We start from the raw sequence: 56517 nt of genomic DNA, 5'->3' as shown, positions 1-56517 counted from the left end.
ATGTGCCGGCCCTCGGGGGAGTGGGCGAGGCCGAGGGCGACGATCTTGTGGGCGGCGATGCCGTTGAGCGGCTTGCCGTCGAAGAGGATCTTCCCGGAGGTGGGCTTCAGCAGGCCCGACAGGGTGCGCAGGGTGGTCGTCTTGCCGGCGCCATTGGTGCCGATGAGGGTGACGACCTGGCCGGCTTCGACGCTGAAGGAGATGCCTTTGACGGCTTCGATCTTGCCGTAGGAGACCCGGAGGTCCTCGACCTCGAGGAGTGCGGTCACTGGGCTTCTCCCTTGGTGCTGCTGGTGGTGCTGGTCGCGTCGGCGGCGGCTTCGGCGGCCTCGACCTCGGCGGCTTCGGCTTCGCCGGGGTCGCCTTCGAAGGGTTCGCCCAGGTAGGCGGCGACGACGCGCTCGTCGGCCTGGACGACTTCGGCGGTTCCCTCGACGAGCTTCTCGCCCTGGACGAGGACGGCGACGCGGTCGGAGAGGTTGAAGACGAAGCGCATGTCGTGCTCGATGAGGAGGACGGCGATGCCCTTGTCGCGGATGGCGAAGACGAGTTCCTCGGTGGCCCTGGTCTCCTGGGGGTTCATGCCGGCGGTGGGCTCGTCGAGGAGCAGCAGGCCGGGCTCGGAGGCCATGGCGCGGGCGATCTCGAGCTTGCGCTGTTCGCCGTAGGGGAGGTTGCGGGCGAGGTGGTCGCGCTTGTGGGCGAGGCCGATGAACTCCAGGAGTTCCATGGCCCGTTCCTCGCTGGCGCGTTCGGCCTTCTTGAAGCCGGGGCCGCGCAGGAGGGCGGACCAGAGGCCTTCCTTGGTGCGGGTGTGGCGGCCGACGAGGACGTTCTCCAGGACCGTCATGTTGGCGAACAGACGGATGTTCTGGAAGGTGCGGGCGATGCCGGCCTGGGTGACCAGGTGGGGCTTCGGGGGGAGGACGGTGCCCTTGTAGGAGACGGTGCCCTCGGTGGGGACGTACAGGCCGGTCAGGCAGTTGAAGAAGGTGGTCTTACCGGCGCCGTTGGGGCCGATGAGTCCGACGATCTCGCCGGCGTTGACCGTGAAGTCGACGGAGCGTACGGCGGTGAGGCCGCCGAAGCGCATCGTGACGTCGCGTGCTTCGAGTACAGGTGTGGTCATGGTTCTTACGCCCCCGCCTTGGTGACGGCCGGTTCGTCGGTCAGCGTGGTCTGTTTGGGTACGTCGAGTTGGCCGGTCTCGTGGAATTCGAGCTGGCGCCGGCGGTTGGCGATGATGCCTTCGGGGCGGAAGCGCATCAGGAGGATGAGCGCGATGCCGAAGGCGAGGAGCGACTTGTCCTGGAGGAAGACCAGCTTCTCGGGGAGCAGGTAGAGCAGGGCCGCGCCGAGGAGCGGTCCGGCCACGGTGCCCATGCCGCCGAGGACGACCGCGGCCAGGAGGAACGCGGAGTTGGGCGGGGTGGAGCCGGCGAACTGGTACGGCGTGGGGACGACGCTGTAGGTGACGTGGGCGCTGACGGTGCCGGCGAGGCCGGCGAGTGAGGCGCCGAGGGCGAAGGCGACGAGCTTGACGCGGAAGCCGTTGATGCCCATGGCGGTGGCGGCGGTCTCGTCCTCGCGGATGGCGATCCAGGAGCGGCCGATGCGGGAGTCCGCGGCCCGTGTGTAGACCAGCACCACGATGGCCATGATGAGGACCATCAGCAGGTAGTAGTTGGCGAAGCGGCCGAGGGTGAATCCGCCGATGTCGTGGGCCTGGCCGAGGTTGAACCCGAAGAGGTTCAGGTCGGGGATGGAGGGGATGCCGTTCGGGCCGTTGGTGACGTCGGGTCCGGAGTCGCCGTCCATGTTGTTGACGGCGATGCGGAAGATCTCTCCGAAGCCGAGGGTGACGATGGCGAGGTAGTCGCCGCGCAGGCGCAGCGTCGGGGCGCCGATGAGGACGCCGAAGACGAGGGAGGCGGCGGCGCCGGCGAGGGCGGAGGCCCAGAAGGGCAGGTGGACGCCGGAGATCGTGGAGAACTCGGAGCCGGAGACGAGGGCGGCGGTGTAGGCGCCGACGCCGAGGAAGGCGACGTATCCGAGGTCGAGGAGTCCGGCGAGGCCGACGACGATGTTGAGGCCGAGGGCCACGGTCCCGAAGATCAGGATGTTGACGCCGATGTTGGCGTAGTGGTCGTCGGTCTGGGTGAAGGGGAAGGCGATGGCCGCGGCGAAGCCCATGGCGAGGGTGAAGCTGCGGTTGGCGGCGACGAGGGCCGAGAAGCGGTCCATGAGGCCGGCGGTGTGCACCGCCCACATCGCGAAGGTGACGACGAAGAGGTAGCCGATGAAGAGTTCGCCGTACTCGGTGTCGATGCCGTAGGTGAAGACGCCGAGGCCGATGATGGTGACCACGGTGATGACGGCCCGCTGGATCCAGGGCGCGATGGCCTGGGCGGCGGGGATGCGGTCGGGCTTGGCCACGTAGGCCTTGAGGACGTCCTTGGTGCCGTCGGTGCCGGTGCGCTCCTGGGGGAGGGCGAAGGCGCCGATGACGGGCAGCAGGGACGTGACGGCCGCGATCCAGCCACCGGGTTCGAGGTTGACGACGCCGCCGAGCTTGGCGCTGATGGCGATGACGGTGAACCAGGTGACGGCGAAGCCGCCGAGCGCGGTGAGGACCAGGGGCGCGTTGTTGCGGGCGGGCAGCAGCCAGCCCAGGCCGCGGACGCCGTAGGAGGCGAGCGCGAACAGGGCGGTGAGGACGCCGGCGGTGAAGGTCAGCCACTGCAGGCCACCGGGGTAGCCGTTGATGGTGAGGTCGCCGGGGAACTCCGCGGTCCAGGTCCAGGCGAGGAACGCGGAGGCGGCGGTGGCTATGCCGCCGGCGAGCAGCAGGCCGCGGGCGGCGGCCGTGGGCAGCGGGATGAGGCCGCGCAGTGCGGGCGTCGGGGTGGGGACGGCGTCCGGCACTTCGGTCTTGGTCGTCTCGGTCATGTGATCACGCCCTGTCCGCGACGCGCTCGCCGAGCAGGCCCTGTGGCCTGAAGAGGAGCACGAGGATGAGGAGGCAGAAGGCCCAGACGTTCGCCCAGCTCTGGCCGCCGAGCTGCTGCATGCCGGGGATCTCGTCGATGTAGGCGGAGGCGAGGGTTTCGGCGATGCCGAGGACGACGCCGCCGAGCATGGCGCCGTAGATGTTGCCGATGCCGCCGAGGACGGCCGCGGTGAAGGCCTTGAGGCCCATCAGGAAGCCCATGCGGTAGTCGACGTTGCCGTACTTGAGTCCGTAGGCGACGGCTGCGACGGCCGCGAAGAAACCGCCGATGGCGAAGGCGATGACGATGATGCGGTTGGTGTCGATGCCCATCAGCTGCGCGGTGTCGGGGTCCTGCGCGGTGGCCTGCATGGCGCGGCCGGTGCGGCTGCGGCGCACGAAGAGGGCGAGGGCGGCCATGCAGATGACGGCGGCGAGGATGAGGAAGATGTCGGCGTCCTTGATGGTGACGGAGCCGATGTCGTGGGTGGCGTCGAGGCCGGGGAAGGCGCGGGCACGGTCGGCGCCGGGGTAGAAGTTGCGCACGACCTCCTGGAGGGCCAGGGAGAGGCCGATGGCGGTGATGAGCGGTGCCAGGCGTGGTGCTCCGCGCAGTGGCCGGTAGGCGAACCGTTCCGCCCCTACGGCGATGAGGATGGCCACGAGGGCGCCGCCGAGGAGCATGAGGGGTACGGCGAGGGCCATCGAGGTGCCGTCGGGCAGGATGTAGAAGTAGACCGTGAGGGCGCCGAAGGCCCCGGTCATGAAGATCTCGCCGTGCGCGAAGTTGATGAGCTGGACGATGCCGTACACCATCGTGTAGCCGATGGCGATCAGCCCGTACATCGAGCCTAGAAGCAGCCCGTTGGCCAGCTGCTGCGGCAGGGTGTTCACCGCATGGCCTCCATGTCGCTGGTGGTCGTGTGCACTGGATGTGTGCGTGGTCGTGTGCTGTGTGGGGGTGTGGAAACGGGCCGCGCGGTCGGGGTCCCCTTCCGCGCGGCCCGTGGTGCGGCGTTGTGGCGGGCCGACTACTTCAGGTCGGCGGTACCGGTCTCCACGTCCTTCCAGGCACCCTTCTCGACCTGGTAGACCGTCAGCTGCTTGTTGGTGGTGTCGCCGTACTGGTCGAAGGCGATCTTGCCGGTGAGGCCTTCGAAGTCCGACTTCTGGACACCGTCGACGACCTTGGAGCGCAGGTCGTTGATGTCGGTGGGGACCTTGCCGCCGTTGGCGTCCGCGGCGGCCTTCACGGCCTTGATGATGGCGGTGGTGGCGTCGTAGGCGTAGGCACCGTACGCGCCGTAGTCGCCCTTGTAACCCTTGTCCTTGTACGTCTGGATGAACGTCTTGGCCGCGGGCAGGGTGTCGGCGGGGACACCGATGGCGGTGGCGAGGTCGCCCTCGGAGGACTTGCCGGCGGCCTCGATGTAGGTGGAGGCGAACATGCCGTCGCCGCCGAACAGCGGGACCTTGGCGCCGGTGTCCTTGAGCTGCTTGGTGATCAGGGCGGACTCGTCGTACTGGCCGCCGTAGTAGACCAGGTCGGCACCGGAGTTCTTGATCTTCGTGGCGAGCGAGCCGAAGTCCTTGTCGCCGGTGTTGACGTGGTCGGTGGCCACGACCTTGCCGCCGAGCTTCTTGAACTGCTCGGCGAAGATCTTCGCGAGGCCGGCGCCGTAGGTCTGCTTGTCGTCGACGACGAAGGCCTTCTTCTTCTTGAGGCCGTTGTACGCGTAGCCGGCGGCGAAGCTGCCCTGCAGTTCGTCGGTGGTGGCGGTACGGAAGTACGTCTTGTAGGGACGCTTCTTGTCCGTCTGCCAGTTCTTGCCCTGGGTCAGCTCGGGGTTGGTGTTCGCCGGGGAGATCTGGACCATGTTGGCCGAGGCGAAGACCTGCTGCATCGTCTGGGCGACGCCGGAGTTCAGCGGGCCGACGGCGCCGACGGCGGTCTTGTCGCCGACGATGCTGGTGGCGTTGGACTGGCCGGTGGCGGGCTGCGCCTTGTCGTCCAGGGCCTTGAGCTTGAACTTGACGCCGGGGACCCAGTTGTTCTTGTTGGCGTCGTCGATGGCGATCTGGGCGCCGTACTGGATGCCGAGGCCGGTGGTGGAGTTCTCACCGGAGAGGGGGGCGTCCACACCGATGGTCAGTGTGGTGCCGCTCCCGCCGTCTCCGCCCTTGTCACCGCTGTCGTCTCGGGAACCGCAGGCGGTGAGAGTCAGAGCTCCGGTCGTGAGAACGGAGGTAAGAATCACCAAGGAACGCTGTCGCACAATCAGTCCTTTCACAGGCAGGCCCCGCCCTGGTCGGGGGGTGAGTGCCGCGCTGGTACCGAACTCCCGATGTGGAGCGGTGACTGGCCGTGACTCTAAGCCCGGGGTTAGGGCAGGGTCAGCGGCGCGGGCTCGCTTGTGACTTTCTTGTTATGACGGCGTGGATGACCGGTCCGGGCGGCGGGCCGTCTCGGCGGGTTTGGTGGATTTTCGCCGAAGTCCGCATTCTGAGAACGCGCACTTCCGGTTGGCCCTGGCTGAGATCGTGTGCTACTCCGGCCGCATGCGGCCCCGAATAAGATCGAAAAGGCCGAGGGGCCGGGTGGGGGCGGAGTGGAAACCCCGGTGTTCCATTGCGTGCGCGTTACAGAGCGTTACGCCGATGAAAGGGACGGGCGGCGTCCGGGGAATGTCCGGGCAGTCGAAAACGGTGATCTCCACGGGGTTGCGGCGGGGTGTGCCGATGGCGTGCCGGGGGTGGGGCCGGGCAGGGGGAGGGGTGGGAGAAGGCGGGCGGTGGGGTGCCGGTTCGGGCCCGAGGGGGTGCGGCTCGGCGAGGTCGAAAGTGGCATCAACTGTGCTGTTCATCAGTTGAGTTGGCAGGCCCGGCAGGTGACATTGCGCTGACCGCCTGGCACGTTGACGCCGACTGACACCGAAATCTGTTCTGTTGCAGCAGAGTTGACGTGTTGAGCAGGTGAAAGCGTGATGCCCCGCCGCCTCGCGGGGGAGCGCGGAGCGACGGGGCGGGGGTGGTGCCGTGGCAGGGGCTAGGGCAGCTTCACGAACGGCGCGAGGAAGGCGCGGGCGCCGGGGGTGTCCAGGCGGTAGGTGACGTTGGTCGCGTAGCAGGGTGTGTCGCCGGTGATGGTGGTGGCGGCGAGGACGCTACGGCCGTTGATCACGGCGAAGTTGGGGCCGCCCGAGTCGCCGTAGCACGCGCCACCGTTGCCCTGGGGCGCGGTCATGGCGAGCCGGGCCCAGGAGTCGTTGAGGGCGTTGAAGGTGACGGGTGCCTTCATCCGGACGCCGCCGCCGGGGTGGGTCTGGCCGCCGGGGCCGTTGACGGCCTCCTGGGTGCCGTATCCGGCGACGACCCAGTCGGTGTCGTTCAGGCCCTGCGGGCCGAGCCTGCCGAGCTGGTTCGCCGTGGGCAGGGCGGCCGGGGTGAAGCTCCAGCGGGCCTTGACCTGGGTGGCGGGCAGCTGGATCACCGCGATGTCGTGGGTGTCGGAGGCGGGCCCCGGGTACGCGGGGTGCGTGTGCGCGGTGCCGGGGACGGCGACCGCGGCGGCCTGCGCGGCCGGGTCGCCCGGGTACTTCTTCGCCGCCGCGTCGAGTCCGGACTGCACGTCCTGGTCGAGGGAGACGTAGAACCGCACGTTGCCGGGCCAGTCCGAGGTGCAGTGCGCGGCGGTCAGAAAGGTGTCCGAGTCGACCATGGTGCCGGTGCAGACCCAGTCGACGCGGTCGGGGGTCGTGGGGTCACCGTCGTCGTCCCAGGTGGCCACGAGTGCGCCGACCTCGGTGCGCTCGGGGGCGGGTGTGGCGTTGTAGGAGTTGATGGCGGAGGACGGCAGCGCGGTGGCGAGCACGGCGGCGCACGCCGCCGCGGTCACGGTGAGGGCGCGTACGGAGGTCAAGAGAAACCCTTCTACGGGTGGGACGGGTCTTCTCCTGTGGGGGTGGAGCGCCAGTGAAAGGCCCCGGAGGCGGCCGCGGCAAGACCGCGCCCGGCCCTCCAGGGTTTTCCCTACGTCCGTCAGCCCGCGGCGCGGATGTGCTCCTCGTCGCCCGGCCGCACGTCGCGCAGCATGCAGGTCAGCCGGGCGGTGCACACCCGCTTGCCGCTCTCGTCCGTGATGACGATCTCGTAGGTGGCGGTGGAGCGGCCCCGGTGCACGGGCGTGGCCACACCGGTGACCAGCCCGCCGCGCACTCCGCGGTGGTGGGTGCAGTTCAGGTCCACGCCCACGGCGATCTTGGAACTGCCGCCGTGCAGCATCGACCCGATCGAGCCCAGGGTCTCGGCCAGGACCGCGGAGGCCCCGCCGTGCAGCAGGCCGTAGGGCTGGGTGTTGCCCTCCACCGGCATGGTTCCGACGACCCGGTCCGCCGACGCCTCGGAGATCTGGACACCCATCCGGTTCCCGAGGTGGCCCGCGGAGAACAGGGCCAGCAGGTCGACGCCGAGCGCCGCGTACTCGTCGATGACCTCTTGCGGGAACTTCACATGCTGCTGCTCACCCATCGGGCCCGGCTCCGTTCGTCCTCGTCACTCGGCTGCTCTGTCACTGAGCGAACGCTCAGTCGGTCGCCGATTGTTCCAGACGCACCACCACGGACTTGCTGGCCGGGGTGTTACTGGTGTCCGCGGTGGCGTCCAGCGGCACCAGGACGTTGGTCTCCGGGTAGTAGGCGGCCGCGCAGCCCCGGGCCGTCGGGTAGTGCACGACACGGAAACCGGGGGCCCTGCGCTCCACGCCGTCCTTCCACTCGCCGACCAGATCGACGTAGGCACCGTCCGCCACGTTCAGGGCGCGGGCGTCCTCGGGGTGGACCAGCACCACCCGGCGTCCGTTGCGGATGCCCCGGTAACGGTCGTCGAGGCCGTAGATCGTGGTGTTGTACTGGTCGTGCGAGCGCAGCGTCTGCAGCAGCAGACGGCCCTCGGGCAGCCGCGGGTACTCCACGGGTGCCGCGGTGAAGTTGGCCTTGCCGGTGGCCGTGGGGAAGCGGCGCTCGTCGCGCGGGGCGTGCGGCAGTGCGAACCCTCCGGGGCGGGCCACGCGGGCGTTGAAGTCCTGGAAACCCGGGACCACGCGCGCGATGCGGTCCCGGATCGTCGCGTAGTCCTTCTCGAACTCCGCCCACGGCGTGCGGCTGTTCTCCCCGAGCACCCGGCGGGCCAGGCGGCTGACGATGGCGGGCTCCGACAGCAGGTGCCGGCTCGCGGGCTCCAGCCGGCCCCGGGAGGCGTGCACCATGCCCATCGAGTCCTCGACCGTCACGAACTGCTCGCCGCCGCCCTGGAGATCGCGCTCGGTGCGGCCGAGCGTCGGGAGGATCAGGGCACGCGCGCCCGTGACCGTGTGCGAGCGGTTCAGCTTCGTCGACACGTGCACCGTCAGCCGGGCCCGCCGCATGGCCGCCTCCGTGACGTCCGTGTCGGGGGACGCCGAGACGAAGTTGCCGCCCATCGCGAAGAAGACCTTCGCCTCGCCGTCGCGCAGGGCGCGGATGGCGCGCACGACGTCATAGCCGTGCTCGCGCGGGGGCGCGAAGCCGAACTCCTTCTGCAGGGCGTCCAGGAACGCCGGCGCGGGCCGCTCGAAGATGCCCATCGTGCGGTCGCCCTGCACGTTCGAATGCCCGCGCACCGGGCACACACCGGCGCCCGGGCGGCCGATGTTGCCGCGCAGCAGGAGGAAGTTGACGACCTCCCGGATCGTGGGGACGGAGTGCTTGTGCTGGGTGAGACCCATCGCCCAGCACACGATGGTGCGTTCGGAGGCCAGGACCATCCGCAGGGCCTTCTCGACGTCCTCCCGCATCAGACCGGTCGCGGTGAGCGTCTCATCCCAGTCGGCGGCGCGGGCGGCCTCGGCGAACTCCTCGTAGCCGTGCGTGTGCTCCCGCACGAACGCCTCGTCGACCGCGCCGTCCGTCTCCAGGATCAGCTTGTTCAGCAGGCGGAACAGCGCCTGGTCGCCGCCGATGCGGATCTGCAGGAACAGGTCGGTGAGCGCCGCGCCCTTGACCATGCCCTGCGGGGTCTGCGGGTTCTTGAAACGCTCCAGGCCCGCCTCCGGCAGCGGGTTGACGCTGATGATCTTCGCGCCGTTACCCTTCGCCTTCTCCAGCGCGGACAGCATGCGCGGGTGGTTCGTCCCCGGGTTCTGCCCCGCGACGATGATCAGGTCGGCCTGGTGGAGGTCCTCCAGCAGGACGCTGCCCTTGCCGATGCCGATCGTCTCCGACAGGGCCGAGCCGGACGACTCGTGGCACATGTTCGAGCAGTCGGGCAGGTTGTTCGTGCCGAGTTCGCGCGCGAACAGCTGGTAGAGGAATGCGGCCTCGTTGCTGGTGCGGCCGGAGGTGTAGAAGACGGCCTCGTCCGGGGAGGAGAGCGCGTCGATCTCCTCGCCGATGATGTCGAAGGCGCGCTCCCAGGTGACCGGCTCGTAGTGCGTGCCGCCCTCGGGGAGGTACATGGGGTGGGTGAGCCGGCCCTGCTGCCCCAGCCAGTAGCCGCTGCGGCCGGCCAGGTCGGCGACCGGGTGCGCGGCGAAGAACTCGGGCGTGACCCGGCGCAGGGTGGCCTCCTCGGCCACGGCCTTCGCCCCGTTCTCGCAGAACTCCGCCTTGTGCCGGTGCTCCGGTTCGGGCCAAGCGCAGCCGGGGCAGTCGAAGCCGTCCTTCTGGTTCACGCTCAGCAGCGTCAGCGCGGTGCGCTTCACGCCCATCTGCTGCTGTGCGATCCGCAGCGTGTGCCCGATCGCCGGGAGCCCCGCGGCCGCGTGCTTCGGCCCGGCGACCTGCGGCGCGTCCTGGACCGGATCGCTCTTGGGCGGCTTCGACGCCATCGCACACTCCCCTTCGACTGCGCTGTGAGGTAGGCCCCCGAATCCTCGCACGGGGAAGTGACAGCGGGTGCGGTCGGGCCGGACGGCGGCGGTGGCGGGGTGAGCAGGGGTTCCCCGTGGGGTGTGCGGTCGGGCCGGGAGCCGCCGAGGGCGGACGGAGGGAGTGGGGGCTCGTGGGGTGCGCTGTCGGGCCGGGAGTCGCCGAGGGCGGACGGAGTGAGTGGGGGCTCGTGGGGTGTGCGGTCGGGCCGGGAGCCGCCGAGGGCGGGGTGCGCGGGGGCCCCCGTGGGGTGCCGCCCGGGCCCGGCGCCCGCGGGGGCGGGGCTGAGTGTCAGTGGGGCGTGGCAGGATCGGGGGCGTGGCAGAGACAGCATCGAAGACGACCGACCAGACCTCCGGCGGCAGCCGGCCGCGACTGATGCTCATGGACGGGCACTCGCTGGCCTACCGCGCGTTCTTCGCGCTGCCCGCGGAGAATTTCACCACCGCGACGGGCCAGCCGACGAACGCGATCTACGGCTTCGCGTCGATGCTGGCCAACACGCTGCGCGACGAGGCGCCCACGCACTTCGCGGTCGCCTTCGACGTCTCCCGCAAAACCTGGCGGTCCCAGGAGTTCACGGAGTACAAGGCGAACCGCTCCAAGACCCCGGACGAGTTCAAGGGCCAGGTCGAGCTGATCGGCGAGCTCCTGGACGCGATGGGCGCCCAGCGCTTCGCGGTGGACGGCTTCGAGGCCGACGACGTCATCGCCACGCTCGCCACCCAGGCCGAGGCCGAGGGCTTCGAGGTGCTGATCGTCACCGGCGACCGGGACTCCTTCCAGCTGGTCAGCGAGCACACCACGGTGCTGTACCCGACCAAGGGCGTCTCCGAGCTCACCCGCTTCACCCCGGAGAAGGTGTTCGAGAAGTACGGGTTGACGCCCGCGCAGTACCCCGACTTCGCGGCCCTGCGCGGCGACCCCTCCGACAACCTCCCCGGCATCCCCGGCGTCGGTGAGAAGACCGCCGCGAAGTGGATCAACCAGTTCGGCTCGTTCGCCGAGCTCGTCGAGCGCGTCGAGGAGGTCAAGGGCAAGGCGGGCCAGAACCTGCGCGACCACCTGGAGTCCGTCAAGCTCAATCGCCGGCTCACCGAGCTGGAGCGCCGGGTGGAGCTGCCCAAGGGCGTCACCGACCTGGAGCGGGCCGCCTACGACCGCAAGGCCGTCGCGATGATCCTGGACACCCTGGAGATCCGCAACCCGTCGCTGCGCGAGCGGCTCTTCGCCGTCGACCCGGGCGCCGAGGAGGCCGAGACCACCCCGATCAGCGCCGAGGGCGTGGAGCTGGACGGCACGGTCCTCGGCACCGGTGAGCTGCCCGCCTGGCTCACCGAGCACGGCACGGGACCCCTCGGCATCGCCACGGTCGACACCTGGGCCCTCGGCACCGGCTCGGTCGCCGAGATCGCCCTCGCCGCGGCCGAAGGCCCCGCCGCCTGGTTCGACCCCTCCCAGCTGGACGAGGCCGACGAGCGGGCCTTCGCCGCCTGGCTCGCCGACGCCGGGCGGCCCAAGATCCTCCACAACGCCAAGGGCGCCATGCGCGTCTTCGCCGAGCACGGCTGGAGCGTCGAGGGCGTGCGCATGGACACGGCCCTGGCCGCGTACCTGGTCAAGCCGGGCCGCCGCTCCTTCGATCTGGACGCGTTGTCCCTGGAGTACCTGCACCGCGAGCTCACCCCTGCCGCCGCGGCCGACGGCCAGCTGGCCTTCGGCGCGGACGAGGGCGCCGAGGCCGAGGCCCTGATGATCCAGGCCCGTGCCGTCCTCGACCTGGGCCAGGCCTTCGAGAGCCGCCTGGAGGAGGTCGGCGCCGCGGACCTGCTGCGTGACATGGAGCTGCCCACGTCCGCCCTGCTCGCTCGTATGGAGCGGCACGGCATCGCGGCCGACCGGCCCCACCTGGAGGCCATGGAGCAGATGTTCGCCGGTGCCGTCCAGCAGGCGGTCAAGGAGGCCCACGCCGCAGCCGGGCACGAGTTCAACCTGGGCTCGCCCAAGCAGCTCCAGGAGGTCCTCTTCGGCGAGCTGGCCCTGCCCAAGACCAAGCGCACCAAGACCGGCTACACCACGGACGCCGACGCCCTCGCCTGGCTCGCCACGCAGACGGACAACGAGCTTCCGGTGATCATGCTCCGCCACCGCGAGCAGGCCAAGCTGCGGGTCACCGTCGAGGGCCTGATCAAGACGATCGCCGCGGACGGCCGCATCCACACCACGTTCAACCAGACCGTCGCCGCCACCGGCCGCCTGTCCTCGACGGACCCCAACCTGCAGAACATCCCGGTCCGCACCGACGAGGGCCGCGCCATCCGCCGCGGCTTCGTCGTCGGAGAGGGCTTCGAGTCCCTCATGACTGCCGACTACAGCCAGATCGAGCTGCGTGTGATGGCGCACCTCTCCGAGGACGAGGGCCTCATCGAGGCGTTCACCTCCGGCGAGGACCTGCACACCACGGCCGCCTCCCAGGTCTTCGCCGTCGAGCCGACGGCGGTGGACGCCGAGATGCGCCGCAAGATCAAGGCCATGTCGTACGGCCTGGCCTACGGCCTGTCCGCGTTCGGCCTCTCCCAGCAGCTGAACATCGAGGCGGCGGAGGCCCGCGCCCTGATGGACGCGTACTTCGAGCGGTTCGGCGGCGTACGGGACTATCTGCGCCGGGCGGTCGACGAGGCCCGGGCGACGGGCTACACGGCGACGCTCTTCGGCCGCCGCCGCTACCTCCCCGACCTCAACAGCGACAACCGCCAGCGCCGCGAGGCCGCCGAGCGGATGGCCCTCAACGCACCCATCCAGGGCACGGCGGCCGACATCGTCAAGATCGCCATGCTGAGGGTGGACGAGGCCCTGAAGGACGCCGGCCTCACCTCTCGCATGCTCCTCCAGGTGCACGACGAAATCGTGCTGGAGATCGCTCCCGGGGAGCGGTCCGCCGCCGAGGAACTGGTCCGCAGGGAGATGGCGAACGCCGTCGACCTCCGCGTCCCCCTGGGCGTCTCGGTGGGCTCGGGCCCGGACTGGGAGTCGGCGGCGCACTAGGCCTGCGGCCGGGCCAGCCGGGCACTGGGGGCGGGGCGAGCCGGGGCGTCAGGATCTCCTGGTCACCGGCCCGTCCCGACGCCGCGGAAAACGTCACTCGCGTGGCCCCCGAGAAAGCGCCCCCGCCCCCGCCGGTCGCAAAGATGCGGGGCATGGGTATACGCACGCTCCTCAGCCGCACGGGCCCAGGCGTGGCAGTGCAGCCGGTCCCGGCGTTCGAGGCCGCCGCGAGTACGGTTCGCGTCCCCGTCACCTTCGGTACGGCATTGCGCCAGGCCACGGCGGACCTCCGGCAACGCCTGGCCGCCGCCCGACGACGGCCCACCGGCACCGGTGACCCTGCCGTGACGGCTGCTGTGCCCGGGGCGGGCGGCCCGGCCCCCGCTCACGCCGTCGTCGCCGCCGACGCGCTGGCGGCCCTGACCGGACTTGCCGGGGCCGACGCTGTGGCTGCCCTCTACGGTCTCGACCGTGCCGGCGCGCTGGCCGTCCTGACGGGGCTCCTCGGCACCGACACCCTGGCCGCCCTCGACGGCACCGAAGCGCTGGCCGTTCTGACCGGCCTCGGCGGCACCGACGCCACGCCGACCCGTACCGATCGGGCCGCCCCCCACAGCGTCACCGCGGATCCACCCGGCAGCCGTGAAAGGCCGCGCAGACCCTGTCGTCGCCCTTGGGTCCGGCTCGCCCGTGACTACCTGGCCCAAGTCCTCACCCTGCTCCCACGCCCCCGCCCGGTACGCACCAGCATCACCGTGTACATCACGACGAGCGACGGCTTCGTCAGCGAGCGGCCGGACGACTCGGCTCCGCATCGGCGGCAGGGGCCGGACCAGCGGGGACCGGAACCGGACGCCGCACCCTGACCACCATGGCGTAGAGCAGCAGCGCCGGGACGAGGCCCGCGCCCGAGCCGAAGCACACCGTCGGAATGATCTCCCACGGTTTCGCGGCCGGGCCCCAGTACGCCCACCACCGCGATGCCCGCTGCACCGCCCCCACCAACGCGAAGCCGCAGATCACGGCGGCGGCCGCCCACCGGTCCCGTACCGCCAGCGCGGGAACCCCGACCGGCTCGCCCCTGGGCGCCCGCCGCAGCGCGCGCCCCACGAACACGGCGATCACGACGGCGGCCACCGCCGAACCGCCGTACTGCAGGTACCAGTACAGCGGTGAGCCCGCCACCTCCCGGCCCAGCACCGGAAACAGCCGCATGCCCCACCGGTCGAGGTGCGTGAACGCGTCCCACACCACATGGGTCGACGCACCGAGCACGGCGGACGCGTACCACCGCGCCACCAGCGCGGGCCGCACCCGCGCGCGAGGTGCCCCGCACCGCAGCAGGGACGCCACCCGCCCCTGCCGGGCCCGCGGCAGCAACGCGACGAGCGGTTCACGCACCAGCAGCCACAACCCCACCAGCGCCCAGGCGATGAGCACGTCGACCGTGAACACACCCGGGAACCCGTGCGTGATGTCACCGAACTCCATGGCCCCGGTAAGGACACTTGCCGCGTAGTAGGTCATGTCGGGTGCGAAGGAACCCGCCACGAGCACGGCGGGGACCAGGGGGCCCCGGCCGGTGCCGTCGGTGCGGACGGCGGGCAGTACGGCTGCCGCATGGCTCAGCGTGAACGGCAACTCGGCTCCTCGCGACGGTCGTTGCACCCGGCCGGAGTGTCCGGCGGTCAGTGGCCCAGTATGCGGGATGTGGTCCTGCCGGCCGATGTCACCGGCGCACATGGCCAACTGGTGAAAAACGGTCACGAACGGGTGCCCGGGTAAAAGAAGTTGTCGTAGGGTCGCCAGAGTCGTTGCGCGGGGAGCGTGTCGAACGCGTGACCGCGGTCAAGTGCAGAACACGTAAGAGAACAGAGTTGTGGCCGCCGGAGGGCAACCCCTCGGGCGGTTGGATCGTCACAACAGGGCGAACACTGCAGACGTAGACGGACGCTCGGGCGTCCACGGGAGGGGTTCACTCTATGGCGGCGCAATTCGGCAGGAGGCTGCGCAAGGGGGCGGCGACCACCGCCGTGGCCGCGGTGGCGGTCGCGGCGCTGTCCGCCTCCCAGGCTCCGGGCGTGAACGACCACGGCAGACAGACCGCCGCCGACGCCACCCCCTCACCCGAAGCGAGTGCCTCCGACGACAGCGCCACCGGCAACTCGCCCTATTACACGGACCTGCCCCCGCTGAAGAGCCCGAATCCGTCTCCGTCCACGGGTCCCGGCCCCGGCGGCACGGGCGCCACGGAATCCGGCATCCCCGCAACCGTCCTCGACGCCTACAAGAAGGCCGAGGCTTCGCTGCGCGAGGCCAAGCCCGGCTGCAACCTGCCCTGGCAACTCCTCGCGGCCATCGGCCGGGTGGAGTCGGGGCAGGCCCGCGGCGGCCGGGTCGACGCCGACGGCACCACCATCAAGAAGATCCTGGGCCCGCAGCTCGACGGCAACGGCTTCGCCCTCATCAAGGACACCGACGACGGCGCGTACGACGGCGACAGCACGTACGACTCGGCCGTCGGCCCCATGCAGTTCATCCCCTCCACCTGGGCCTGGGCCGGCCGCGACGGCAACGACGACGGCAAGAAGGACCCCAACAACATCTACGACGCCGCGCTCGCCGCCGGCCACTACCTGTGCCGCAACAACTGGGACCTGTCCCAGCAGAGCGAGCTCGACCGGGCGATCCTCAGCTACAACAACTCGCGGGACTACCTGAACCTCGTCATGCGGTGGCTGGACTACTACCGCAAGGGCGCGCACGAGGTCCCGGACGGCACCGGCACACTGCCCGGCAACCGCAGCGACGACGGCGCGGGCGCGAGCCCGACGCCCACCGTCCCGGGTGCGACGACCCCGGCCGGCTCGACGCCCGGACCCAAGCCCAAGCCCAAGCCCGAGAAGCCCGGGACACCGCAGAAGCCCGGCGGTGGCGGCACGGCGCCCTCGAAGCCGCCCACGACACCGCCCGGCACGCCGTCCACGCCGCCCACCACACCTCCCACCCCCACCGACACGGTGGACCACCTGGAGGACGCCGGCACCGCGAAGCTCGCCGCCATGGCCGGCGACGCGTTCGACCGGCGGATCAGCACCCGCGCCGAGACGGAGGCCGGAAAGGCCGTCGCCAAGGTCAGGGTCCGCTTCACCATCGTCGGCGACACCGACACCACCTTCACCGGCGGCGAGGACGTGGCCACGGTCGTTACCAACAGCTCCGGCGTGGCCGTGGCACCCGCGTTGCAGGCGGGGGAGAAGACCGGGACCGTCACCGTCCGCGCCACCGTGGTGGGCCGCGCCGTCCCGGGTCTCGACTACAAGGCCACGGTCACCGAACGCGCCGCCGACGCCCTCGCCCGCACCGATGACGCCGCGCTGACCTGCGCCCCGGGCGGCACGTTCGCGAACCAGGTCGAGCTGAAGGCCACGTACAAGGGCGCCGTCGCCGACGGTGTCGCGGCCACCGCCACGCTGGTCAAGTCGGCGGACGACCCGACCGTCACCGACAAGGGCCCCTACTTCAAGGCCGCCGACGGCAAGACCCTCCGTACCCTCACGGGCCTCAAGACGGACGCCAAGGGCCTGCTGAGGCTGCCCAAGCTGTACGCGGACGACACGACCGGCACGTTCCTGCTCCGCATCACCACCGCGGGCGGGGCGACGCTCACGGTCGAACTGACCGTGGCCGCGGCCGAGACGTCCTCGCCGAGCCCGTCGGCCGACCCGGCCGGGTAGCTCCCAGGTACGACAGACGACGCCCCTCCGATAAGGAGGGGCGTCGTTGTGTGTGCAACGTGTTCTCATCTCCGCCGCGCGTTGCTACGGTGCCGAACAACCTGACGGTTCATCAGTTCTGGCCGTCGCCGCTCGTGGGGAGGCTCCGTATGCGCGCCCTCATCGCCGCCGCCACCGGTCTCGCCCTCGCCTTCGCCGTGGTCCTGACGCTGACCGCCCTCGGCTCCCCCTCGGGCGGGACATCTCCGAAGCCGCTGCTGACGACCGTGCCCGCACACCCCTGACCGCCCCGCCCGGGAGGGAGGCCGCGATGCGCCGCAAGGCCGGCCTGGTCCTGCTCGCCCTCGCCGTGTTCTTCGCGGCCCTGTCCCCGCTCCTGCGCTGGTACGTCTTCCCCCGCCTCGCCAAGGTCCCCGCGAACCAGTACCAGGACATGGTCCTGGAGGCGAAGGACGCCACCCTCCTCGACTACGGCACGATGAAGGCCGAGAAGGTCTCCAAGGTCACCATCGTCCAGACCCTCAAAGGCAACGTGGAGGCCTCCGAGCGGATCGAGGAGTCGGCGGGCCGGGACGTGGTCGTCTGGGACGGCCTCTCCTATGTCGTCGGCCCCGACGGCGCGATGGTCTCCAGGATCCCCGAGCGCTACATCTTCGACGCCCACACCCAGGAGCCCGTCCACGCCACCGGAGAGATGGTCGACGGCGACCCCGTGCGCCGGCGGGGCATCGAGTTCAAGTGGCCCTTCCTGACCGAGAAACGGGACTACGAGTACTTCGACGCCCAGGCCCGCGTCACCGCGCCCATCACGTACGAGGGCACCCGTGACTTCCGTGGCCTGGAGGTCTACTACTTCGAGCAGACCATCCCCTGGACCAAGGTGCGGTTCCCCAAGACCCTGCCCGTCAAGGGCCTGACCGCCGAGGCGGTGGCGAAGACCGGGACGACCCGCTGGTACACCACGGTCCGCAAGTTCTGGGTCGAACCCCTCACCGGCGCCCCCGTGTACGGGGAGGAGATCCACAAGGAGGAGCTGCGCGGCGGCACCCTCCTGGGCGACCGCGACAAGGTGACCGCGTTCGCCGGCCACGTGAAGATGCGCGAGGACTACCTCACGCACACGGTCGACCTGGTGAAGTCCCAGCGGCTGCTCGTCCTGCTGATGACGTCCTACCTGCCCTGGGGTTTCCTGGCCCTCGGTGTCCTCCTGGCCGCCCTCGCGCTGTACCTGGAGGCCCGGGCCCGCCGCCGCTCGGGGCCGGCCCGCGCGGCGGCCCGGAAACCGTCGTCGGTCAGCGCCTGAGCCGCGCGTTGGTGTGCCGCGTCGGCTCGGCACCCGCCGGGTCCTCGGGCCACGGATGTTTCGGATACCGCCCCCGCAGCTCCGCCCGCACCCCCTTGTAGCCGTCCCGCCAGAACGAGGCCAGGTCGGCGGTGACGGCGGCCGGCCGACCGGCCGGGGACAGCAGATGCACGAGCAGCGGCACCCCGGCGACCCGGGGCGACTCCTGGAGCCCGAACATCTCCTGCAACTTCACCGCCAGCACGGGCTGTTCGGGACGGGGGTAGTCGATCCGGACCCGCGACCCGCTCGGCACCGTCAACCGCTCCGGGGCCAGCTCGTCGAGCCGCCCCGCCTGACCGGAGGCCCAGGGCAGCAGCCGGGCGAGCGCCTCCCCGGCGTCGATCCGCGTCAGATCGGCCCGCCGTCGTGCCCGGCCGAGCTCCGGCTCCAGCCACTCCTCCACGCGCGCGTGCAGCGCCTCGTCGGACACGTCCGGCCAGGGCTCACCCAGATGCAGGTGCAGGAAGGCGAGCCGCTGCCGCAGCACACCGGCCTCCGCCGACCACCGCAGCAGCCCGACCCCCTCCCGCCGCAGCCCGTCGAGCAGCGCAGCGCGCACGAGGCCCGGATCGGCGTCCTTGAGCGCCCGCACCGCGAGCTCCACGGCCCCCAGCCGCTCCACCCGCCGCGCCACGACGTCTCCGCCGTCCCAGTGGACCTCGTCCCGCTCCTCCAGGAGTGCCCCCGCCGCGACACGGGCCGTCTCCTCGTCGACGACAGCCCCGAGCTGCACCCGCGCGTGCCCCCTGCCGACGGGCCGGTCGGCCATCGCGACGGCGATCCAGGGGGCACCGTGCAGCGCGCTGCCGGACCCTACCTCGGCACGGGTCCCGGACACCATGAGACAGGACCCGCCGTCGGCCTTGGCGACCCGCTCGGGAAAGGCGAGAGCGGCCACGAGCCCGGCCTGCTGCTCCTCGGAGAGGCCCGCCCGCGTCCCCGCTTCGGCCGCTGCCGCGTGGGACGCGCCGGAAACCACGGCCCGCAGTCGCCGGACCTCACCGCGCCACCGCGACGCATAGGCGTCACCCCCGTGCCGAGCACGACGCAAGGCACCCGCCAGGTCGTCCCCGTACTCTCGCGGAGCCTCCTCGCTGAGCAGCGCGACGACCTCGGCGGCCCGCTCCGCCCCGACCCGGCCGGACCCGTCCAGCAACGCCCGCCCCAGCCGGGGATGCAGTCCGAGCCGGGACAGAGCGACACCCCGCTCCGTGGCGCGCCCGGCGGAGTCCACCGCCTCCACCGCCGCAAGGACCTCCCGTGCCGCCGCCATGGCACCGCTCGGCGGCCCGTCCAGCAGCGCCAGCCCGGACGCGTCCGGATCCCCCCAGCACGCCACCTGCAGCGCGAACGCCGTCAGATCGGCCACCTTGATCTCCGGCGACGGATACCGCGGCAGACGCGCGTCCTCGGCCTCCGCCCAGCAGCGGTACACCGCCCCCGGAGCCTCACGTCCGGCCCGCCCCGCCCGCTGCCGCCCGGCGGCCCGCGACGCCCGCACCGTCGTCAGCGCGCTCAACCCGCGCGCGTGGTCCACCCGCGGCTCACGCGCCAGTCCCGAATCCACGACCACCCGCACCCCGGGCACCGTCAGCGACGACTCCGCGACGGACGTGGCCAGCACGACCCGCCGCCGCTCCCCGGGCACCAGCACCGCGTCCTGCACCGTCGCCGGCGCCCGCCCGTGCACCTGGAGCACCTCGACGTCCCCGAGCCCGCCGAGCTGCCCGGCGACCCGGGCGATCTCGCCCACGCCCGGCAGGAAACACAGCACGTCCCCGTCCCGCTCCGCCAGCGCACGCCGCACCACGGACGCCACGTGGGTCAGCAGCGCCGGATCGACCCGCATCCCGTGCGGCGGGCGCACGGGCCGCGCCGGAGGCGCCCACACGGCCTCCACCGGATGGGCCGTGCCGCGCGCCTCGACCACCGGCGCCCCGCCCAGCAGCCCCGCCCACCCCTGCGCGTCGGTCGTCGCCGAGGCGGCCACCAGCCGCAGCTCCGGCCGCAGGGTCTGCCGCACGTCCCACAGGAACGCCGCCGCCGTGTCCGCGTCCAGGTGCCGCTCGTGGCACTCGTCGAGCACCACCACGTCGGCACCGGACAGCTCCTGGTCCCGTTGCAGCCGCTGCACCAGCACGCCGGTCGTGACGACCTCCACGCGCGTGTGCCGCCCGACGACCCGCTCCCCGCGCACGGTGTAACCGACGCTCCCGCCGGGCTTCTCACCCAGCAGCCACGCCATCCGCCGGGCCGCCGCCCGGGCCGCGATCCGCCGCGGCTCGGCCACGACCACGCGCCGCCCGGGCCCCTCACCGAGCAGGCCCGCCAGCGCGAGCGGCACCAGGGTCGTCTTGCCGGTGCCCGGCGGCGCCACGAGGACGGCGGTGCCGTGCCCTTCCAACGCCTCGGTCAGGGCGGGCAGGGCACCGCGTACGGGCAGGGACTCCAGGGCGTCGTAACGGATCACGTCCTCAGTGTCGTACGACCGGGACGCGGTCCCACGCGCGCGTGCGTCAGTCCCGCTCGCACACGAAGATCGCCGTACCCGGGATCAGGTTCCCGCGCAGCGGGGACCAGCCGCCCCACTCCGAGGTGTTCCACGTGGGCCACTCCGGCTCCACCAGGTCGACCAGCCGGAAGCCCGAGGCGACGACGTCCCGGACGCGGTCGCCGAGCGTGCGGTGGTGCTCGACGTAGACCGCCCGGCCCTCGTCGTCCTGCTCGACATAGGGAGTGCGGTCGAAGTACGAGGCCGACACCGACAGGCCCTCCGGCCCCGGCTCGTCCGGGAAGGCCCAGCGGATCGGGTGCGTCACCGAGAAGACGAGACGTCCGCGGGGCCGGAGCACCCGGCGCACCTCGCGCAGGACCTGACGCGGATCGGCGACGAACGGCAGCGCCCCGTACGCCGAGCAGGCCAGGTCGAACGAGCCGTCGGCGAAGGGGAGGGCGCCCGCGTCGGCGCACACCAGGGGAAAGGAACCGCCGATGCGCAGCGCGTGCTGGAGCTGCCGGTGCGAGATGTCCAGGGCGACCGGGCGCGCGCCCTGGGCGGTCAGCCAGCGCGAGCACTGGGCGGCGCCGGCGCCGATCTCCAGGACGTCCCGGCCCTTCAGCTCCTCCGGCGGACCGAGCAGCTCGGCCTCCACCTCGTCCAGACCCTCGGGGCCCCACACGAAGCGGTCGTCGCCGAGGAATGTGCCGTGCTCGACCTGGTACTCGTCCGCGTTGCGGTCCCACCAGCCACGATTGGCGCGGGAACTCTCCGAGGCACCGGCATCGCGCCGGGTGGCCTCGGGCTCGGACGCTTCGGACTCTTGGATGATCGGCTCCCTCGTATTAGTCTGCGGCTCTTCCGCCCGGCCGGTCCCGGCGGTGTCGCAAAGGGGGGCGTCGCGCGCCGCGCGTGGCCTCGAACGACAGGACTTGTGCCGGGTTTGCGGCGTTCGCCCCGCGTGGGCGGCTTCGCGCATTGACCCTGCCCGGCTGCCCCCGTATGCTACAAGTTGCGCTGCGGGCCTGCGCACCTCAGACGTAGCAGGCTGCGCTCGCATCTGTATGTATGTCCCCTCGGTTGTCGAGGCGCCACCGTTTTACGGAGTGGCGCTTCCTTGGCTGTCCGGCTTCTGCAGAGCGAAACGGGCTCCCGGCGTAGCAGTACCTACGACTTCAATGTCCGTACCGGAGCCCTTTCCCACATGACGAGCAGCACCGAGACCACCGCCACCACCCCGCAGGTAGCGGTCAACGACATCGGTAACGAGGAAGCCTTCCTCGCCGCGATCGACGAGACGATCAAGTACTTCAACGACGGCGACATCGTCGACGGCGTCATCGTGAAGGTCGACCGGGACGAGGTCCTGCTCGACATCGGTTACAAGACCGAAGGTGTGATCCCGAGCCGCGAGCTCTCGATCAAGCACGACGTCGACCCCAACGAGGTCGTCGCCGTCGGTGACGAGATCGAGGCCCTCGTCCTCCAGAAGGAGGACAAGGAAGGCCGCCTGATCCTCTCGAAGAAGCGCGCCCAGTACGAGCGTGCCTGGGGCACCATCGAGAAGATCAAGGAAGAGGACGGGATCGTCACCGGTACCGTCATCGAGGTCGTCAAGGGTGGTCTCATCCTCGACATCGGCCTCCGTGGCTTCCTCCCGGCCTCCCTGGTCGAGATGCGCCGCGTCCGCGACCTCCAGCCCTACGTGGGCAAGGAGCTCGAGGCCAAGATCATCGAGCTGGACAAGAACCGCAACAACGTGGTCCTGTCCCGCCGTGCCTGGCTGGAGCAGACCCAGTCCGAGGTCCGCCAGACGTTCCTCACGACCCTCCAGAAGGGTCAGGTCCGTTCCGGCGTCGTCTCCTCGATCGTCAACTTCGGTGCCTTCGTGGACCTGGGTGGCGTCGACGGTCTGGTCCACGTCTCCGAGCTCTCCTGGAAGCACATCGACCACCCCTCCGAGGTTGTCGAGGTCGGCCAGGAAGTCACCGTCGAGGTCCTCGACGTCGACATGGACCGCGAGCGTGTCTCCCTGTCGCTGAAGGCGACCCAGGAAGACCCGTGGCAGCAGTTCGCCCGCACCCACCAGATCGGCCAGGTCGTGCCCGGCAAGGTCACGAAGCTGGTTCCGTTCGGTGCGTTCGTCCGCGTGGACGAGGGCATCGAGGGTCTGGTCCACATCTCCGAGCTGGCCGAGCGCCACGTGGAGATCCCGGAGCAGGTCGTCCAGGTCAACGACGAGATCTTCGTCAAGGTCATCGACATCGACCTCGAGCGCCGTCGCATCAGCCTCTCGCTGAAGCAGGCCAACGAGTCCTTCGGTGCCGACCCGTCCGCGGTCGAGTTCGACCCGACCCTGTACGGCATGGCCGCGTCCTACGACGACCAGGGCAACTACATCTACCCCGAGGGCTTCGACCCCGAGACCAACGACTGGCTCGAGGGCTACGAGACCCAGCGCGAGGCGTGGGAGACCCAGTACGCCGAGGCGCAGCAGCGCTTCGAGCAGCACCAGGCGCAGGTCATCAAGTCCCGCGAGGCGGACGAGAAGGCCGCTGCCGAGGGTGGCGAGGCCGCCGCTCCGGCCGCGTCCGGTGGCGGTTCGTACTCCTCCGAGGGCCCGGACAACTCCGGCGCGCTGGCCTCGGACGAGGCGCTCGCCGCGCTGCGCGAGAAGCTGGCCGGTGGCCAGAGCTGAACGCTCGCCGCTGAGGCATAGCCGATAGCTGAGGGGCCGTACCTTTCGAGGTGCGGCCCCTTCGGCGTGCTCGGGCTTCACCACCGTCGTTCGGCTGCCGGCCGGTGGGGGCCACTCGCGCAGTTCCCCGCGCCCCCGAACGGGCTGCCCCCCCCGCCGTCAAGATCATGAATCTCCTCCTGCGGGAATGCCTGCGCCCGCAAGGGCGTTGTGGAGTGTGAACACGAGGAGGAGCGGTCACTGTGCTTGATCCGCAGGATTTGTACGCCTGGGAGCCGAAGGGACTGGCGGTCGTCGACATGGCGCTCGCCCAGGAGTCGGCCGGACTTGTCATGCTCTACCACTTCGACGGATACATCGACGCGGGCGAGACCGGCGACCAGATCGTCGACCGGGTGCTCGACTCCCTGCCCCACCAGGTCGTGGCCCGCTTCGACCACGACCGGCTCGTCGACTACCGCGCCCGCCGCCCGCTGCTGACGTTCAAGCGCGACCGCTGGAGCGACTACGAGGACCCCGCTCTCGAAGTGCGGCTCGTGCAGGACGCCACCGGCGCGCCCTTCCTGCTGCTGTCCGGCCCGGAGCCGGACGTGGAGTGGGAGCGCTTCGCCGCCGCCGTGAAGCAGATCGTGGAGCGGCTCGGTGTCCGCCTCTCCGTGAACTTCCACGGCATCCCCATGGGCGTCCCGCACACCCGCCCCGTCGGCCTCACCCCGCACGGCAACCGCACCGACCTCGTCCCGGGCCACCGCAGCCCGTTCGAAGAGGCACAGGTCCCCGGCAGCGCCGAGTCCCTCATCGAGTACCGCCTGCTCCAGGCCGGGCACGACGTACTGGGTGTCGCAGCCCACGTGCCGCACTACATCGCCCGCTCTCCCTACCCGGACGCTGCCCTGACGGTCCTGGAGGCCATCACGGCCGCCACCGGACTGGTCCTGCCCGGCATCGCGCACGCCCTGCGCTCGGACGCGCACCGCACGCAGACGGAGATCGACCGGCAGATCCGGGAGGGCGACGAGGACCTCACCGCGCTCATCGACGGCCTGGAGCACCAGTACGACGCCGTCGCGGGCGCCGAGACCCGGGGCAACATGCTCGCCGAGTCGGTGGACATCCCATCGGCGGACGAGATCGGCCAGGAGTTCGAGAAGTTCCTGGCGGAGCGAGAAGGCGACAACTGAGCTGGGGGACTGAGCCGGCGAAGGGGCGACCTGGGACAGGCCCCGGGGCCGATCACGTGGTCCGGGCAGACGGGGTGGTACGACCCTGGTGAGGGGGTCGGCTCGGGTGAGGAGGTCGACGCGGCTCGGGTGAGGTGGCCCGGGCGCCGGGTGATGGAGGTGTTTCACTACGCCGGTGGCACGAACCCGGTGCCGGGCCGCTCACCGGCCGCAGCCCCCGGGCCTGGCCCGGGCGAGGACCCTGTCGGCGGCAGGGCCTAAGCTGCGCACCATGTTGAAGGTGGGTCTGACCGGCGGGATCGGTGCCGGCAAGAGCGAGGTGTCACGGCTGCTCGTCGCGTGCGGGGCCGTGCTGATCGACGCGGACCGCATCGCGCGGGACGTCGTCGCACCGGGGACGCCGGGGCTCGCCTCGGTCGTCGAGGCCTTCGGGGAGGAGATCCTCGCCGCCGACGGCAGCCTGGACCGGGCCCGCCTCGGCGCCATCGTCTTCGCCGACGCGGACAGACTCGCCGTCCTCAACTCGATCGTGCACCCTCTGGTGGGCGCGCGCTCCCGCGAACTGGAGGAGGCCGCAGCGGAGGACGCGGTCGTCATCCACGACGTCCCGCTCCTCACGGAGAACGGTCTGGCGCCGCTGTACGACCTGGTGATCGTCGTCGACGCGGCCCCCGAGACCCAGCTCGACCGGCTCGTACGCCTGCGCGGCATGACGGAGGAGGACGCCCGCGCGCGGATGGCCGCCCAGGCCACGCGCGAGCAGCGCCGAGAGATCGCCGACATCGTGATCGACAACGACGTGCCGCTGGAGACGCTCGAGCAGCGCGTGAAGGACGTGTGGGCCGAGCTGGTGCGCAGGTCGCAGGCATCCCGGTCGGCCTCCACGGAATAGCGGCAGTCCGCGGGGGCGTTGAATCCGTGCAGTGAGGGAAGGACTCAGCCGTGCCCGAGACCAGCGGTTCGACCGGACGTACCCCGGAAACGCATGTCATCGACTTCCGTGCCGCCGAGCAGCTCCTCGCGGCACGGGACCCCAGGGGCGCGGTGAAGCTGCTCGACGGCGTCATCGCCACGCACCCGGAGAACACCGCTGCGCGGCTGCTGCGGGCGCGTGCGTTCTTCGCGGCGGCGCAGCTGAGGCCCGCGGAGCTGGAGTTCCAGATCGTCCTGGAGCGGGAGCCGGACAACGCGTTCGCGCACTTCGCGCTTGCCCGTACGTATGAGCGCCAGAACCGCCCCGACCAGGCGAAACGCCACTTCCGCCTCGCTGCCGCGCTCGACCCCAACCCGGAGTTCCTGAAGGCCGCGCGCTTCGATTCGTAAGGGCTCGTGAGACGTGTTTCGTAAGGGCTCGTGAGACGGGTGGGGCCCTTGGCCGCGGGCGCCTCATGGGCGTGGGCGGTCCGCCGGCCGGCGGGTGGTGTGCCCTATGCGCCGTCATCGGGTGGTCGGCGGCGGGGTGGCGTGTCCCGTGAGTGCCGGTCCGGCGGCAGGCGGGGCGGTACGCCTCGTGGATGTTCGTCCAGTGGCTGGTAGGGCGGGATGTCGGGGCCCGGCTGGTAGTGCGGGCCCTGCCGGATGTGGCGCAGCACCACGACCAGGTCGACGGTGACGATCAGCAGCAGCACCCCGCAGGCGATCGCCCACCCGCTCCGCCCGGCGAGGGCGAACGCCACCGTCCCGAAGAGCGCCCAGACCAGCCCCCACAGGCTCAGCCAGAAGCGCGCCCGCAGGGCACTGCGCGCGGTCCGCGGTTCACTGCCTGTACGCATCGTCGATCACCACTCCTGTCTGCAACGTACTCTTCGGAACGAGGGTCCACCAAGGCGGACGGGGTGCGGAGCATGCTGCCGGGCGCCGAGAGGCTGGCAAGAGCCGAGGCCGACACGCTGCCCGGGGCCGAGGCCGACACGCTGCCCGGGGCCGAGGCCGACACGCTGCCCGGGGCCTAGGCCGATGAACTGCCAGGGGCTGGGGCTGGGGCTGGGGCTGGGGCATGGGCAGGGGCCGGAACCTGGGATCAGGGCCTGAGGCCTGGCATTCGGGACCTACCGACCCCACGAGCCTCCGAGCCGCCGCTGCTGTAGCCGCGGGGAACTCCGAGCTGCTGGGCACCTGGAGCCGCTGGGAACTTCGCGCTGCTGGGCACCTGGAGCCGCTGGGAACTTCGCGCTGCTGGGCACCTGGAGGCGCTGGGAACTTCGAGCTGCTGGGCGCCTCGCCCGCACAGCTCCTCCCCGCCCGTGTCCTCGACTCCGGCCTCGCCTGCCTCGTTCACTCGGTCGGGTGAAGGCGGGGGCTGCGGGAACGGGTGTGCGGAGGCCGCCCGTTGGACGGGCATGGAGATGAAGATGCGTGAGGGGTACGAGGGGACGGGACCCGGGGCCATCACGCCGGACGGCTGCGCAGTGGAGCTCTACGCCCGGCTGCCTGTCGGGGACGAACCGGAGGTTATCGCGGCGGCGGTCCCCGCGGGCGCCCGCATTCTGGAGCTCGGCAGCGGAGTCGGACGCATGACCCACCCCCTGCTGGAGCGCGGATTCACGGTCACGGCGGTGGACGAATCCGCGCCGATGCTGGAGCGCGTGCGCGGCGCACGGACGATATGCGGCCCGATCGAGGAGCTGGATCTGGGCGAGACGTTCGACGTGGTGATGCTGGCGTCCTTCCTCGTGCACGCGGGGGACGCCGATGTACGACGCGGCCTGCTGCGCACCTGCGTCCGCCACGTCGCGGAGGGCGGCTGCGTGCTGATCCAGAGAGAGGGCGAGGACTGCCACGAGAACGTGCCGCGCGAGCGGAAGGACCCCGGCGGCTTCACCGTCCGGATCACCTCGTCGAAGCCGGTCGGCGACGGGGTCAACTCCGTGCGCGGGAGTACGAGTTCCCGGACGCCGTCTGGACCCAGAGGTTCCGATCACGGCCCCTGACCAAGGAGCAGTTCGAGGAGGCACTGAAGGAGGCGGGCCTGAAGGTCGACCGCTACCTGACAGAGGATCGGATATGGGTACGCGCGATCCCGGCGGCCCCGGGCGTCGGCGGGGGGAGAGTCCGTGGCTGATTGATGCGTGGACTCAACTGCGCTGTCCATGGCGTGTGATGGGCTGAAAGCCCGGGGTGACTTTTCCTGCTCCACATCCTCCGAGGCGATGAGTTCCGGTGCGAGGGCCGGTCTACCTCTCCGACACCACGGCCGATCGCTTCCACCAGGAGACCTTCATGTCAGATACCACCGCTGCCGCCACCGCCGACTCCGCTCCGGCCGGCGCCGTCATCGCCGAGTCCGCAACCCCTCGCGGGCGGCGCGCGCGGATCGCCCTGCGCACTCTGGAGGTGCTGCTCGCCCTGTTCTACGCGGTCGCGAGTGCCCTGCCCAAGCTGATCGGGCACGAGTCTGCTGCCGAGTCGTTCGAGAGGCTCGGTTGGGGGAGCGCGGGGATGTACACCATCGGTGCGCTCGAACTGGCCGGGGCGATCGCCCTGTTGGTCCCGGTGCTTCAGTCAGTGGCGGCGATGGCGCTGGGCGCGTTGATGGTGGGCGCGTTCATCGTGCAGATAGCCGTCTTCGACGGGCAGTACGCGGCGACGCCGTTGATTCTCATCGTGCCGCTCGCCCTCATCGCGTGGGCGCGGCGCGGGCGCAACGCGGATCTGCTCAGCCTGCTGCGGCGTAGGGGGTGAACGTAGGACCAGGACCAGGACCAGGACCAGGGCCAGGTCCGGGTCCGGGGCCGATCCGTGGAGTGGCTTGGCTTCTCCGGTTTTGTCGGGACCACCCGCGTGCAGCGCGCTGCCCGTGGTGACCTGTCAACAGTGCACGGCTCGATCAACTCAGGGTCTCGTCTTGCCCGTAGCTCCGCCGAAGGGCCTGCCGGGTACAGGGCCGGGGCCGGACACGCTGCCCGGGCCCGTCACTCCACGCAGGCGTTCCATGTCGCGGCGCTCGCGCTTGGTCGGGCGGCCTGCTCCACGGTCGCGGATGCCCGCGGGGGCGACGGCCTCGCGGGGCGGAGGCGGCGGGGAGTTGTCGACGTAGCACTGGGTGGCGACGGGGGCGCCGACCCGCTTGCGGATCAACCGCGTGACGACGACGATCCGTTCACGGCCTTCGTGCCGCAGGCGTACCTCGTCACCGACGCGGACGGCATGCGCGGGCTTCACGCGCTCGCCGTTCACGCGGACGTGGCCGCCCCGGCAGGCGGTGGCTCCCATGGACCGGGTCTTGACCAGACGTACGGCCCAGATCCAGCTGTCGACGCGGACGGTCGAGCCGGCCTGCGGCCCGGCGGCCTCGGCAGCGGCGATGGCCGCGGCGACCTTCGGGTCCAGGGGCTCCGCCGCGCCCTGCCTGCCCGCCTCGGCGCCTGCGCCGACGGTCCCGGCGGATTCCGCGGGTCCCTCGGTCCCGTCCGCCCTGTCGTACTCCGCTCCTTCAGAAGCCATGTTCCCGACCTTAGTCCTCCCGGAAGCCTCGCCGGGCGGAACGGCGGCCCCCGACCATTCTGCAAAACAAATTCTGCAAAAACTCTTTTGCCAAGTGGACGCCGGTGCCTACCCTCCCGGCATGGACAGCGATGAGCACGTGCGTCGACTCGACCCTGAGCACGACACCGCCGCCTTGAAGGCCCTCACGCACCCTCTGCGTATCCAGCTGCTCGGGCTGCTGCGGCAGGACGGCCCGGCGACGGCGAGTGAACTGGCCGCGCGGACAGGAGAGTCGTCGGCGTCGACCAGCTACCACCTGCGGGTGCTGGCGAAGTACGCGTTCATCGGCGAGGCGGAGCATCGCGACGGGCGGGAGCGGCGCTGGCGGGCGCTGCACACCGTGACGTCCTGGAGCAACGAGTCGATGGAGTCCTCCGAGGCGGGCCGGGCCTTCGTCGGTCTGGCACGGCGGCGGCAGGTGGAGCACCTGGAGAGGTCCCTCGCCCGGCACGAGGCGGACCTGGCGGCCGGGCGCCTCGGCCAGGAGTGGGTGGAGCCGTCCGGGATCAGCGACCTCATGCCCCGGCTCACGGCTGAGTCGCTCACGGAACTCTGGGACACGGTGGCCGGGAAACTGGAGGAGCTGACGGCCCGGGACGCGCACGACCCGCGCGCGGAGAACGTGCTGCTCCTCACCGCGGGGCTGCCCCTCGCCCCGCCCGACCGTGAGGACACGGACCGGCAGGGCACCTCATGACCGAGCTGCCGGGGGCAGGGGAGGCTCGCCGGCGTTACGCCACCGTCTGCGCGCTCCTGTGGCTGCCATCGGGTCTCGGCCTGGCCTCGCTGGTTCTGCTGCTCAGCGAGCGCGGCATGTCACTGGCCACGATCGCGGGGCTCTTCGCCGCCCAGTCGCTCACCGTGGCCGCGCTGGAGCTGCCCACAGGAGGGCTCTCCGACGTGCTCGGGCGCCGGCCGGTACTGGCCGTGGCCGGTGTGCTCAACGCGGTCGCCGCCGTCCTGGCCGGCCTCGGCACCACCGCGGGGGTCCTCACGGCGGGCCTGGTGTTCATGGGGGTGGGCCGGGCCCTGTCCAGCGGCACGGCCGAGGCCTGGTACGTCGACACCGTCCAGGCAGGCTCGGGCCCGGACGCCGAGCTGCGCACGGGACTGGCCCGGGGCGGGTCGGCGACCTCGGGCGCGCTCGCGGCCGGCATGCTGCTCGGCGGCGCCCTGCCCTGGCTGCTCTCCTTGGGGCCCGACCTCGGCGGCCGGCTCAGCGAGGCGACGCACGGGGTGGTCCTGCCCCTGTCCGTTCCCCTGCTGCTGGGAGCCGCCGTCAGGGTCGTCTTCGTCTGCTACGTGCTGGCCGTCCTGCGCGAGCCGCCGCGGCCACCCGCCACCTGGGGTTCGGTGCTGCGCGACGTCCCGGGCACCGTCCTGGGCGGACTGCGCCTGGGCGGACGGGACGCGCTGGTACGCCGGATCCTGCTCACCGCAGCAGCCGTCGGAGGAGCCCTCACCACCATCGAACTGCTCGTCCCGGGCCGTACCGTCGAGCTGACCGGAGCACCCGGCTCCGGAGCGATGGCGTACGCCGTGCTCTCCTGCGCCGGATTCCTCTGCAACGGTGTGGGCAGTCACCTCGCGCCGCTCACCGCCCGCGTCGCGGGCGGTGGTGAGCGGGCCGTGCTGGTCTGCCTCGGCACCGGGGCTGCCGGCCTGGTGCTGCTCGCCGTCACCGCGACCTCCGTGCACCCGCTCGCGACGGCACTCGCGATCGTCGGCTTCTGCTTGCTCTATCTCGGCGTCGGCGCCGCCTCGCCGAACCAGAACGCCCTCCTGCACCGCCGCGTCACGGGAGCGGGCCGCGCCACCGCCCTGTCCGTCCAGTCCCTCGCGCTGCAACTGGCCGGCGCGCTCACCGGCCTCGTCGTCGGTGCGTTGCGACCGGGACCGCTGCCGTGGCTGCTGACCGGTGCGCTGCTGCTGACCGGGGCGCTGCTCTGGCTGCGCCGCGTCGGCGCACGGTCCGCGCCGGACACAGCCGTCTCCTCGGGTCGCGCGCCGGGATGTCCTGAGCGTTCTGTCCCCCGGTGAGAGGAATGGTCCCCGGCGCCTCTACGGTGGAGTGATGGACGTCAGCGGTCTTCCCCTCCTCGACCGGCGCATCGCGGACTGCAGGGCCTGCCCGCGGCTGGTCTCCTGGCGCGAGGAGACGGCCCGGGTCAAGCGGGCCGCCTTCGCGGACTGGACGTACTGGGGACGGCCCGTGCCCGGTTTCGGGCCGGCGGACGCCCGGCTGCTGATCGTCGGACTCGCCCCCGCGGCGCACGGCGGGAACCGCACCGGACGGATGTTCACCGGCGACCGCTCCGGCGACGTGCTCTACGAGGCGCTCTACGACGTGGGCCTCGCCTCCCAGCCGGCCGCCGTGCACGCCCACGACGGCCTGGAGCTGAACGGCGTGCGCGTCACCTCGCCCGTGCACTGCGCCCCGCCCGCCAACAAACCCACCCCGGAGGAGCGGGACACCTGCCGCCCCTGGCTCGTGCAGGAACTGCGGCTGCTGCGCCCGACGCTGCGGGCCGTGGTGGTGCTCGGCGGTTTCGGCTGGCAGGCCGCGCTGCCCGCGTTCGCCGAGGCCGGCTGGTCCGTGCCCCGGCCACGCCCGGCCTTCGCGCACGGGGTGCGCGTCCCGCTGGACGGACTGGAACTGTTCGGCTGCTTCCACGTCAGCCAGCGCAACACCTTCACCGGCCGGCTGACCCCCACGATGCTGCGCGAGGTACTGCGCACGGCCGGGAACGCGGCGCAACTGCCCACCAGAGGCGGTTAGAAGGCGGCCGGTTCCCGAGGCGGCGTGGTGCCGCGGCGCTAGGGAGCGGCCTCTTCGCCGAACAGGTGGCGGACCGTGGAGCGGTAGTTGGTCCGTACGTGCGTCAACGCGTGCGCGCGGGCCCGGTCCGGGTCGCCCGAGGCGATCGCCTCGTACAGCTCGCGGTGTTCCACGAGGAGCTGGGGCCACTCCTCGTTGCGCCGGGTCATCCAGCGCAGCCGGCCGGCGACCGGTTCCAGTGCCTCGGTCAGCAGGCTGTTGCCGGCCATCGCCACGATACGGTCGTGCAGCCGGCTGTTGACGTCGGTGATCGTCTCGGCGTCCCCCGCCTCGGTGGCGGCCGCCGCTCGGCCGATGAGTTCCCGGACCTCGGCCAGGTCCTCCCGCGTCGCGCGGGCCGCGGCGAGTCCGGCGGCGTAGACCTCCAGGGCTTCTCGCAGTTCGAACAGTTCCTTGACGTCGGTCGGGGTGAGGCGGCGTACTACCGTGCGGCGGGGTGTCTCGAAGTGGACGAAGCCCTCTGCCACCAAGGCCCGGATCGCCTCCCGGACCGGCACGCGCGAGACGCCGAAGCGTTCCGCCAGTTCGCGTTCGACCAGGCGGTCACCGGGAAGCAGGCTGCCCGCGATGATCTGCTGCCGCAGCTCGGACGTGACGCGTTCGCGCACCGCTCCCAAGGGTTCGATCTTCGTCATGCAGCCATCCTCGCCGACGCGAGGGGTCTTTTACGGAGCGTTAACAGGAGCGATATCTGTCAGAACGGTTGGCGGAGAGACCATGAGCGCAGTTTGGTATACCAAACACGTCGTGCAGCCCCCCGCAACGCAGTCCTCCGTCGTCCCCTTGCTCTGGAGGCCCCGTGTCCCTCGCCGATCGTGCCGCGCCCACCGGCACCGCATCCTTCGTCCCCGATCCCCGGCTCACCAACGAAGATCTCGCGCCTGCCGGCAAGCGCAACTGGAAGGTCTTCGACCTCTTCGCCATGTGGATGTCCGACGTCCACAACCTCGGCAACTACACGTTCGCCGCCGGACTGCTCTTCCTCGGCATGAACGTCTGGCAGATCTTCACGTCCCTGCTCGTCGGGTTCGTGATCATCTATATCGGCATGAACTGGATGGGGAAGATCGGCCAGCGCCACGGAGTGCCCTTCCCGGTGGTCAGCCGCATCGCGTTCGGGATCTGGGGTGCCAACGTCCCGGCGCTGATCAGAGCGGTGATCGCCATCATGTGGTACGGCATCCAGACCTACCTCGCCTCCGTCGCGGTCAACGTGATGCTGCTGGCGGCCTGGCCCGGCCTGGAGTCCTGGACGCACAACTCCTTCCTCGGCCTGGACGCGCTCGGCTGGGTCTCCTTCATCGCCCTGTGGCTCGTGCAGGCGGCGATCATCAGCCGCGGCATGGAATCGGTCCGCAAGTTCCAGGACTTCTGCGGCCCGGCGATCTGGCTCGTGATGATCGCGCTGGCCGTGTGGATCCTCTACAAGGCGGGCTGGACGATCTCCCTCACCTCCACCCCGCACCCGGTCTCGGTCGGTGAGCAGTGGCGCCAGTGGTTCGGCGCGATCGGCCTGGTCCTCGCCACGTACGGCACCCTGATGCTCAACTTCTGCGACTTCTCCCGCTTCGCCCCCGACTACAAGTCGGTCAAGCGCGGAAACTTCTGGGGCCTGCCCATCAACTCCACGGCTTTCGTGATCGTCTCGGTCATCGTCACCGCGGGCGCCTTCGAGGTCTTCGGCAAGGAGATCACCGACCCCGCCTACCTGGTCGCCGAGATCGGCAACACCTGGGTGCTGGTTGTGGGCGCGCTGACCTTCGCCATCGCCACCATGGGCGTCAACATCGTCGCCAACTTCGTCTCACCGGCGTACGACCTGGCCAACGTGTGGCCGCAGAAGATCACCTTCAAGGTCGGCGGCATGATCAGCACCGTCGCGGCGCTGCTCGTCACCCCCTGGAACCTCTTCTCCAACCCGACCGTCGTGAACTACTTCCTCGGCGGCCTCGGCGCCTTCCTGGGCCCGCTGTTCGGCGTGATCATGGTCGACTACTACTGGGTCAAGCGCGGCCGCGTGAACGTCGACGAGCTGTTCGACGCCTCCCCGGGGGCCCGCTACCACTACCGCAAGGGCTTCAACCCCAAGGCACTGTGGGCGTTCCTGCCGGCCGCCGGTGTCGCGGCGGTGCTCGCGCTGGTGAAGACCTTCAGCGACGTCGCCCCGTACTCCTGGTTCATCGGCACGGCGCTCGCCGCCGGGCTGTACGCGGCCCTGTGCCGTCCCGAGCGTGCGACTGCGGAGGTCTGACAACGTGCGGATCGTCGTCACCAACTGCAACACCACGCAGGAGATGACCGAGGAGATCGTACGAGGTGCCCGGGCCGCCGCAGGCCCGGGCACCACCGTGACCGGACTGACCCCCGCCTGGGGGCCGGCGTCCGCGGAGGGCTGGCTCGACAGCTATCTGTCCGCCGCGGCCGTCCTGGACACGCTGCGGACCTACGACGGACCGCAGTACGACGCCGTGGTCATGGCCGGATTCGGGGAGCACGGGAGGGAGGGCGCACGGGAACTGGTCGACGTACCGGTCGTCGACATCACCGAGGCCGCGGCCCATCTCGCCTGCCTGCTGGGACGCCGCTACGGCGTCGTGACCACCCTGGAGCGCTCGTGCGGCCAGATCGAGGACAGCCTGGAGACGGCCGGCGTCGCGCGCAACTGCGCGGCGATCGTCGGCACGGGCCTGAACGTGCTCGACCTCGGCGACCACGAGCGGACCGAGACGGCGTTCCTCGCCGCCGCCGAACGGGCCTGCGCGGCCGGGGCCGAGGTGCTCGTCCTGGGCTGCGCCGGCATGACGGGGCTGCAACGGGCCGTGGGGGAGAAACTGGGCCTGCCGGTCGTCGACGGGGTCGCCGCGGCGGTCCGGCTCGCCGAGTCGCTGGTGGCACTGGGCCTGACCACGAGCAGGACGGGGAGCTACGCCGGGCCGCTGCCCAAACGACGGGTGTGGGGGAGGCCCCCGGGACAGTAGTTCATACGGGGCCGTCCAGAACGACGTCGTCGTGATGAGCCGCGTAGAAGGCCGCCTGCCGGGCCATCACCTCCCGCATCGGCGTGCCGCGCGGGATGCCGTACACCGTGCCGGGGAAGTCCAGCGCCTCCTGGATCTGCCAGAGCTCGTCGTGCTCCCCGGGCGCGAAGAGCCGGGCCCGCGGAGCGCCCGCCGCGATCCAGCCGATGGGCAGGACCGTGCCGGGCGGCAGCACGGAGTTGACGTGCAGCACGCTGTGGATCCGCAGTTCCGAACCGGTACCGGCGACGGCCCCCGGGAAGACACAGGCGCCCGTGGCCACGAAGACCTCGTCCTCCAGGGTCGCCCCGTTGACATGGGCGTGCGGGCCGACGAGCACCGCGTCACCGATCACGGCGGGGTGCCGGGCCCGTCCCCGCACCAGCGCGTTCTCCATGACGACGACGTCCGAACCGGTCCTTACCTCCCCGTCCTCGGCGGTGAGCACGGCTCCGTGCAGCACCCGGCTGCGCTCACCGAGGACGACCGCCCCGCACAGCACGGCCGTCGGGGCGACGTAGGCGGACTCGGGGACGACGGGACGCCGCCCGCGGTGTTCGATCAACATGGCGGTCCTCGTCTGCTCGGGAACGACGGCCGTCCGCCGGCTCCGGGACGACGGCCGCCGGTCTTCTCGTGACGACGGCCGCCGGTCTTCTCGTGACGACGGCCGCCGGACTACTCGGGGACGACAGCCGTCGCCGTAATCTCCACCAACTGTCCCGTGTACCCGAGGCAGGCCACGCCGATCAGCGTCGACGAGTGCGGGCCCGTGCTGAGCCCGGACGCCTCGACCACGCTCCAGACGGCGGACAGCACGGCCGGCTCGCTGCTCACCACGTACACGTCGGTCGCCACGACATGAGCCAGATCGCTCCCGACGGCGCCCAGTTGCTCCCGCAGATTGTCGATGACCTGCTCGGCCTGCCGCACGGGATCTCCGGGCCCGACGAGCGCGCCGTCGGGGCCCAGCGGTACGGACCCGGCGAGGAACGCCAGCCGCGTGCCGGCTTCCACCACGGACGCGTGGGAGTAGGAGGGCGGCGGGAAGAGGCTCGGGACGGTGACGCGGCGAATCACGTGAGGTCTCCGATCTGCGGGCGGCGGCGGGACAACCCGATCATGCGGGCCATCCGCCGTGCCCGCACGCGTATTTCGGTACCCGGTGACGGGGCCGCCCTCCTACGCTGCCCGGGACCCGTCCGACCTGGGAAGCGTCTGCCGGGGATCCATCCGGCCCGGGCACGCCCGCCCCGGAGCCGGCCATTCGAAGCCCCCGACCTGGAGCCCGCCGTGCCCGTTCTCCCCGACCGCGCCCTCCCCGACCATTCCTTCCTCGCCGCCACCGCCGGCCGTCTGGCCGGCCTGCCCGCCGTCGAGGCCGTCACGCTCGGCGGCTCCGGGGCCCAGGGGACCGAACGGCCCGACAGCGACTGGGACCTGGCGCTCTACTACCGGGGCGCCTTCGACCCGGCCGACCTCCGGGCGGTCGGCTGGGAGGGCGAGGTCTGCGAGATCGGCGCCTGGGGCGGCGGCGTCTTCAACGGAGGGGCCTGGCTGACGATCGAGGGCCGTCGCGTGGACGTCCACTACCGCGATCTGGACGTCGTCGAGCACGAGGTGGCGGAGGCTGAGGCGGGCCGCGTCCGCGTCGAGCCCCTCATGTTCCACCTGGCGGGCATCCCGACGTACCGGCTCGTCGCCGAGCTGGCGGTCAACCGCGTGCTGCGGGGCGAACTGCCGCGCCCGGACGGCTATCCGCGGGCCCTGCGCGAGAGCGCCCCGGCGCACTGGCACGGCACGGCGGCGGCCACCCTCGCCTACGCCCGGGCCGGCCACGCCCCGAAGAACGCCGTCACGCAGGTCGCGGGCGCGATCGCCCTCGCCGCGACCCAGACCGCGCACGCGGTGCTGGCGGCGCGCGGGGAGTGGGTCACCAACGAGAAGGGGCTGGTGGCGCGGGCGGGGCTGGGCGAGGTGGACGTGGTGCTGCGCGGCCTGACGGACGGCCCGGACGCGCTCGCCCGGGCCGTCGCCGACACGCAGACACTTCTGGCCCGGGCCGTGGAAGCCGTCACCGCCGGGTGAACTGCACGCGGGTCGGCTGGACGGTGTCCGGGCGGATGGGGATGCCGCCCACGGTGAGTTGTTCGCCGTAGATGTCGGTGAGCCTGAGGGAGCCGCCGCAGCCGGTGCCGCCGGGGGAGAGGAAGTAGTTGTACTCGGTACGCGTCAGCCGGGTCCAGCCGCTGCCCGTCCTGACCTCCAGCCGGGCGAGCGGATTGCGGTGGCCCAGCGCCTGGACGCCGCACCAGTGGCTGCTGGAGCCGGTCTTGTAGCGGATCGAGAGGTTCTGGGACGTGTCGGGGCTCTGCAGGCTCCAGGTGATCGGTATCCGGCCCGCCGAGAGCCCGGCCAGCTTCGCGAAGGCCTCCTTGCTGAGGTCGAGTTGACCGGGGGCGCAGGGCAGGGGGCACTCGTTGGTGATCCGGACCGTGACGGAGGCGCCGTTCGCCGCCCGGACGAGGATGTACGCCCCGCACGCCCGGGACGTCTCGTAGTCGGTGTGGTTCATCGCCGCGACCATGAGGTCGGAGCTCGGGCCGTACAGGCAGGCGCCGTCACCGTCCTTGGCGTCGTAGTGCGTGGCGACCCCGTTGTAGGTGGTTCCGGGCTTGATCCGTCCCGCCAGGGGAGCCGTGCCGGACACCGGACGCGGTGCGGACGACCGGGTGGCGGCGGGCGAGGGCCGCGCCGAACGGGTGGTCGCGGCGGGCGCCGGAACCCGGGGGGCCTTGGAAGCTTCGGCGGCCTCGGAGGGCTTTGGGGCCGGTGACCCCGTGCGGGTCGACGGCGGGGCGGCCGGCCGGGCGCCGGTGGCGGCCTGGGCGTCGGTGCGCACCGTGTCCGGCTCGCCGCCGGGGCGCAGGGCGATCACGAGGGAGACCAGGAGACCCACGGCCGCCGCGGCGACCGTGAGGACGAGGGCCGTGCGCCGCTTGCGGAGGGGACGGCGGTGGGATCGGGATGCCACGGATGAGTCCTTCGGGTCCGTGCGTCGTTCGGGAGAACGCGCGCTCACGCCCCACAGTGGCCACCGGGTTCGAAAAGGTTGCCGCGGCTTCTCTCCCGGTCACCGGCTCTGATTGCGTACATAAAGAACACCGGTTCCACGGCGCCCGACACGTTCCGGAAACCTGTTCTCCAGGAACCCCGCCTACCGTGGACCACCACACCACACCACACCACGCCCCGGCCGCCGTCGCCCGAAGGCCCACCCCTGCCCTCGCCGAGACGACAGGAGCACCGTGCCCCGCCGCAACGCCCCGACGCTTCCGCCCTGGCTCGCGCACGCCCTGCGTGCCCAGCGGGGGCCGGTGCCCTGGAGCGCGGTGACGCGCGGCGCCCTGTCGGCCGGCCCCCTCCTGCTGGTGGCCGTGCAGACCGGGCTCACCTCCCTGGGCGTCGTCGCCGCCATCGCAGCCATGCTCGCCGGGATCAACGACCGGCCCGGGAGCCGGCGCCGGTCGGTCGAGCGGATCGGCGTGCCCGCCCTGGGCGGTGCGGCGGGGCTGGTGATCGGGACGTACACCGGGCAGGAGACCGGGGCGGTCGCGCTCACCGTGGTGCTCTCGGTCGTCGGGCTCGTCGCCGGGGGGATGAGCGCCGTCGGGCCCGTCGCGTCCGCCGCCGGAACGCAGGTACTGGTCGGCGCCGCGATCGGCGCCGGGATGCCCCTGCCGGAGCCAGGGTGGCAGCGGGCGCTCGCCTTCCTCGCCGGCGCGGGCTGGCTGCTCGCGCTGCGCCTCGTCCTGCCCACGCCCGGCTCGCTCGCCGGTGACTTCCGGTTCGACGGGGAGCGCACGGCCGTCGCCGGGGTGTACGAGGCCGTCGCCGAACTGCTCGACGCCGTCGGCGGTCCGGACGCCGTCCGCCGCCGGGCCGCGCTCACCGCCGCCCTCGACCACGCCCAGGACGCCCTCGCCGGGCCCCGGCTGCGGAAGTACGCCTCGTCCTCCGCCGAGCGGCGGCTGCACGCGCAGTACGCCGCGGCCCTGCCCCTCGCGGAGGCCGCCACCGCCCTCGCCTGGGCCGAGGAACCCGTCGCCGAACGGGCCTCCGAAGGCCCCCGCCGGCTCGCCGCCGCCGTGCGCGGCAACACCCACACCGGGCCGCTTCCGGCCCCCGCCCGTTCGGCGCCCGCCCTGCGTGCCCTCGACGACGCCCTCCTGCACGCCGCCGAGGTGTTCGACCAGGGCCGGGGCGGCGACCTGCACACCCGGCCCCGCAGCGTCCGGGACCGGCTGCGCGCCGTCCTCGGCAGTGCCGGTCGCGAGTACGGGCTGCGCGTCGCCCTCTGCTTCGGCGCCGGCTCGGCGGTCGCCCAGGCTCTGCACCGGAGCCAGTGGTACGGGCAGCACGATCACTGGTACTGGCTGCCCGCAACGGCCGTCTTCCTGGTCAAGCCCGACCTCGGGCCGCTCGCCTCACGCGTGCTGAACCGGGCCGCCGGGACCGTCCTGGGGGCGCTGCTCTTCGCCGGGCTCGCCGCCGCCCTGCCCCACCCGGAAGGGCTGATCGCGCTCGTCGCCCTCAGCGGAGCGCTGATACCCGTGGCCACACGGCACTTCGCCGCGCAGACCGCCGTCGTCACCGTCCTCGTCCTCGCGCTCGTCATGGTCGGCGGCGAGCCCCAGGCCTCCGCCGGCCGGATCGGCGAGACGCTGCTGGCCTGCGCGATCGTGCTGGTCGTCGGACACCTGCCGATACCCGGGCGGCGCGGCGGGGGAGTGCGCGCCCGGCTCGCGGCGGCGGACCGGGCCGCGCACGCCTACCTCACGCACGTGCTCGCCGAGGCCGGCGCCCCACGCATCGGGACCTCCGGCACCCCCTCCGGCCACCGCGTCACCCGCTGGACCCTGCGCCGCGAGGCCTACCGCACCCTGGCCGAGGCCCGTTCGGCGATCTCCCTCGCCGCCCACGAACTGCCCGCCCTCGCACGGCACACCGAGGGCGCCGACGAGGTGGCCGGCCTCCTCGAACGTCTCGTCGACACCACGACCGCCTGCGCCGTGCACCTCGACGACACCGGCCGGATCGGACCCGGCCACGAGGAGCGCCTCACGGCACTCCTCGCCGAACTCACCGGACGGGGAACCCGGGTGGGCCTGCGACCGCACCGGGCACCCCTCGCCGGCTAGGTGGTTTCCGACGGATCTGCGCGTCGCGACACCCGGTACGGTCACGGCGCTCAGCCGCCGACCCGCACCCACACCGGAGCGTGGTCCGACCCGGGCTCGCCCCGCCGTTCCGCCGGGTCCGGGCCGACCGAAGGCAGGCCGGGCGGGCCCTCGCCGGGCAGGCCCGTGCCCGCCGCCGTCGCCCGGTGCACCAGACGGTGGCTCAGCAGCACGTGGTCGATCAGCTCGTGCCGCCCGGAGTTCACCCGGGACCAGCGCTGCCCCGGAGGGATGAGCGGAGCCACGTCCCACAGCCGCGTGGCGTCGCCCCGGTCCGGACGGTCGTGGCCCGGTGTGCCGATCTCCGAGCCCGGCGGGCCGAGCAGGAGCTGCGTGGTCGCCGCCTGCACCTCGTCGTTCAGGTCGCCCAGGACCGCCACGTCCCGCCCCTGCCCGTCCCGGTCCAGCAACTCGTCGGCCAGGGCGCGCAGTGCCGTCGCCTCGGCGGCCCGCCGATAGAGGGCGTAGGCGCCGTAGCGGGCGCGTTCACCCTCGTCGCGTGGCTGGAAGCGGCCGTTCGGATAGGACAGCAACTTCGACTTCAGATGACAGACGGCCACCCGCAGCGGACCGTCCCCGCCCTCGGTCTCGACCGCCAGGACACCCCGCCCCGCCTGCCCCGCCGTCAGCCCCGAGTCGTCCGCCTGGACGGGACGCAGTTCCGCCGGGAGCGCCCGCGTGTCGGCCACCACGGTCATCGGCGTACGACTGAGGAACCCGACCCGTATCCCCCGGCTGTCCGGATGCTCGGACAGGGCGACGTGCCAGTCGTCGTCGAGCATCCCGGCCAGGTCCTTCAGGGCCTCCGGGTCCCCGACCTCCTGCACGCCCAGCACGGTCGGATCGAGTTCGGTGATCACGGCGGCGAGGGCGGCGAGCTTCGCCTCGTACCCGGCCTCGTCCCGTGGGCCGTACGGGCCGCCGGGCCGGTAGAGGTTCTCCAGGTTCCACGTGCCGAGGAGCATGCCGGGCTCCCTTCAGAAGCCGACAGTCGCGGTGGTGAGGCCAGGATGAGCGCCCGGGCCGTCCCGCGACAGAGCCGTGACGGGATATGCGGTCCGGCTCATGCCGCCCTACGACACCGTCGTACGTTGGCGTGGTGACGCCTTCCGCCGCGGACAGTCCCGCCGAGCTCATCATCAGCGCATGTACGGTCCTCGTGCACGACGATCAAGAGCGGATCGGGTTCGCGGAGGACTCCGCGATTGTCGTACGGAACGGCCTCGTCGAGGCGGTCACGACCACCGCCGAGGCAGCGGACCTGCCCGCCGCCGAGCGCATCGACGCCCCCGGCCAGGTCGCCCTGCCCGGCCTGATCAACTGCCACACGCACGCCTCGATGGTCGCCCTGCGCGGCCTCGCCGAGGACCTGCCGACCGACGCGTGGTTCAACGACGTCGTCTGGCCCGTCGAGTCCAACCTCACGGCCACGGACGTCTAGTTGGGGGCGCGCTCGCCTGCGCCGAGATGATCCGCGCGGGCGTCACCTGCTTCGCCGACCACTGCTTCGCCATGGACACCGTCGCCCGGGCGTTCGCGGAAACCGGCATGCGGGCGCTGCTCGGGGAGGCCTTCTTCTCGTCGCAGGGCCCCGAAGGCCGGGAGCGGTCACTACCCACGCCGCCGAGAACCGCGACCAGACCGAGGCCAGCGTGGCCCGCCACGGCGTCACGCCGATCGAGGTCCTGGAACGCACCGGCATCCTGGCCGCGGACGTACTCCTCGCCCACGGCACCGGCATCACCGACCGCGATCTGCCCGTCCTGGAGCGGGCGGGCGGTCGTACGGCCGTCGCCGGCGCGCCCCGCGGCTACCTCGAGTTCGCCTGGCCCGGCACCACACCAGTGCGCCCTGCGCGACATCGGCGTCGACGTCGGACTCGCCACCGAAGGCGCCGCCTCCAACAACAACCTCGACGTGTGGGAGTCCATGACCCTCACCGCCCTGGTGCAGAAGGCGGCCGAGGGCGATCCCCGCCGGCTGACCTCCCGCCAGGCTCTGCACCAGCCACCCTGCAGAGCGCCCGGCCCGTGGGACTCGGGGACGACATCGGCAGCATCGCGCCGGGCCGGAAGGCGGACATCGTCCTGGTCGACCTCACGGGACCCCACACCCGTCCGGTCCACGATGTCGCCGCCACCCTCGTGCACAGCGCCCGTTCCGCCGACGTCCGCACCACGATCGTCGACAGGCGGATCCTCATGCACGACCGGGAACTGCTCACGATCGACGTGCCGACGGTGGTCCGGGAACTGGAGGAGCGGCTGCCCGCGCTCGTCGACCGCGGCCACGGCCATGGCATCCAGCAGTACGACACCTGTCGGCACACAGAGCACCCGAGGGGCGCGCGTCGGCTGTGATGCGCCTGTGAGGCATGAGCACTTCCGGTATCACGATTCGTGCGACGACTGATACGGAAAGTGAACACATGCGCCAAGAGGCTGAGAAGTTGGTCACACTAAGCGGTGAACGCGTGTCGAGTACGTCTCAGAACCGTCACTTCGCGAGCCGTTCACCCCATGGTTGGCGTTTAACTCTACGAGTACAGCGCGACATGGAGGTGCAGGGTGAACGGGCGAACGGTGCTCGAGCGCTTTCCCGCAGGTGGGCCGCGAGGCTCCTGGCCTGCGGAGGAGTTCGCGCAGGCACGGCGCAGCGAGGGCCTGCCCGCCGAGGTCGTCATGGACCTCGCCTCGGACATGTTCCTGGTGATCGTGCGCAGCGGGGACGCGGCCGACGCCACGGCCTGACGCGCGCCGTCAGCCCGCCTTCGGCGCCGGCACCTTCCCGGCCGGCGCGGGCGACGAGGCGAACTGCTCCGCCTGGAGCGCGTACAGCTCGGCGTAGAGCCCACCGGTCGTCAGCAGCTCGTCCGGTGTTCCCGACTCCACGAGCCGGCCCTGGTCCAGGACGTGCACCAGATCCGCGTGCCGTACGGACGCCAGCCGGTGCGTGATCAGCACGACCGTCTGGCCGCTGTCGGCCAGGGCCCGGATCCGCTCGAAGACCTCCAGCTCGGCCCGGGCGTCCAGGGCCGCGGTCGGTTCGTCCACGATCAGGATGCGGCCCCTGCGGTAGGCCGCCCGGGCGATGCCGAGCCGCTGCCATTGGCCGCCCGACAACTCGTGCCCGCCGCTGAAGTTGCGGGCGAGCAGGGTGTCCAGCCCGCGCGGCAGGTCCGCGATCACCGTCTGCGCCCCGGCCTCGGCGACCGACGCGGCCAGCCGGTCCTCGCACACGGGCACCGAGGGGCGCCCCAGCGCGACGTTCACCCGGGCCGTGAACGGCCATCGCTTGAAGTCCTGGGCCACCATCGCGATCCGTTCGGCCAGCAGACGCCGGTCGGCGGTCGCCGCGTCCACGTCGTCCCACAGGATCCGTCCCCGCTCCGGGGTGTAGAGCCCGGCGAGCAGCTTCACCAGGGTCGTCTTGCCTGAGCCGTTCTCACCGACCAGTGCCACGATGCGGCCCAGCGGCAGGGTGAGCGTCACGTCGTCGAGGGCGGGGCGGGCGGACTCGCCCGGGTAGCGGAAGGTGACGTTCTCGAAGCGGATCTCGCGCGGATCCTCCGGCAGCGGTGCGCCGCCCGCCGGGATCGCCCACTGGTCCGCCTCGGTGTACAGCCGGTGCAGGTCGCCGACGAAGAGCGCCTCCTCGTGCAGCGCGTTGACCTCCACCACGAGCGTGTCGAGGCTCTGCGACCCGGTCCGGATCGCGATCACGGCCGTACCCGCCACCGACAGGGCCATCGCGCCCGCCAGCAGCAGTCCGCCCAGCGTCGCGTACGTGGCCACCGTGGCCAGGCCCGTCCACGCCGCGGCGATCAGACCGGTGCGCGCGGCGAGCCTCGCCAGCCGGGCCTGCTCCGCCTCGGCCGTCTCCGACATCGCGCGGAAGTGCCGCAACAGAAAGGACCCCACCCCGTGCACCCGGATCTCGGGAGCCGCCTCGGGCTCGATGAGCAGGCTGCCGAGCAGCCGACCCGCACGGGCGTGCTGCACCCAGGCGTGGAAGGACTCGTAGCGCCGCCGGGCGACAGTCAGCGCGCTCCAGGCACTCGGCAGGGTCATCGTGACCAGCAGCGGCAGCAGGGCGGGGTGCAGAACGGTGAGCACGCCCGCCGCCGCGACCAGCGAGATCATCGCGTTGATCACGCGGGTACCGTAGGAGATCATCCGGCGCGCGGAGGCCGCGCCGTACTGCGCGGTGTCCAGCAGCTTGTGGAAGGCATGGTCCTCGATCGCGGCCAGCTCCACCGCCGCGGCCCGCTCCAGGTAGCGCTCGGTCGCCACACGCTCGACCTTGGGCTCCAGCCGGCCGGTGGCGTAGGTGCTCGCGGCCCGCAGCAGGGCGGCGAGGAACATCACGGCCGCGACCGTGACCAGGGCGGGGACCGCTCCGCGCAGACGGTCGTCGATCGGGCCGCCGCCCATCAGCCGGGCCAGGACGCTGTTCACCGCGAGCAGGCTCACCGCCTGTGCGACACCCCGGCCGGCCTCGGCGGCCAGCACGATCCGCGCGGCGCTCCGGTCCGCCTGCCGGGCGAGCCGGAGGCTGGCCGCGAGCAGGGACGGCAGCCGGGTGATCATGGCGCGGAAGCTCAGCTCGAGGAACGCGTCGGCGTGGCTGTTCCACCCCATGTCGTAGCGCAGCGGTCCGCCGAAGAGCAGCCGCTCCGACTCGGACACCTCCGGCGCGGTCCGCTTCTTTCCCACGGTCGACCGACCTCCCCCGCTCGGGCCCGCTGCTGAACGAACGGCCACTATCGCGGGGCGGGCACCGGCCCGGGCAGGGCGCAGCCCGGGGCGCCGGAGGCGCGCGGGCGCACGACCGGGCCGGGAGAGGTGCGGGGTGGCGCGGGGGTGCGGCGTGGTGTGGGTGGCGGAGCGGCTGCTCTTCGGCGGGCCGCCGCGCTGCGGGATACGACGGGCCAGGGGCGCGGAGGAGGAGTGTGGGGGGTGAGCCCGAGCCGTGGGTGGGCCGCGGCGGGCGCGGTCGGGTGCGCGCTGGTGTGCTGTGCGGGTGCGCGCCGGTGTGACTTGCGGGTGTGCGCCGGTGTGCTGTGCAGTGTGTGCCGGTGTGCTGTGCGGTTCTCCGGACATCGGTCGCGCTCACCGCGGACCGGGCTTGAGGCCGGCTTGCCCGAACAGGTCGGCTTCGCTTACGCGCTGACCGGACGCGACCAGGACGGCGCCGTCCCCGTCGCGCGGCACAGGGCCAGATAGAGGGGGATCGGCGGGGTGTACGGAAGGGTGCCGTCCGGGCGGTGGATCAGCTCCGGGAGCTCCAGCAGGTCCGGGACGACCGCGCCGGTGACGTAGCGCGCCGGGGCGGGCCACTCCAGGGCGTGGTCGGAGTCGGACGGCACCAGCCACCACCAGTGCGTCTCGTCGGCGTAGACGCAGCCCACACGGGGCAGCCGCGGCATGACCGGCGGGCCGAGGCGGGCGGGGACGGCGATTGCGTCGCAGCCGAGCGGGGCCGTCATGCCGTCGGGTACGGGCAGCCGCAGCGCCGGGCCGGGTGTCCGCAGCCCGCGGCGGACGCGCAGCAGCGTGTCCAGGTTCAGCACGCGGCCTCCCGGTGCGGGGCTCACGCGTGTCCCCGCTCTCGGCGGCGCTCCTGCCGGGGCACTTCCGGGGTCGCGCGCGTATGACGTGCCTGGTGGGCGCCGTCGTCGGAGTCGTCGGACGGGTCCCGCTTGGGACGGGTGCCCCAGCCCAGGTCGCCCCGGGGCTCGGTCCGATCGTGCGGGATCTCCGCCGCACGCGGCAGCTCGGCCCAGACCAGCAGCCCGGGGCCGTCCTCCTGGGCGCCCCAGGACCTGCAGAGGGCGTCGACGAGGAGCAGTCCCCTCCCGTGCTCCTCCTCGGGCTGTGTCCGGCTCGCGGCGTGGGGCTGGCCGGGAGCGCAGCCTTCGTCGCGCACGGCTATCCGCACCAGGTCGTCGCCGTCGTGCAGCTCGCACACTATGTGGGTGCTCGCCGTGTGCACGATGGCGTTGGTGACCAGCTCGGACACCACCAGGGCCGCGCTGTCGCACGTGTCCTCGCACACCGACCAGCCCGTCAGCCGGGCTCGCGTCAGGCGTCTGGCCTGTGCCGGAGAACCCGGATGTGCGGCCAGCTCGAAACGGAACCGGCGCTCGGCAGCGGCCCCGAGGGGGACCTCTCCCGTGGCGGCGCCGAGCCCGATCGGGGCTCGCGCGGCGTCTGTTCCTAAGGGCGCGGACGGAATCACGCTTGCCACTATCGCCGTGCCATGAACACTTGGCAAGTGTCACTCTGAAAATTGCAGAGTGCTGTGTGACGGTCTGGAAGGCCATGGCACACTGCTCGCAACAGCACCCCGCGCGGCGCCAGTTGAGATCGTCGAAGGTCAGTTCGAAACGTTTGTTCGGATCGGCTCTTCGGAAACGTCCTCGAATGGCGCCGCCGGGCTGTCGGCGTTCTTTTGTGACCGGCTCGTCAGAACTCTTCCTGGAGGTGGAGCGTGAGTGAACCGCGGTCCGCACCGACGGTCGGTCAGGTCGTCCTCGGCCGCCGCCTGTTGGACCTGAGGGAAAGCGCCGGGATGAAGCGTGAGGAGGCCGCGCGCATCCTCCGCGTCGCCCCTGCCACGGTCCGCCGCATGGAGATGGCCGAGGTCGCGCTCAAAATCCCCTATCTGCAACTGCTCCTCAAGGCCTACGGAATCTCCGACGAGGAGTCCGAGGACTTCGTCCGGCTGGCCGAGGAGGCCAACAGGCCCGGCTGGTGGCAGCGTTTCCACGACATCCTGCCCGGCTGGTTCTCGATGTACGTGAGCCTCGAGGGTGCGGCCAGCGTCATCCGCAGTTATGAACCCCATTTCGTCCCCGGGCTGCTGCAGACCGAGGAGTACGCGCGCGCGGTGCTCCGGTCGGGCGCCATCGGCCAGACCCGGCCCGACGACATCGAGCGCCACGTCGCCCTGCGCATGCGGCGCCAGGACCTGCTCACCCGCGAGGACGCGCCCCGGCTGTGGGTCGTGATGGAGGAGACCGCGCTGCGGCGCCCGGCCGGCGGCCCGGAGGTGATGCGGGCCCAGATCGACAAACTGCTCGACGCCACGCAGCTGCACAACGTGACACTCCAGGTCGCCCCGTTCGCCAACGGGCCGCACCCGGGTACGTACGGGCCGTTCGTGCTGTTCCGATTCGCCGTGCCCGAACTGCCGGACATGGTCTACAGCGAGTACCTGACCGGCGCGGTCTATCTCGACGCGCGCGCCGAAGTGGCGACCCACCTCGAGGTCATGGACCGCATGGCGGCGCAGGCCGCTACGGCACATCGCACGAAGGAGATCCTCCGGGATCTCCGCAAGGAGCTGTGAATGGATCGCATCAAGCCGCGCAAACAGGTCTACAACGGCATGCCCGCGCGTGACTTGGGCAGCGAAGGCTGGCACAAGCCGTGGAGCGGCGGAAACGGAGGCAACTGCCTGGAGGCGATGAAACTCGCCGACGGCCGGATCGCCCTCCGTCAGTCCACCGACCCGGACGGTCCGGCGCTGATCTACACCACCGACGAGATGACGGCCTTCATCGAGGGGGCGAAGTCGGGGCAGGCGGACTTCCTGCTGTCCTGAGCAACGGCCGCCGTCCTTGGGGTCGTGTTGTTCCCGTCCTGCGGTTGTTCTCGCTCAACTTTCCTACAGTGGTGCTGAATTGACCGCCCCCTGTGCCCTACGGAGTGCCTCATGACCGGGCAGAACCCCACGCCGGCCGCCCAGATCGACACGACCAGACCCCATCCCGCGCGGATGTACGACTGGTACCTCGGCGGCAAGGACAACTACCCGGTCGACGAGGAGATGGGCCGGCAGATGCTCACCCTCGACCCGAGGGTGCCGGTGATGGCGCGGGTCAACCGCGCGTTCATGCACCGGGCCACGCGCTGGCTGGCCCGCGACGGCGTACGGCAGTTCCTCGACATCGGCACCGGCATCCCCACCGAGCCCAACCTCCACCAGGTCGCCCAGGAGACCGCACCCGGAGCCCGGGTCGTCTACTGCGACAACGACCCGATCGTCCTCGCCCACGCGGCGGCCCTGCTGCGTGGCGCGGACGAGGGCGTGACCGAGTACCTCCAGGCCGACGTGCGCGACCCGGACGCCATCCTGGAGGGTGCGAGGAAGGTCCTGGACTTCACCCGGCCCGTCGCGCTGTCGCTCGTCGCGCTGCTGCACTTCGTCTCCGACGAGGAGGGCGCCCACGACCTGGTCCGCCGGCTGCTCGCCGCGCTGCCCTCCGGCAGCTACCTGGTGATGACCCACGCGACCGCCGACTTCACTCCGGAGGAGTCGAAGGCGGCCACCGAGAAGCTGCGTGCGGCGGGCGTCACGCTGGCCCTGCGCTCCCGCGAGGAGTTCACCCGCTTCTTCGACGGCCTCGACCTCGTCGAGCCCGGTGTCGAGGTGCCCCACCGCTGGCACCCCGAGCTGGGCGAGCGCGTGCCCGGACAGGACGACGGGGTGATCCCCGGCTACGGGGCGATCGGGCGCAAGGCGTAGGTGTGCTGTCCGGGGACGTTGGTGAAACGCGTGTCGGGTGCTTGAACGGGTGAGGGCCTTCCGGGGTTCAGCCTCGGGCCGGTCACGGCGGTGGCAGAGCTCCGCACAGTGCCTCCAGGGCCGGCCCGTAGGCATGCTCGGACGGGGTCGCGTAGCCCACGACCAGCCCGTCGTGCACCGGCATGTCCGTCTCCGGATGCCGGAACGCGGCGAGACCGTCGAGGGCGACGCCCTGCCAGGCGGCTGCTTTGACCGCCGACGCCTCGGTGCCGGGCGGCAGCCGCAGCACCGCGTGCAGTCCGGCCGCGACACCGGTGGCCGCGATGTGCGGCGCGTGCTCGGCGAGCGCCGCGACCAGCCGGTCCCGGCGGCCGCGGTAACGCTGCCGCATCCGTCGCACATGCCGGTCGTACGCCCCCGAGCCGATGAAGTCCGCCAGGCCCAACTGGTCGAGGACGCTGGCCCACGCCTCGCGCTCGCCCTTGGCGTCCAGCACGGCGCCGACGTACCGCTGCGGCAGCACCATCCAGCCCAGCCGCACCGCCGGTGACAGGCTCTTGCTCACCGAGCCGATGTGGATCACGTGCTCCGGGTCGAGCCCCTGCACGGCGCCGACCGGCTTGCGGTCGTAGCGGAACTCGCCGTCGTAGTCGTCCTCCAGGACCAACCCGCCCCGTGCGCGCGCCCAGTCGATCACGGCGGTCCGGCGCGTGGGGTGCAGCGGACCGCCGGTCGGGAACTGGTGCGCCGGCGTGAGCAGCACCGCCCGCTCCCGCCCCAGCCGGTCCACCCGGGCGCCGTGTTCGTCGAGGGGCAGCGGCACGGTCCGCACTGCGGCCGCGGCCAGGACCTCCCGGTGGAACCCGAGCCCGTACGCCTCCACCGCCAGAGGCCCGCGCAGGACGCCACCGCCGAACAGCAGCCGCAGCGCGTGCGCGAAACCGGAACAGATCACGATCCGGTCCGGCGCGGTCCGCACGCCCCGCGCGCGTGCCAGGTACTCCGTGAGCACCTCCCGCAGTTCCAGCCGCCCTGCGGGGTCGCCCGGCCCGAACACCTCGTTGGGTGCCTGCTGCAGGGCCCGCCGGTAGGAGGTCAGCCAGGCGGTGCGCGGGAACGCCGAGGCGTCCGGGGTGCCCTGTGTCAGGTCGTGCCGGGGGCCACGCGCCCGTGGAGGTGCCGTCACGGGCACGCGAGCGGCCGGCCGCAACGGCTCCGCACGCTTCGCGACCCGCGTTCCCGAGCCCTGCCGTGCGCTGAGCCAGCCCTCGGCCACGAGCTCCGCGTAGGCGTCCGCCACCGTGTTGCGGGCGACACCGAGGTCCGCCGCGAGCGAGCGGTACGGCGGCAGCCGGGTGCCCGGAGCGAGCCGGCCACTGCGGACGGCCTCGCGCAGGGCCCGGATCAGCGCCGCCCGGCGACCGCCCGGCCCGGTCAGCTCCAGATGCAGGTCGGACCCGATCCGCTCCGCCGAATTGACCCACGAATCCACCATGGAAATGCACCATACAGCGGGTCTTTATGGCTCGTAGGTTGAAGAGCATGACGACGAACACGAGCACGAACGGAACCCAAGTGGCCGCGAACCGGCTGAACTTCGGCACCTCGGCCCCGAAGGCCTTCCGGGCCCTCATCGCCTTCGACGCCGCCGCACGCGAGGGCCTCGACCCGGCCCTCGTCGAACTGATCCAGATCCGCTCCTCGCACCTCAACCACTGCGCGTACTGCCTCCACATGCACACCGCCGACGCCCGCAAGGCCGGCGAGAGCGAGGACCGGCTGCACATGGTCGCCGTGTGGCGCGAGGCCCGCCACTTCTTCACCGAGCGGGAGCAGGCGGCCCTCGCCCTCACGGACGCGCTGACCCTCGTCGCCGACGCCGGCGTCCCGGACGACGTCTACGCGCAGGCGGCCGCACGGTTCGACGAGCGGGAACTCGCCCAGGTCCTCGCTCTGATCTGCGCGATCAACACGTGGAACCGGGTTGCGCTGTCGACGGCGAAAGTAGCGGGGACGGACGAGCGGTGATGCCTGGGCGGCTGGGCGGCTGAGCGGCCGAGCGGCCGAGTGGCTGAGCGCCCGAGTGGCTGGGCGGCCGAGGCGGCTGGGGGCGTGCGTTACACCGCCATGGGTCGGTCGTACGGGCCGATCGGCGCCGGGAGTCGCGAACTGCCCGTCAGATGGCGGTCGACGGCGGCCGCCACCGCCCGCCCCTCGGCGATCGCCCACACGATGAGCGACTGCCCCCGGGCCGCGTCCCCCGCGGCGAACACGCCAGGCACGTTCGTGGCGAAACCGGAGTCCCGCGCGATCGTCCCGCGGGGCTCCAGGTCCAGTCCCAGTTGGTCCACGAGCCCGTCCTCGCGGTCGAGCCCGGAGAAGCCGAGGGCGAGCAGCACGAGGTCGGCAGGAAGCGTCCGCCCGGTGCCTTCCACCGGGCGGCGCCGCGCGTCCACCTCGACCAGGTGCAGCGACCGCACCCGCCCGCGCGCGTCACCGTCGAAGCGCAGCGTGGACGCAGCGAACAGCCGCGCGTCCGCGTGCGCGACCGGGGCGGTCCGCAGATCCCGGGCCTCCTCGTGGGCGGCGGACAGCCGGTAGACCCGCATCGGGTACGTCGGCCAGGGCTCGGTGTCCTCGTCGCGCTCCGCCTCCGGCAGCGCGTAGATGTCCAGCTGGGTCACGGACGCCGCGCCCTCCCGTACCGCCGTACCCAGGCAGTCCGCCCCGGTGTCACCGCCGCCGACGATGACCACGTGCTTCCCCGCGGCCGACAGCGGAGACGACTCCATGTCACCCTCACGGACCCGGTTGGCCAGCGGCAGGTACTCCATCGCCTGGTGGATGCCCGTCAGCTCCCGCCCCGGCACCTGCAGTTCACGCCACGCGGTCGCCCCGGTGGCGAGCACCACGGCGTCGTAACGGGTTCGCAGCTCCTCGGCCCCGATGTCCCGCCCGACGGCGGTCGAGGTCCTGAACTTCGTTCCCTCGGCACGCATCTGCTCCAGCCGCCGCTCCAGATGGTGCTTCTCCATTTTGAACGCGGGGATGCCGTACCGCATGAGCCCGCCGAGCCGGTCGTCCCTCTCGTACACGGCGACCGTGTGCCCGGCCCGCGTCAGCTGCTGGGCCGCGGCCAGCCCGGTCGGGCCCGAGCCGATCACCGCGACTGTCTTGCCGGACAGCCGTTCCGGCGGCCGCGGCGGCGCGAAGCCCTCCTCCATGGCCCGGTCGGCGACAGCGCACTCGACGTTCTTGATGGTGACGGCCGGCTGGTTGATCGCCAGCACACATCCCGCCTCACACGGAGCGGGGCACAGGCGGCCGGTGAACTCCGGGAAGTTGTTCGTGGCGTGCAGCCGGTCGGAGGCCGCCCGCCAGTCCTCCCTGGAGACCAGGTCGTTCCACTCGGGGATCAGGTTGCCCAGCGGGCACGCGTCGTGACAGAAGGGGATGCCGCAGTCCATGCAACGGCCGGCCTGCTTGCTGATGATCGGCAGCAGCGCACCGGGGACATAGACCTCGTCCCAGTCCCGCGTCCGTTCCTCGACCGGCCTGCGCGGCCAGTCCTGGCGGGGTGTGGTCATGAAACCCTTGGGATCGGCCATGGCCGTCTTCCTTGCGTGCGCGTATGGCTTCTGGCCACGATACGTCCGCCTCCGGGCCGGTGCCCGTCGCGCGGGGCACGGGCGGTGGGCCGGCCGCCGGGATCAGGTGAGCGCCAGCACGTACGCCAGTGCCGCCCCGGCTGAGGCGGCAGTGCGGACGTGGTTCCACAGCGTCCATTCGCGCAGGTACACCTGCCAGTACGCCGCCGCTTCCGGGGTGTCCGGGTCGAGGCCTGCCAGCTCGTCGTTGCGGGGCACGTTCGCGACCATGGTCAGGCCGAACGATCCGAACAGGTACAGGGCGCTGCCCACCAGCAGCTCCACCGTCCCCTCGTCCGGCCACAGCACGAACGTCACCACGGCGATCACCGCACACAGTGCGGCAGACCCGAGGAACACCATCATGAACGGCGGAGTCACCGCGGCCACGTTGATCGCCTTCATCGCGGCGACCCCCTGCGCGGGCGGCAGCATGCCGAGGCCCCGCATGACGAAGGTCGAAAACCCGCAGAACACCCCGGCCACCAGGCCGGTCCCGAGCACGCCCAGCACCGTCAGCACGAAGTACGGTCCGTCGATCATGTCCCTCTCCCGCCCGTCGAGCCGGGATCCTGCCCGGCACCCTTCCTCACCACAAGTGAAATTCCGTACGAGCACCGTGACCATGACCGAGCGGCGCGGGACCATGAGCAGACGTCCAGGCCCCACGGGGCGGCCGGCCGTGTCCGCACGCTCCGCCGAACGATCCGTCAGCCTTTCGCCCGCCGATCGCCCATCGCCCGTCGTCGGTCGTCCGTCGCCCTTGCCCCGTCGTCGGTCGTCCGTCGTCCTTGGCCCGTCGTCCGTCGTCCGTGGAACGGTGGGTGGGGCGGACGCAGGGCGGCACCGCGTCCCGGGGGTGTCAGGTCACCCCGCGGAATCGAGCCCTGCCTCGGTCCACCCGCTCAGCACCGTCGCCACCGCCGCCGCGATCCGCCGCCGCGCCTCGTGCCGCGGCACGCCGCTCATCAACAGCCGGTCGTACGGCGTGTCCAGGTGCCTTACGGACGCCACGACCGCCGAGGTGACCGCACTCTCGGTCAGCGCACGTCCCGCCGCGCTGCGGCCCACCCGCCCGCTGCCCCGTTCCGAGGCGTGCAGGGCGATGGCCCGTGCCCGGTCGGCCGGGCACCCGGGGAAGAGCCGGAGTATCTCCACGGCGAACGCCTGGGCGAACAGGGCGTCCTGCTCCGCCCGTCGCCGCGCGTCCCGCACCCGGCGTCGCCGTCTCGCCTCGGCGTCCGCGAGGCAGCGCTGCTCGGCCCGCGCGAGCGCCGCCTCCTCGACCAGGACGCCCTGTCGCTCGTACCGGCTCTTGCGCCGGTTGAACCGCACGACCACCGCCGACAGCACGCTCTCCGCCCGCGATCTGCGGGTCAGCGCGGTGTCGCCGCTCGGCAGGAACACCAGATGGGCGAGGTCGGCGCAGTCGAGGCAGCGCGGGGCGCCGTCCTCCAAGGCCAGGAGCGGCAGCGGCCCGCGTCGGCACTCGCCGCAGTGCCGCCGTTTGAGGGGCTGGAAGACGAGAAGCCCGGTGTGGGGCGGGAGCGAGGCGCGGGGGACCATGACCAGTTCATTCCCCGTCACGGTGGCGCGAAGTGCGCAGGACGTGACGGATCCGGGCGATCCCGGCGATCGCGGCGATCCAGACGGGCCTGGTGGTGCAGACGGGCATGGTGCAGATAGGCCTGTCGGAGGCGTGCCGGTGGTGCAGGTGGTCCTTGTGGCCCCTGTGGTCCGGCGAGACACCTTCGGTCCCGGCCTGACGCATCATGGGCCGTGTGCGACTCGAAGCGATCACCTGGGACCGGCTCAGCGACCGGCTCGCCGAGCGCCTGCTCGATCTGAAACCCGCCGACGGCAGCCCCTGGCCGCGCATCGCCTTCGACGGCGCCCCGGCCGCCCGCCCCGGAGACCTCGCCCACCGCGTCTGTGAGGCGCTTCGCATACGCGGCCGCTCCTCGCTCGTCGTGGGCACGGAGGGCTTCCTGCGCCCCGCCTCGGTTCGGCTGGAGTACGGGCACCAGGACGTCGAGGCCTATTACAGCGGCTGGTACGACACGGGCGCCCTGTGGCGTGAGGTGTTCGGCCCGCTCGAAGCCGACGGCAACGGCCGTGTCCTGCCCGACCTGTGGGACCCGGCCGCCGACCGCGCGACCCGCAGTCCGTACGTCGCACTCCCTCCCGGCGGCGTTCTGTTGTTGCACGGCCCCTTCCTCCTTCGGCACTGGTTCCCCTTCGATCTGAGCGTCCACGTCCTCCTCTCCCGGGGCGCCCTGCGCCGCCGCACACCCGAGACCGAGCACTGGACCCTTACGGCCTTCGAGCGCTACGAGCACGAGACGGACCCGGTGGAGACGGCGGACGTCCTGGTGCGGGCCGACGATCCGCGCCATCCCGCGTGGGGCGGCTGAGACAGGGCCGGTGTCGGTACCGCCGGTGGGCAGCCCCGCTTGCGTGTGCGGGCGTCCGGTGGCGCGACGAGAATGAGGGACACCGGGACTCGCGGTGCGTCCCGCTCCGCGCCGGCCGTCCGGCACCGGGAGGTACTTCATGACCACCGCCGGAGACATCATGCACCGCGGCGCCCAGTGGATCCCCGCCCACGAGACACTCGACCGCGCCGCCCAGCTCATGCGCGAGCTGAACGTCGGAGCCCTGCCCATCAGCGACGAGAACGAGCGGCTCTGCGGCATCCTCACCGACCGCGACATCGTGGTCGGCTGCGTCGCCATGGGCCACGACCCCGCCAGGATCACCGCGGGTGAGATGGCCAAGGGCACGCCCCGCTGGATCGAGGCGGACGCCGATGTAGGCGAGGTGCTCCGCGAGATGCGGGAGCACCAGATCCGCCGGCTGCCCGTGATCCGGGACAAGCGCCTGGTCGGCATGATCAGTGAAGCCGACCTCGCCCGGCATCTCGCGCAGGACCAGATCGCCTCCTGGGCGGAGAGCGTCTACTCCACGACCGCCATGCACTGACCGGCAAGCACTGATCGCCAGGCACTGGACGACCCGCGATGCGCTGACCGCTCGGGGATCCCCCCGCAGGCGGGCCCGGCCCGCCTCAGAGCCAGCCGCTCCGGCGGAACCCCCGGTACAGGGCGAGGCACGCGACGGATATGACGCCGATGACCATGCCATAGCCGTATCGCCAGTGCAGCTCCGGCATGTGGTCGAAGTTCATGCCGTAGACCCCGCAGACCATCGTCGGCACGGCGACGATCGCGGCCCACGCGGTGATCTTCCGCATGTCCTCGTTCTGCGCGACCGTGACCTGCGCGAGGTGCGCCTGGAGGATCGAGTTGAGCAGTTCGTCGAAGGCGGCGATCTGCTCCTTGGCCCGCAGCAGATGGTCCGAGACGTCACGGAAGTACGCCTGTATCTCCGGATCGACCGCACGGATCGGCCGGGTGGCGAGATCTTCCAGCGGCCGGCTGAGCGGCACCACCGCCCGCTTCAGTTCGAGGAGTTCACGCTTGAGCTGGTAGATGCGCCCCGGGTCGGTCCGCGCTCCGGACTCCGAGAACACATCCGTCTCGACCTGGTCGATGTCCGCCTGCACCGAGTCCGTGACCGTCAGGTAGTCGTCGACCACATGGTCCGCGAGTGCGTGCAGGACCGCCGAGGGGCCCTTGGCGAGCTGGCCGGGATCGGACTCCAGTTCCTCGCGCAGCGGGCCCAGTGAGCCGTGCCGGCCGTGCCGCACCGTGATCACGAAGTCAGCGCCGACGAACACCATGATCTCGCCGGTGTTCACCACTTCGCTGGTGGCCGTCAGCTCCTCGTGCTCGACATAACAGACCGTCTTGAACACGGCGAAGAGCGTCTCGCCGTAGCGCTCCAGCTTGGGGCGCTGGTGGGCCTCGATCGCGTCCTCGACGGCCAGTGGGTGCAGGTCGAAGAGCTCGGCGATGCCCGCGAACTCCTGGTCGGTGGGCTCGTGCAGACCGAGCCAGACGAAGCCCTCCCGGCTCTTGCGCACCCGCTCCACGGTGTCCACCAGGTCGCCGCCCGCGGGGGTGCGGACGCCTTCCCGGTAGGTCACGCAGTTCACCACGGAGGAACCCAGCGGGGACCGGGCCGGGTGACTCAGGTCGACGCGCGGGCGCCGCCGGGCCAGCCTGGCCACCTTGCGAAGGCCACCGACCCCGCCGAGGCTCGTGACCTTCCGCAGATTCCCTGCCATGGACATCCGGCTCTCCTTGCGTGGAACTTCTCGCGCCGTTCCTGCGCCTTGGCGGGCCAGTCTGCCAGGCCCGCATGAGCTGCGGGTCAGCCTGTGAGAACGACTCGTTCCGCTTGGTTCCGGGCTGTGGACGAACCGCGCGCCGACGCCACGGCTCCGCCGTTCTGTCGTATC

Annotated in this window: 50 protein-coding genes and 2 pseudogenes (1 of these 52 cut by a window edge); 26 read left to right on the top strand and 26 right to left on the bottom strand. The window is 71.8% G+C overall.

Features of this window, described 5'->3' with window-relative positions:
* From ACIQU3_RS24335 to ACIQU3_RS24300, 8 genes are all read right to left on the bottom strand, one after another.
* Positions 1–269, bottom strand: the 5' portion of a protein-coding gene (locus tag ACIQU3_RS24335; protein ID WP_361116199.1) for an ABC transporter ATP-binding protein. 448 nt of this gene lie to the left of the window's left edge; 269 of the gene's 717 nt are visible here — the first part of the coding sequence; the start codon lies at positions 267–269; its stop codon lies beyond the left edge, outside the window.
* Positions 266–1129, bottom strand: coding sequence for an ABC transporter ATP-binding protein (locus ACIQU3_RS24330; RefSeq protein WP_189589765.1), 864 nt, complete (start codon positions 1127–1129; stop codon positions 266–268). The genes ACIQU3_RS24335 and ACIQU3_RS24330 overlap by 4 nt, the downstream gene beginning before the upstream one ends.
* 5 nt (positions 1130–1134) lie before the next feature.
* Entirely contained in the window at positions 1135–2949 is a 1815-nt protein-coding gene (locus ACIQU3_RS24325) for a branched-chain amino acid ABC transporter permease (RefSeq protein WP_403729705.1), read from the bottom strand.
* Between the two features lie 4 nt (positions 2950–2953).
* The gene (locus ACIQU3_RS24320; protein WP_190200413.1) at positions 2954–3883 is read right to left on the bottom strand and encodes a branched-chain amino acid ABC transporter permease; all 930 of its coding nucleotides are present in this window, start codon (positions 3881–3883) and stop codon (positions 2954–2956) included.
* Between the two features lie 137 nt (positions 3884–4020).
* Positions 4021–5250 (bottom strand): branched-chain amino acid ABC transporter substrate-binding protein, encoded by a 1230-nt coding sequence (locus ACIQU3_RS24315; protein WP_403730491.1) that lies wholly within the window; start codon positions 5248–5250, stop codon positions 4021–4023.
* 785 nt (positions 5251–6035) lie between these two features.
* Positions 6036–6908, bottom strand: a complete 873-nt coding sequence (locus tag ACIQU3_RS24310) for a trypsin-like serine protease (protein WP_403927701.1) — start codon at positions 6906–6908, stop codon at positions 6036–6038.
* Between the two features lie 119 nt (positions 6909–7027).
* Positions 7028–7516, bottom strand: a complete 489-nt coding sequence (locus ACIQU3_RS24305) for a PaaI family thioesterase (RefSeq protein WP_403729716.1) — start codon at positions 7514–7516, stop codon at positions 7028–7030.
* Between the two features lie 55 nt (positions 7517–7571).
* The gene (locus ACIQU3_RS24300; protein WP_403927699.1) at positions 7572–9851 is read right to left on the bottom strand and encodes an FdhF/YdeP family oxidoreductase; all 2280 of its coding nucleotides are present in this window, start codon (positions 9849–9851) and stop codon (positions 7572–7574) included.
* Between the two features lie 358 nt (positions 9852–10209).
* On the opposite strand from ACIQU3_RS24300, the gene polA reads away from it, so the two are divergent.
* A complete protein-coding gene (gene polA, locus ACIQU3_RS24295) occupies positions 10210–12936 on the top strand; it encodes a DNA polymerase I (protein ID WP_403729722.1) in 2727 nt (908 codons plus the stop codon).
* 152 nt (positions 12937–13088) lie between these two features.
* Positions 13089–13802: a hypothetical protein gene (locus ACIQU3_RS24290; protein ID WP_403729727.1), complete on the top strand. Its 714-nt coding sequence runs from the start codon at positions 13089–13091 to the stop codon at positions 13800–13802.
* On the opposite strand, the gene ACIQU3_RS24285 is transcribed toward ACIQU3_RS24290, so the two are convergent.
* Positions 13720–14577, bottom strand: coding sequence for a DUF4184 family protein (locus tag ACIQU3_RS24285; protein ID WP_403729729.1), 858 nt, complete (start codon positions 14575–14577; stop codon positions 13720–13722). The genes ACIQU3_RS24290 and ACIQU3_RS24285 overlap by 83 nt on opposite strands.
* 341 nt (positions 14578–14918) lie before the next feature.
* Between ACIQU3_RS24285 and ACIQU3_RS24280 the strand changes: the two genes are divergently transcribed.
* From ACIQU3_RS24280 to ACIQU3_RS24270, 3 genes are all read left to right on the top strand, one after another.
* Positions 14919–16673 carry a lytic murein transglycosylase gene (locus ACIQU3_RS24280; protein ID WP_403927696.1) on the top strand — a complete coding sequence of 585 codons (1755 nt, stop codon included), beginning with the start codon at positions 14919–14921 and terminating at the stop codon, positions 16671–16673.
* Positions 16674–16822: 149 nt separating this feature from the next.
* The gene (locus tag ACIQU3_RS24275) at positions 16823–16957 is read left to right on the top strand and encodes an SPW_0924 family protein (protein ID WP_107426737.1); all 135 of its coding nucleotides are present in this window, start codon (positions 16823–16825) and stop codon (positions 16955–16957) included.
* A 26-nt stretch (positions 16958–16983) separates the two neighbouring features.
* Positions 16984–17976 (top strand): DUF3068 domain-containing protein, encoded by a 993-nt coding sequence (locus ACIQU3_RS24270; RefSeq protein ID WP_403927694.1) that lies wholly within the window; start codon positions 16984–16986, stop codon positions 17974–17976.
* Here ACIQU3_RS24270 and hrpB read toward each other — a convergent pair.
* Both hrpB and ACIQU3_RS24260 read right to left on the bottom strand, forming a co-directional pair.
* Positions 17966–20488, bottom strand: coding sequence for an ATP-dependent helicase HrpB (hrpB, locus tag ACIQU3_RS24265; protein WP_403927691.1), 2523 nt, complete (start codon positions 20486–20488; stop codon positions 17966–17968). The two genes, ACIQU3_RS24270 and hrpB, sit on opposite strands and share 11 nt — an antisense overlap.
* A 46-nt stretch (positions 20489–20534) precedes the next feature.
* On the bottom strand, positions 20535–21494 hold the full coding sequence (locus tag ACIQU3_RS24260) for a class I SAM-dependent methyltransferase (RefSeq protein ID WP_403729743.1): 960 nt from the start codon (positions 21492–21494) through the stop codon (positions 20535–20537).
* Between the two features lie 225 nt (positions 21495–21719).
* On the opposite strand from ACIQU3_RS24260, the gene rpsA reads away from it, so the two are divergent.
* From rpsA to ACIQU3_RS24240, 4 genes are all read left to right on the top strand, one after another.
* Positions 21720–23213 carry a 30S ribosomal protein S1 gene (gene rpsA, locus ACIQU3_RS24255; RefSeq protein WP_366709539.1) on the top strand — a complete coding sequence of 498 codons (1494 nt, stop codon included), beginning with the start codon at positions 21720–21722 and terminating at the stop codon, positions 23211–23213.
* Positions 23214–23455: 242 nt separating this feature from the next.
* A complete protein-coding gene (locus tag ACIQU3_RS24250; protein WP_403729747.1) occupies positions 23456–24394 on the top strand; it encodes a PAC2 family protein in 939 nt (312 codons plus the stop codon).
* A 271-nt stretch (positions 24395–24665) separates the two neighbouring features.
* A complete protein-coding gene (coaE, locus tag ACIQU3_RS24245) occupies positions 24666–25286 on the top strand; it encodes a dephospho-CoA kinase (RefSeq protein ID WP_403729750.1) in 621 nt (206 codons plus the stop codon).
* A gap of 50 nt (positions 25287–25336) precedes the next feature.
* Complete coding sequence (locus ACIQU3_RS24240; RefSeq protein ID WP_403729753.1) at positions 25337–25717, top strand: tetratricopeptide repeat protein; 381 nt, start codon at positions 25337–25339, stop codon at positions 25715–25717.
* 104 nt (positions 25718–25821) lie between these two features.
* Here the strand turns inward: ACIQU3_RS24240 and ACIQU3_RS24235 are convergent, their stop codons facing one another.
* Positions 25822–26166: a DUF6343 family protein gene (locus tag ACIQU3_RS24235; RefSeq protein ID WP_403729756.1), complete on the bottom strand. Its 345-nt coding sequence runs from the start codon at positions 26164–26166 to the stop codon at positions 25822–25824.
* Positions 26167–26745: 579 nt separating this feature from the next.
* On the opposite strand from ACIQU3_RS24235, the pseudogene ACIQU3_RS24230 reads away from it, so the two are divergent.
* A pseudogene (locus ACIQU3_RS24230) lies at positions 26746–27455 on the top strand (class I SAM-dependent methyltransferase).
* Between the two features lie 158 nt (positions 27456–27613).
* The gene (locus tag ACIQU3_RS24225) at positions 27614–28075 is read left to right on the top strand and encodes a DoxX family protein (RefSeq protein ID WP_403927688.1); all 462 of its coding nucleotides are present in this window, start codon (positions 27614–27616) and stop codon (positions 28073–28075) included.
* A gap of 150 nt (positions 28076–28225) precedes the next feature.
* Here the strand turns inward: ACIQU3_RS24225 and ACIQU3_RS24220 are convergent, their stop codons facing one another.
* A complete protein-coding gene (locus ACIQU3_RS24220; protein ID WP_403927685.1) occupies positions 28226–28837 on the bottom strand; it encodes an RNA-binding S4 domain-containing protein in 612 nt (203 codons plus the stop codon).
* A gap of 121 nt (positions 28838–28958) precedes the next feature.
* On the opposite strand from ACIQU3_RS24220, the gene ACIQU3_RS24215 reads away from it, so the two are divergent.
* Genes ACIQU3_RS24215 through ACIQU3_RS24205 form a run of 3 tightly spaced genes read left to right on the top strand, consistent with a single transcriptional unit; the run spans position 28959 to position 31658 of the window.
* Positions 28959–29576, top strand: a complete 618-nt coding sequence (locus ACIQU3_RS24215) for an ArsR/SmtB family transcription factor (protein ID WP_403927683.1) — start codon at positions 28959–28961, stop codon at positions 29574–29576.
* Complete coding sequence (locus ACIQU3_RS24210; RefSeq protein WP_403729774.1) at positions 29573–30919, top strand: MFS transporter; 1347 nt, start codon at positions 29573–29575, stop codon at positions 30917–30919. Before ACIQU3_RS24215 ends, ACIQU3_RS24210 begins: the two co-directional genes overlap by 4 nt.
* A gap of 34 nt (positions 30920–30953) precedes the next feature.
* Positions 30954–31658, top strand: coding sequence for a uracil-DNA glycosylase (locus ACIQU3_RS24205; protein ID WP_403729777.1), 705 nt, complete (start codon positions 30954–30956; stop codon positions 31656–31658).
* A 38-nt stretch (positions 31659–31696) separates the two neighbouring features.
* Here ACIQU3_RS24205 and ACIQU3_RS24200 read toward each other — a convergent pair whose 3' ends face one another.
* Positions 31697–32353 carry a GntR family transcriptional regulator gene (locus ACIQU3_RS24200; protein ID WP_403927680.1) on the bottom strand — a complete coding sequence of 219 codons (657 nt, stop codon included), beginning with the start codon at positions 32351–32353 and terminating at the stop codon, positions 31697–31699.
* A gap of 164 nt (positions 32354–32517) precedes the next feature.
* Here ACIQU3_RS24200 and ACIQU3_RS24195 point away from each other — a divergent pair, with 164 nt between their 5' ends.
* Positions 32518–33969: an NCS1 family nucleobase:cation symporter-1 gene (locus ACIQU3_RS24195; RefSeq protein WP_403927677.1), complete on the top strand. Its 1452-nt coding sequence runs from the start codon at positions 32518–32520 to the stop codon at positions 33967–33969.
* 4 nt (positions 33970–33973) lie between these two features.
* Positions 33974–34696 carry an aspartate/glutamate racemase family protein gene (locus tag ACIQU3_RS24190; RefSeq protein WP_403729786.1) on the top strand — a complete coding sequence of 241 codons (723 nt, stop codon included), beginning with the start codon at positions 33974–33976 and terminating at the stop codon, positions 34694–34696.
* 1 nt (position 34697) lies between these two features.
* Here the strand turns inward: ACIQU3_RS24190 and ACIQU3_RS24185 are convergent, their stop codons facing one another.
* Both ACIQU3_RS24185 and ACIQU3_RS24180 read right to left on the bottom strand, forming a co-directional pair.
* A complete protein-coding gene (locus ACIQU3_RS24185) occupies positions 34698–35303 on the bottom strand; it encodes a gamma carbonic anhydrase family protein (protein WP_403927674.1) in 606 nt (201 codons plus the stop codon).
* 110 nt (positions 35304–35413) lie between these two features.
* Entirely contained in the window at positions 35414–35815 is a 402-nt protein-coding gene (locus ACIQU3_RS24180) for a RidA family protein (RefSeq protein ID WP_403927671.1), read from the bottom strand.
* A gap of 213 nt (positions 35816–36028) precedes the next feature.
* Between ACIQU3_RS24180 and ACIQU3_RS24175 the strand changes: the two genes are divergently transcribed.
* The gene (locus ACIQU3_RS24175) at positions 36029–36823 is read left to right on the top strand and encodes a nucleotidyltransferase domain-containing protein (RefSeq protein WP_403927668.1); all 795 of its coding nucleotides are present in this window, start codon (positions 36029–36031) and stop codon (positions 36821–36823) included.
* Here the strand turns inward: ACIQU3_RS24175 and ACIQU3_RS24170 are convergent.
* Entirely contained in the window at positions 36810–37769 is a 960-nt protein-coding gene (locus tag ACIQU3_RS24170; RefSeq protein WP_403927665.1) for an expansin EXLX1 family cellulose-binding protein, read from the bottom strand. The two genes, ACIQU3_RS24175 and ACIQU3_RS24170, sit on opposite strands and share 14 nt — an antisense overlap.
* 274 nt (positions 37770–38043) lie before the next feature.
* On the opposite strand from ACIQU3_RS24170, the gene ACIQU3_RS24165 reads away from it, so the two are divergent.
* A complete protein-coding gene (locus tag ACIQU3_RS24165) occupies positions 38044–39936 on the top strand; it encodes an FUSC family protein (protein ID WP_403729800.1) in 1893 nt (630 codons plus the stop codon).
* Positions 39937–39986: 50 nt separating this feature from the next.
* Here ACIQU3_RS24165 and ACIQU3_RS24160 read toward each other — a convergent pair whose 3' ends face one another.
* Positions 39987–40940: an endonuclease/exonuclease/phosphatase family protein gene (locus ACIQU3_RS24160; RefSeq protein ID WP_403729803.1), complete on the bottom strand. Its 954-nt coding sequence runs from the start codon at positions 40938–40940 to the stop codon at positions 39987–39989.
* Positions 40941–41026: 86 nt separating this feature from the next.
* Here ACIQU3_RS24160 and ACIQU3_RS24155 point away from each other — a divergent pair.
* Together ACIQU3_RS24155 and ACIQU3_RS24150 are read left to right on the top strand one after the other, a co-directional pair.
* Positions 41027–42335: pseudogene (locus ACIQU3_RS24155) on the top strand (amidohydrolase).
* Positions 42336–42542: 207 nt separating this feature from the next.
* Entirely contained in the window at positions 42543–42725 is a 183-nt protein-coding gene (locus tag ACIQU3_RS24150) for a hypothetical protein (RefSeq protein ID WP_361116131.1), read from the top strand.
* A 9-nt stretch (positions 42726–42734) separates the two neighbouring features.
* Here the strand turns inward: ACIQU3_RS24150 and ACIQU3_RS24145 are convergent, their stop codons facing one another.
* The 3 genes from ACIQU3_RS24145 to ACIQU3_RS24135 form a co-directional block, all read right to left on the bottom strand.
* Positions 42735–44690 (bottom strand): ABC transporter ATP-binding protein, encoded by a 1956-nt coding sequence (locus ACIQU3_RS24145; protein WP_403729807.1) that lies wholly within the window; start codon positions 44688–44690, stop codon positions 42735–42737.
* 446 nt (positions 44691–45136) lie between these two features.
* Positions 45137–45571: a hypothetical protein gene (locus ACIQU3_RS24140; RefSeq protein WP_403729815.1), complete on the bottom strand. Its 435-nt coding sequence runs from the start codon at positions 45569–45571 to the stop codon at positions 45137–45139.
* Positions 45568–46224, bottom strand: coding sequence for an ATP-binding protein (locus ACIQU3_RS24135; RefSeq protein ID WP_403729818.1), 657 nt, complete (start codon positions 46222–46224; stop codon positions 45568–45570). The genes ACIQU3_RS24140 and ACIQU3_RS24135 overlap by 4 nt, the downstream gene beginning before the upstream one ends.
* A gap of 243 nt (positions 46225–46467) precedes the next feature.
* On the opposite strand from ACIQU3_RS24135, the gene ACIQU3_RS24130 reads away from it, so the two are divergent.
* From ACIQU3_RS24130 to ACIQU3_RS24120, 3 genes are all read left to right on the top strand, one after another.
* On the top strand, positions 46468–47328 hold the full coding sequence (locus ACIQU3_RS24130) for a helix-turn-helix transcriptional regulator (protein WP_403729825.1): 861 nt from the start codon (positions 46468–46470) through the stop codon (positions 47326–47328).
* Positions 47329–47583, top strand: coding sequence for a DUF397 domain-containing protein (locus tag ACIQU3_RS24125; RefSeq protein ID WP_403729830.1), 255 nt, complete (start codon positions 47329–47331; stop codon positions 47581–47583).
* 111 nt (positions 47584–47694) lie between these two features.
* Positions 47695–48507: an SAM-dependent methyltransferase gene (locus ACIQU3_RS24120; RefSeq protein WP_403927662.1), complete on the top strand. Its 813-nt coding sequence runs from the start codon at positions 47695–47697 to the stop codon at positions 48505–48507.
* A gap of 82 nt (positions 48508–48589) precedes the next feature.
* Here ACIQU3_RS24120 and ACIQU3_RS24115 read toward each other — a convergent pair whose 3' ends face one another.
* The gene (locus ACIQU3_RS24115; RefSeq protein WP_403729838.1) at positions 48590–50002 is read right to left on the bottom strand and encodes a PLP-dependent aminotransferase family protein; all 1413 of its coding nucleotides are present in this window, start codon (positions 50000–50002) and stop codon (positions 48590–48592) included.
* Between the two features lie 47 nt (positions 50003–50049).
* On the opposite strand from ACIQU3_RS24115, the gene ACIQU3_RS24110 reads away from it, so the two are divergent.
* Positions 50050–50535, top strand: a complete 486-nt coding sequence (locus ACIQU3_RS24110; RefSeq protein WP_403729841.1) for a carboxymuconolactone decarboxylase family protein — start codon at positions 50050–50052, stop codon at positions 50533–50535.
* 89 nt (positions 50536–50624) lie between these two features.
* Here the strand turns inward: ACIQU3_RS24110 and ACIQU3_RS24105 are convergent, their stop codons facing one another.
* From ACIQU3_RS24105 to ACIQU3_RS24095, 3 genes are all read right to left on the bottom strand, one after another.
* Positions 50625–52115, bottom strand: a complete 1491-nt coding sequence (locus ACIQU3_RS24105; protein ID WP_403729844.1) for a glutamate synthase subunit beta — start codon at positions 52113–52115, stop codon at positions 50625–50627.
* Positions 52116–52217: 102 nt separating this feature from the next.
* Positions 52218–52697 carry a DUF1772 domain-containing protein gene (locus ACIQU3_RS24100; RefSeq protein WP_403927661.1) on the bottom strand — a complete coding sequence of 160 codons (480 nt, stop codon included), beginning with the start codon at positions 52695–52697 and terminating at the stop codon, positions 52218–52220.
* A 324-nt stretch (positions 52698–53021) separates the two neighbouring features.
* On the bottom strand, positions 53022–53720 hold the full coding sequence (locus ACIQU3_RS24095) for a DUF2293 domain-containing protein (protein ID WP_403927659.1): 699 nt from the start codon (positions 53718–53720) through the stop codon (positions 53022–53024).
* Positions 53721–53926: 206 nt separating this feature from the next.
* Between ACIQU3_RS24095 and ACIQU3_RS24090 the strand changes: the two genes are divergently transcribed.
* Both ACIQU3_RS24090 and ACIQU3_RS24085 read left to right on the top strand, forming a co-directional pair.
* Positions 53927–54568 carry a uridine kinase gene (locus ACIQU3_RS24090; RefSeq protein ID WP_403927656.1) on the top strand — a complete coding sequence of 214 codons (642 nt, stop codon included), beginning with the start codon at positions 53927–53929 and terminating at the stop codon, positions 54566–54568.
* Between the two features lie 139 nt (positions 54569–54707).
* Entirely contained in the window at positions 54708–55136 is a 429-nt protein-coding gene (locus ACIQU3_RS24085) for a CBS domain-containing protein (protein ID WP_403729864.1), read from the top strand.
* An 85-nt stretch (positions 55137–55221) separates the two neighbouring features.
* Here ACIQU3_RS24085 and ACIQU3_RS24080 read toward each other — a convergent pair whose 3' ends face one another.
* Complete coding sequence (locus ACIQU3_RS24080) at positions 55222–56349, bottom strand: magnesium and cobalt transport protein CorA (RefSeq protein WP_403729867.1); 1128 nt, start codon at positions 56347–56349, stop codon at positions 55222–55224.
* Positions 56350–56517 lie beyond the last annotated feature (168 nt).

This window comes from Streptomyces sp. NPDC101110 (assembly GCF_044759525.1).
Classification (GTDB): domain Bacteria; phylum Actinomycetota; class Actinomycetes; order Streptomycetales; family Streptomycetaceae; genus Streptomyces.
The sequence above is the reverse complement of the archived record's forward strand: the minus strand, read 5'-3'. Positions and strand labels throughout refer to the sequence as shown.

What these genes read in the sequence shown, in the direction of transcription:
- ACIQU3_RS24330 (WP_189589765.1), bottom strand. Translation starts at nt 1,129, where the DNA reads ATGACCACACCTGTACTCGAAGCACGCGACGTCACGATGCGCTTCGGC.
- ACIQU3_RS24325 (WP_403729705.1), bottom strand. Translation starts at nt 2,949, where the DNA reads ATGACCGAGACGACCAAGACCGAAGTGCCGGACGCCGTCCCCACCCCG.
- ACIQU3_RS24305 (WP_403729716.1), bottom strand. Translation starts at nt 7,516, where the DNA reads ATGGGTGAGCAGCAGCATGTGAAGTTCCCGCAAGAGGTCATCGACGAG.
- ACIQU3_RS24300 (WP_403927699.1), bottom strand. Translation starts at nt 9,851, where the DNA reads ATGGCGTCGAAGCCGCCCAAGAGCGATCCGGTCCAGGACGCGCCGCAG.
- ACIQU3_RS24290 (WP_403729727.1), top strand. Translation starts at nt 13,089, where the DNA reads ATGGGTATACGCACGCTCCTCAGCCGCACGGGCCCAGGCGTGGCAGTG.
- ACIQU3_RS24280 (WP_403927696.1), top strand. Translation starts at nt 14,919, where the DNA reads ATGGCGGCGCAATTCGGCAGGAGGCTGCGCAAGGGGGCGGCGACCACC.
- ACIQU3_RS24275 (WP_107426737.1), top strand. Translation starts at nt 16,823, where the DNA reads ATGCGCGCCCTCATCGCCGCCGCCACCGGTCTCGCCCTCGCCTTCGCC.
- ACIQU3_RS24270 (WP_403927694.1), top strand. Translation starts at nt 16,984, where the DNA reads ATGCGCCGCAAGGCCGGCCTGGTCCTGCTCGCCCTCGCCGTGTTCTTC.
- ACIQU3_RS24260 (WP_403729743.1), bottom strand. Translation starts at nt 21,494, where the DNA reads ATGCGCGAAGCCGCCCACGCGGGGCGAACGCCGCAAACCCGGCACAAG.
- rpsA (WP_366709539.1), top strand. Translation starts at nt 21,720, where the DNA reads ATGACGAGCAGCACCGAGACCACCGCCACCACCCCGCAGGTAGCGGTC.
- coaE (WP_403729750.1), top strand. Translation starts at nt 24,666, where the DNA reads ATGTTGAAGGTGGGTCTGACCGGCGGGATCGGTGCCGGCAAGAGCGAG.
- ACIQU3_RS24235 (WP_403729756.1), bottom strand. Translation starts at nt 26,166, where the DNA reads ATGCGTACAGGCAGTGAACCGCGGACCGCGCGCAGTGCCCTGCGGGCG.
- ACIQU3_RS24225 (WP_403927688.1), top strand. Translation starts at nt 27,614, where the DNA reads ATGTCAGATACCACCGCTGCCGCCACCGCCGACTCCGCTCCGGCCGGC.
- ACIQU3_RS24220 (WP_403927685.1), bottom strand. Translation starts at nt 28,837, where the DNA reads ATGGCTTCTGAAGGAGCGGAGTACGACAGGGCGGACGGGACCGAGGGA.
- ACIQU3_RS24215 (WP_403927683.1), top strand. Translation starts at nt 28,959, where the DNA reads ATGGACAGCGATGAGCACGTGCGTCGACTCGACCCTGAGCACGACACC.
- ACIQU3_RS24210 (WP_403729774.1), top strand. Translation starts at nt 29,573, where the DNA reads ATGACCGAGCTGCCGGGGGCAGGGGAGGCTCGCCGGCGTTACGCCACC.
- ACIQU3_RS24205 (WP_403729777.1), top strand. Translation starts at nt 30,954, where the DNA reads ATGGACGTCAGCGGTCTTCCCCTCCTCGACCGGCGCATCGCGGACTGC.
- ACIQU3_RS24200 (WP_403927680.1), bottom strand. Translation starts at nt 32,353, where the DNA reads ATGACGAAGATCGAACCCTTGGGAGCGGTGCGCGAACGCGTCACGTCC.
- ACIQU3_RS24185 (WP_403927674.1), bottom strand. Translation starts at nt 35,303, where the DNA reads ATGTTGATCGAACACCGCGGGCGGCGTCCCGTCGTCCCCGAGTCCGCC.
- ACIQU3_RS24160 (WP_403729803.1), bottom strand. Translation starts at nt 40,940, where the DNA reads ATGCTCCTCGGCACGTGGAACCTGGAGAACCTCTACCGGCCCGGCGGC.
- ACIQU3_RS24125 (WP_403729830.1), top strand. Translation starts at nt 47,329, where the DNA reads ATGGATCGCATCAAGCCGCGCAAACAGGTCTACAACGGCATGCCCGCG.
- ACIQU3_RS24120 (WP_403927662.1), top strand. Translation starts at nt 47,695, where the DNA reads ATGACCGGGCAGAACCCCACGCCGGCCGCCCAGATCGACACGACCAGA.
- ACIQU3_RS24115 (WP_403729838.1), bottom strand. Translation starts at nt 50,002, where the DNA reads ATGGTGGATTCGTGGGTCAATTCGGCGGAGCGGATCGGGTCCGACCTG.
- ACIQU3_RS24110 (WP_403729841.1), top strand. Translation starts at nt 50,050, where the DNA reads ATGACGACGAACACGAGCACGAACGGAACCCAAGTGGCCGCGAACCGG.
- ACIQU3_RS24105 (WP_403729844.1), bottom strand. Translation starts at nt 52,115, where the DNA reads ATGGCCGATCCCAAGGGTTTCATGACCACACCCCGCCAGGACTGGCCG.
- ACIQU3_RS24100 (WP_403927661.1), bottom strand. Translation starts at nt 52,697, where the DNA reads ATGATCGACGGACCGTACTTCGTGCTGACGGTGCTGGGCGTGCTCGGG.
- ACIQU3_RS24095 (WP_403927659.1), bottom strand. Translation starts at nt 53,720, where the DNA reads ATGGTCCCCCGCGCCTCGCTCCCGCCCCACACCGGGCTTCTCGTCTTC.
- ACIQU3_RS24090 (WP_403927656.1), top strand. Translation starts at nt 53,927, where the DNA reads ATGGGCCGTGTGCGACTCGAAGCGATCACCTGGGACCGGCTCAGCGAC.
- ACIQU3_RS24085 (WP_403729864.1), top strand. Translation starts at nt 54,708, where the DNA reads ATGACCACCGCCGGAGACATCATGCACCGCGGCGCCCAGTGGATCCCC.
- ACIQU3_RS24080 (WP_403729867.1), bottom strand. Translation starts at nt 56,349, where the DNA reads ATGTCCATGGCAGGGAATCTGCGGAAGGTCACGAGCCTCGGCGGGGTC.